Here is a 57,671-nt window from a genome sequence, read left to right as displayed (position 1 = left end):
TCACCGAAGTAGACGCCGGAGAGCACGGCACCGGCCACTAGAGGTGCCGGAACACCCAGGCTGTGGCCTATGCCCATCATGGCAATACCGGCGGTGGCGGCGGAGCCCCAGGAAGTGCCGGTGGCCAGCGAGGTGAGGGAGCAGATGATCAGGGTCGCCAGCAGGAAGATGGAGGGGTGTATCACCTTGAGGCCGAAGTAGATGATGCTGGGCACTATGCCACCTGCGATCCAGGTGCCGACCAGGGCACCGACGGAAACCAGGATCAGAATGGCCCCCATCCCCTTGGAGACGCCGTCGACGGCAGCCTGTTCCAGGGATTTGTAATCATGGCCGAGCTTGATGCCCAGCCCCATGATGACGAACCAGGCGATGAACAGGGCCAGCTGGATCGGCAGGTCGAGCACGCTGGTAAAGGAGAAGGCCAGGGCCAGGAAAATGGCCAGGCAGGCAAATACTTGCAGCATGCTCGGCAGTCGGATTTGGTTGTGTTGGTTTTGCATAGATACTTCCTAAACTCTTGCTCGCCAAGGTCGGTCCCTCTCGTCCTGTGGATATTTGTATCCCGAGGGGCCAACCCAAAAAGAGGCCGCAATCTATCACAATCCGGGGGGAGAAAATCCCAACTGAATTGGCAAAAACACAAGATTGATTGAAAAAATCACAATTTAGTTGATCTCATAACCCATTTTTGAGCGCCCTGTTGGCAAGGTGAGCGACATTCGAAGCTCGTTTGAAATGGCTTGCGCCATCAATAAATGAAGATGATAATTATTATCAATTGTGGGGCAAGGAGAGAAGAGATGCGCTGGGGGTTGAGAGGGGTCCTGTTACTGGCCGCGTTGGCTGTGCTTTATTGGGGGTACGGGAAGGAGTATGGCTTCTGGAGTCTTGGTTTTGTGCTGGCGGCCTGGGTGATGCTCGAACCCAGGTTGAAGCCTGCGTTGATCTTGCTGCCAGTGGCCGGGGCGGCGGGGGCCGTCACCCTGCTCTGGCAGCAGCCATGGCTATGATTGCTTGGTGGGGGTCTGCTTGATGGTCTGCTGGGCCAGCTTGAGGGACTCGATGACCTGTTTCTCCATCTCGGCCCGCTTGGCGTCAGTCAGGAAGTAGATCATATCGACATCGTGGCGAATGTAGTGGGCAGGCAGCTGGTTGAGGGTGAGGCAGCAGAGATCGGCCATCTGATCGCTGCTCAGGGTCTGTTGCAGTCCCTGCTTCTCAATCTCCTTGAGCATCAGGTGTTCGTAGAAATTGTGAATATCGGTATCCAGTATCATAACGGTTCCTTGGCATGGCGATAGGCGGGGAATCGTCAAAAGCATAGTCATAACAAGGGGTAAAAACAAAAGGCCCGTCACTTTCGTGATGGGCCTTTTGCGTAATGAATGGTGCGAAGAGAGGGACTCGAACCCTCACATCCGTGGGACACTAACACCTGAAGCTAGCGCGTCTACCAATTCCGCCACCTTCGCACACTGATTTTTTCCATCTGGTTTTTACATGCGGATGGAGCGCATCGTTCTGTTTTTACATGTCAGAGTCATGGTGCGAAGAGAGGGACTCGAACCCTCACACCCGGGGGGCACTAACACCTGAAGCTAGCGCGTCTACCAATTCCGCCACCTTCGCACATCGGGTTATCAGTCTGGATTTACATGCTGTCTGATAAAAAGCATGGTGCGAAGAGAGGGACTCGAACCCTCACACCCGGGGGGCACTAACACCTGAAGCTAGCGCGTCTACCAATTCCGCCACCTTCGCACATCGGGTTATCAGTCTGGATTTACATGCTGTCTGATAAAAAGCATGGTGCGAAGAGAGGGACTCGAACCCTCACACCCGGGGGGCACTAACACCTGAAGCTAGCGCGTCTACCAATTCCGCCACCTTCGCACATCGGGTTATCAGTCTGAATTTACATGCCGCCTGATAAGAGCATGTTGCAGTATGGTGCGAAGAGAGGGACTCGAACCCTCACATCCGTGGGACACTAACACCTGAAGCTAGCGCGTCTACCAATTCCGCCACCTTCGCATCACTGCGGAGGGGGATTCTATAGAGTTTTGGGGGAGCGTCAACAGCCAGAGGGGACTTTTTTCACTGTTGGCGCTCAAAGCCATGCCAAAGGGACAAAACTTCAGCAATTCGCCGACGCCGATGGCTCAGTGGCGTCCAAGGGCACTCTGGTACATCTGTTCATACTGGGTCACCGAGTCGGCCCAGTTGAAGCGGGTGCTCATGGCATTGCGCTGCACTTTGGCGAAACGTGCCTTGTCCTGCAGGAAGTAGAGCAGGCTGCGGCGCATGGTATCGAGCAGGATGGCCGCCGTAGGATCGTTGAAGCAAAAGCCGGTGGCATGCTCGGGATTGGCATCCCAGTCCACCACAGTATCTTTCAGGCCACCCACGGCACGTACCAGCGGCAGGGTGCCATAGGCCAGGCTGTACATCTGGTTGAGGCCACAGGGTTCGAACAGGGAGGGCATCAGGAAGAAGTCGGCACCCGCTTCCACCAGATGGGCCAGCCTGTCGTCATAGGCGTTGATGAAGGCCAGCTTGTCTGCATGCTGTTGGGCCATGGTCTGCAACTGGGCCGCGAGAACGGGATCGCCGGAACCTACGATCACCACCTGTACCTGATGGTGGAGGAACTTCTCCAGCGCCGGGATCAGCAGTGGCACACCCTTTTGTTCGGTCAGGCGACACACCATGCCATAAATGGGCAAGTCCGAGACGGGCAGGCCCACCTCCTGTTGCAGGCGCTGCTTGCAGATCCCTTTGCCGGCGAGATTGTCGATGCTGTATGTAGCAGGCAACAGCTCGTCGAATTCGGGATCCCAATCCTTGTAATCACAGCCATTGAGGATGCCGCACAGATCGGCCGCCCGTTGCTGGAAGATGTGGGCCATGCCGTGGGCCCCCAGATGGGTGAGCAGCTCCTGGGCATAGTTGGGGCTGACCGCATTGATCTTGTCGGCGTAGAGCACTCCGCATTTGAGCAGGTTGACGTGACCATAGTCGTAGTTGATGCGGCGTTCGTAATCGGCAATCTCGGGGATAGCCCAGAACTGCTCGCGACCGAAACCTCCCTGAAACGCCGCATTGTGAATGCTGATCACGCTGCGGGTATGCTGGAAGAAGGGGTTGTGGGCATGTCGGGTCTTCAGCAGCAGCGGCAGCAGACCTGTGTGCCAGTCGTTGCAGTGGGCGATATCGGGGGCAAAACCGATTTGTTCACAGGCATGCAGGGCGGCCGCAGACAAAAAAGCAAAGCGCTCGCCATTGTCGCCATAGGCCTGATTGTTTTCGGCGTAGAGCTGGGGGCGATCGAAGTACTGCGGGCAGTCGAGCAGATAGACACAGACACCGTCCAGATCCATCTGATAGATGCGATAGCCGATATCCGGCAGACCCGGATGGGTTGGCAACCAGCGGGAGGCCAGCAGTCTGGCCTCATCCCGCCGTTTTATGGTCTTGTAGAAGGGCAGTATGATCCGGACATCATGCCCCTTCTGGGCCAGGTACATGGGCAGGGCTCTGGCAACATCGGCCAGGCCCCCGGTCTTGACCAGCCCCTCAACTTCCGAGGCAACAAACAGGATTTTCAGTGGGTTAATAGCCAACTCTTGCTCCCTTAGGTACCACGACGATACCGCCTTCGGATACGGTGAATCGCTCTCTGTCGTGGTCGAGATTTTCACCGATAACGGTGCCGGGTGCAATTTCAACGTTTTTGTCGATGATGGCGCGCCGGATGGAGCAACCTTCTCCTATCTTCACATCCCCCAGCAGGACGGATTCACTGATATGGCTGCATGGGCCTATGTTGCAACGAAATCCCAGGATGGAGCGCTGGATTTGGCTGCCCTGAATGAAGCAGCCAGCGGAGATCAGTGAGTTGGCGATCTTGACCTTGCACTCTTCGCTGTCGATGAAGGTGGCGGGCGGCAGGGCTGGATAGTGGGTATGCAGCGGCCACTTGCGGTTATAGAGGGAGAAGGGGGGATTGTCAGCCACCAGATCCATGTGCGCCTGCCAGTAGGAGTCGAGGGTTCCTACGTCACGCCAGTAGACATCCGGCTTCTCGCCCGGGATGAGATTGGTGCTGTAATCGTAGACATAGACGGGGGCGCGCGGGTAAAGGTTGGGGATCACATCCTTGCCAAAATCATGGCTGGAGTTCTCTTCAGTGGCATCCCGTTTGAGCTCACGGCAGAGGGTCTCGGTCTCGAAGATATAGTTGCCCATGGAGACCAGCGCCTGGGTGGGATCGCCGGGAATGGGTTTGGGATGCTTGGGCTTTTCCTGAAAACCTATCATGCGCCCCTCGGTATCCACCTCGATCACCCCGAAGGCGCTGGCCTCCTCAATGGGCATTCGCAGGGCGGCGACCGTCATGGCAGCGGCTTTCTGCTTGTGGAAAGCGACCATCTGGCTCACATCCATCTTGTAGATGTGATCGGATCCGAAGATGCAGACATGGTCCGGTTCGGCGCGCTCGATAAACCCCAGGTTCTGGTAGATGGCATCGGCGGTACCGTCGTACCAGCGTTTGCCCATCCGCATCTGGGCTGGAATGGGGTCGATGAAACGGTCGGTGATACCGACGATGTTCCAGCCTTTCTTCATGTGCAAGTAGAGGGATTGGGACTTGAACTGGGTCAGGACGTAGATGCGCAGGAAATCGGCATTGACGAAGTTGTTGAGGACAAAGTCGATCAGCCGGTAACTCCCGCCAAACGGGACAGCGGGCTTGCTGCGGGTAGTGGTGAGGGGCTGCAGGCGGGTTCCTTCGCCGCCAGCCAGGATCATGGTCAAAATGCCGGCCATCGTATGTCTCTCCCTGAATAAACAAGATGAAAAGGTTTTCAATTTGTTTCAAAAAAACACCCCTTAAGGGGTGTTTTTTGTTTCCATTCAAGTACCTTATCAGATCCCGTGCGACGCTCTCTAGCGCTTTCGGGACAAGACTTACACTTATTTACACTTTGCTCAGATAGACCTTGAATTTGGCATCGCTACGCACTGTTTCGGTCTGCTTGAAGTGCGTATCCAGTATAGGCTGGTATCGCAGGAAGGCGTTGGCCACTATGGTCAGGCTGCCATGAGGACGCAGATATTCTGGCGCCTTGGCGAGAAACGTCTCGGTAGCGGCGTAGAAGGTCTTGAGCCCGGCATGAAACGGGGGGTTTGAGACGATCCGGTCAAACTTGCCGCTGATGTCGGAGTAGACATCGGAAGCATGCACCTTGCCCTGCAGGCCGTTGATGGCCAGGGTACGGCGGCTCGATTCCAGTGCCAAGGCATTGATGTCAACCATGGTGACCTCAAGGCCGGGATTGCGCTTGGCCAGCACCGAGCCTATCACCCCGGCACCGCAGCCAAAATCGAGCAGCTCGCCGCCCATGGGGGGCAGGGTCGCCAGCAGCATCTGGCTGCCCAGATCCAGTCCGTCCGCACTGAACACACCCGGCAGGGCCATCACAGTCAATTCGGTGTCACCCGCCTTGCACTCATAACGGCTGAACCAGGCATCCAGCTCGAACGGGGCAACCGGCTTGCTGAGCTCTCCGTGATAGAGGGAACAGCGACGGGCCGAATCGCGCTTGAGCGGCTTCTCGCCATAGGGGGCCAGCAGTTTGTCGGCCCCATTGATGCCGCCGCGGTTCTCGCCGGCGAGAAACAGGTCGGCACCGGCCTCCAGCAGCGGTGTCATCATGGCCAGCAGATACTGGGCCTCGGCCTTGGCCTTGGGCATCAGCAGCAGTAGGGCATCGAAGCGGGGAGCACCGCCCAGCTGGTGGTCGAACAGGATGGCATCCTTGAGCGCGCTTTGCTGGCTGCGGTAGTAGCAGTAATCCGTGGTGAAGACGGTCAGGGAGTCGGCCAGAGTGGCCAGCTGGCGGGGATAGTCATCCTCCAGGGCGCCGCACACCAGTAGCCGCTTGCCGACAAAGAGGGCTTGGTTTCGTTCCAGCATCTGGCTGACGGCACTATTTTTATGGCTGATGGCTCCAGCAGGGCTGCTCATCGGTTCTCTCCACGCAATTTTGGGCGGCCATTATACATAGCCGGTTTCGCCTTGACATTTTTGCCGTGTTCCCGAAATATGCCCAGACACCATTTTTTGACCAGAGATGATGAAATGCGGTTCAACGAGTTGAAACGAAAGCATAAAAAAAGCCTGAAATCCGGGCCTGCCGACGTTCGCGCGTAACCTCTCATCCCTGAGAACATTCAAACCCCGGTTGCGCACATCGTACCGGGGTTTTTTATTGCCATATGCGTGCCATTTAGGAGAAGGAGATCCCATGTTTCAAGGTTCAATCGTTGCTCTGATTACCCCGTTTCGACAGGGCAAGCTGGATGAAGAGGCGCTACTGCGTCTGGTGGAGTGGCATGTCGAGCAGGGTACCCATGGCATAGTGCCGGTCGGGACCACAGGCGAGAGCCCGACCCTGACTCACGACGAGCACTGCCGGGTGGTGGAGCTGGTGGTCAAGCAGGTGGCGGGGCGCATTCCGGTGATCGCCGGGGCCGGTTCCAACAATCCGGTCGAAGCGATCGAGTACACCCTCCATGCCGAGCGGGTTGGGGCCGATGCGACCCTGCATGTGGCCGGTTATTACAACCGTCCCAATCAGGAGGGACTCTACCATCACTTCAAGGCAGTGCATGATGCCACCGCCAAGCCCATCATCGTCTATAACATCCCGCCCCGCGCCATCGTCGATGTGCAACCGGCGACTCTGGCTCGCCTGGCCGAACTGCCGCGCATCGCCGGGGTGAAGGATGCGACCGGCGATCTGGCCCGCCCATGGGTCGAGCGTCAGCTGATCAAAAAGCCTTTTGCCTGGCTCTCCGGTGAAGATGCTACCGCGGTGGCCTACAACATAGGTGGCGGTCAGGGCTGTATCTCGGTAACTGCCAACGTGGCGCCCAAGCTGGTGGCCGAGGTGCAGAATCTGGCGCTGGCCGGCAAGTGGCAGGAAGCGCGCGAGCTGCAGGACAGGCTGATCCCGCTTCATCAGGCCATGTTCGCCGAGCCTAGCCCAGCCGGTGCCAAGTACGCCGCCTCCCTGCTCGGTTTTTGCAGCGAAGAGTGCCGCTTGCCGGTGATGCCGCTCTCTGAGGCCACTCGTGAGCGCATTCGCAGTGCCATGCAGCAGCTGAACCTGCTGTAAGTTATCGCAAACAGTCAGAACAAAACGGGTGAGCCTTGGCTCACCCGTTTTGTTTACAGGGCCTCAAGAGAAAGTCAGCGGGCTGTTTGATGTAACCAGGCCGCAATGGCCAGTTGCAGCGCCACATAATCCGGATGAAGGAAGAGGGCTGACAAGTCGGCGGGCCAGTGGTCGTTTTGCCGCTCCTCTCTGGCAAGGTGCGCCTGAAGGCTTATGAGTTGGGGTTGCCATGGTGCCGTCACGCCGGTGGCGCGGCGCTCAATGAGGGCCACGCCTTCACACAAGGCGGTGAAGGCTTGTTGCTGCACCTCGTTATTTCCCCGGCTTTCCAGCCAGAGCTGCTCGTGATGTTGCCAGTGGCGCAACCCTTCGCCGATGGCGGCAGAGTCACTCATGGCTTTGTCGTCTGTCAGAGCTTGCCGTGCCAGCGGCTTGCCAAGCCCCGCCAGCTGATAGCCACGCTGCGCCTTGGACTGGGCGCCGAGGCGTACGCCGCCGAGCTTGGCAAGACGCCCGGCCAGAGCAAACAGCGCGGCCGTGTCGCCGGATTTCAATTCCAGTTCCAGCTCGTCGATCCGGCTGCTACCCAGGCTGCCGGCGATTTCCCCCTGATCCCAGGCCAGCTCGATCTCGGCCCCGTCGAAGGCGATCAGCCAGTGGCGGCGCAGGAAATCGGTACGGAATTGGGCGATCAGCTGCTGCTGGATACGGTCACGCTCGGCCAGGGTGGGCCAGATGTCGTCGGGAAAGGCGTTGAGGGTGGGCAGATCGTCGTCGATGGGCGCGTTGTATTCGGGTCTGGCGTGCAGTCCGCCCACGACCTGGCCGCGGCACTTGATGGTTTGTTCGGCAAATTCATCGCAGCGGCGGATCCGCAATCCCATCTCGAGGCGGCGCAGGGCCAGATCTGGGGTATCGAAATAGACGTTGCCAAGGCGCTGCTGCGATGCCTCTTTAATATCCAATGAATTCATAAGGTTGGATAAGGCGGGCGCGACGTCATTGGCGACGAAAAACTTTATCTCGATCTCAGTTTGCATAGTCATTCCAGGCTGGGAGGCAACTTTGGGGGGCAGGAATCGGGTCGCGAGGATATAATGCCCGCGAGACAACTAGATTAATTCGCGGTTTTATTGAGGGCGCAGTTCGGTTAACATGCGCGCCTCATAAAATCGTATCGAGTGTTTTTTCACCGACACAGGTTTGGCCATGCCAGTAAATACTATTTTGGGGCTTTTTGCCAAGTCCCCCATCAAGCCGCTGCAGAAGCATATCGTCAAGGTTCACGTGTGCTGCGAGCAGCTCATTCCCTTCTTTGACGCCGTAGCCGAAGACCGTTGGGAAGATGCCGAGAAGATCCGGCAGCAGATCTCCCAGCTGGAAAAAGAGGCGGATATCCTCAAGCGTGAAATCCGTCTGAAACTGCCTCGTGGCCTGTTCCTGCCGGTTGCACGTACCGACCTGCTGGAACTGTTGACTCAGCAAGACAAGATTGCCAACCGTGCCAAGGACATCTCCGGGCGCATGCTTGGTCGTCGCATGGAATTCCCGGCCGAAATGCGGACGGATTTCATGGCCTATCTCAAACGTTGTATTGATGCGACCGCTCAGGCCGAAAAAGCGATCGGGGAGCTCGACGAGCTGCTCGAGACCGGCTTCAAGGGACGGGAAGTTGAAATGGTTGCCGAGATGATCCATCAGCTGGATCTGATCGAGGACGATACAGACACCATGCAGATCGGTCTGCGCCAACAGCTGCAAGCAGTTGAGCAGAACTACAATCCGATCGATGTGATGTTCCTTTACAAGATCCTCGAATGGGTAGGTGACCTGGCAGATCAGGCCGAGCGTGTAGGCGCCCGTCTGGAATTGATGCTGGCTCGTTCGTAATCCACTGACTGAGTAAACACAACTAATGGACATTATCGCGAATTACGGCACCACTCTGGTGCTCGTGGCGGCCTTGTTCGGCTTCTTGATGGCCTGGGGTATTGGTGCGAACGACGTGGCCAATGCCATGGGGACATCGGTTGGTACCAAATCCCTGACCATTCGTCAGGCGATCATCATCGCCATGATCTTCGAATTTGCCGGTGCCTATCTGGCCGGTGGTGAAGTGACTGCCACCATCCGTAACGGCATCATCGACAGCAATGCCTTTGCCGATAGCCCGGATCTGCTGGTGCTCGGCATGATCGCCTCCCTGCTGGCGGCAGGCGCCTGGCTGATCCTGGCCTCCTACTTCGGCTGGCCCGTTTCCACCACCCACTCCATCATCGGCGCCATCGTCGGCTTTGCCGTGGTGAGCATTGGCCCGGAGGCGGTACAGTGGAGCAAGTTTGGTGGCATCGTCGGCTCCTGGGTCGTGACTCCGGCCCTTTCCGGCGTCATCGCCTACTTCATGTTTATCAGCGTGCAGAAGCTTATCTTCAACACCGATGATCCCCTGAACAACGCCAAGCGCTATGTGCCGTTTTACATGTTCCTGACCTCCCTGGTGATCTGCCTGGTGACCATCAAGAAGGGCTTGACCCACGTCGGTCTGCACCTGACCAATGGGGAAGGTGTCCTGCTCTCAGTGGTCATCTCCATTGCGGTAGCGATCGCGGGCTGGGTCTACATTCGTGGCCAGAAATACAACCCGCAGGATGACAGCAAGATGCACTTCGCCAACGTGGAGAAGGTATTCGGCATCCTGATGGTGATCACCGCCTGTGCCATGGCCTTTGCCCACGGCTCCAACGACGTGGCCAACGCCATCGGTCCCTTGTCTGCGGTGGCTTCCATCGTGGCTTCCGGTGGCGAGATCGCCAGCCAGGCTTCCATCGCCTGGTGGATCCTGCCGCTCGGCGGCATCGGTATCGTGATCGGTCTGGCGACCATGGGCGAGAAGGTGATGGCGACTGTCGGTACCGGCATCACTCACCTGACCCCGAGCCGTGGTTTCGCCGCCCAGCTGGCGACCGCCGCGACCGTGGTGATCGCCTCCGGTACCGGTCTGCCCATCTCCACTACCCAGACTCTGGTGGGTGCCGTCATGGGTGTGGGTCTGGCGCGCGGTATCGCGGCGCTGAACCTGGGCGTACTGCGCAACATCGTGGTCTCCTGGGTCATCACCCTGCCGGCAGGCGCCATCCTGGCCATCGCCATCTTCTACGTGCTGCAGGCCTTCTTCTCTTAAGGAGCAGACTGCCAGCAAAAAGCCCGAGTCATCGACTCGGGCTTTTTTATTGCGCCATGGCTGGCTTGCATCTATCGGTTCAGAGCGCCGCGCAGATCTGCCACAGATCGTACTGGATGGCGGCGGCTGTCACCTCGCGCCCCGCCCCCGGCCCCTGGATCACCAGCGGGTTGGTGCGGTAACTGTCGCTCTCGATGGCGAACACGTTGTCGCAGGGCAACAGGTTGGCAAACGGATGGTGGGGTTCGAGGCTCTCGAGGCCAACTCGTGCCTTGCCGTCATGCTCGAAGCGGGCGACGTAGCGCAGTACCTTGCCAAGGCGTCTGGCCCCCTCGAAGGCGGTCTGGATCGGGCCGTCCAGCTCTTTCAGCCTGTCCATGAACTGATCCGTGCCGACCTTGCGCAGGGCGACGGGCACCAGGTTCTCCAGCTCGATGTCGGCGGAGTCGAGCTCGAAACCCGCCTCCCGCGCCAGGATTAAAAGCTTTCTGCGCACATCCTGACCGGAGAGATCCTCGCGGGGATCCGGCTCGGTCAGGCCGTGCTGCCACGCCTCGTCCACCAGCTCGGAGAAGGGGCGGCTGCCGTCATACTGCTGGAACAGCCAGGAGAGGGTGCCGGAGAAGATACCGGAGACCCCCTGGATGCGATCGCCGCTCTGGCGCAGCATCTGGATGCTGGACTGGATCGGCAGGCCGGCCCCCACAGTGGCGTTGTAGCGCCACTGCACCTGATGGTCGCGGCAGGTCTGCTTGATGCGCTGGTAGAACTCGCTCTCGGCCGCGCCGGCAAACTTGTTGGCGGCGATGATGTGGATGCCGAGCTGGGCAAAGTCCGGGTAGTAGCGGCTCACCGTCTCGCTGGCGGTCATATCCAGCGCAATCAGCGCATCGAAGCCGTGCTGCTCCAGCTGGCCGAGCAGCTCGGGCCAGATCAGCGGTTTAGGGTCGAACTTGTCCTGTACCTTGAGCGGATCCAGCCCCTCCTCATCCAGCAGGCCTCCCTTGGAATCGAATACACCGTAGAGGGTCAGTGCCAGGTTGAGCTCGTGTTCGAGGCGCGCCTTCTCGCGGGCGTAGAGGCCTAGCCAGTGGCCGCCGATATTGCCCTTGCCGAACACCACCAGTCCGACCCGGGTCGGGCGGCTGAACAGGGCGCTGTGCAGGGCGATGAGCAGCGGCTCCAGCACCACCTGGCGCAGTACGGCCACCAGGCTCAGACCGTCCCTGGCCACTTGCACGAACTCCAGCGGTTGATCCGCCAGCAGCTGGTAGAAGCGGTGACACTGTTCGGCGTTGTCGGTGACACCGGCCCCCACCAGGGCCACCAGGCTGAATCCCTCCTTTTGGATAAGGCCGGTGAAGCTGCCCTGCAGCTGGAAGTCGCGCAGCAGCTCGAAGGCCCCATGCGCCACCTCCAGGGTGTAGGCGAGACGCAGGATCCGGCGATCCGGCTGGCGCTGCAGGGTGAGCGGGTTGAGGCGATGACGGGCCAGGTAGGCTTCGATGGTTGCCACTGTCTGATCAAAGTCGGTCTGCGGCAGCACCTTGAGCTCGATGAGGGCGATCTGATCCACCGAGGAGACGATGCGGGCGCCGCCGGAGCGCGGGGCGCGGCGCAGGATATGGGTACAGCCCTCGTCCGGGTTGTAGCTGCAGCGCAGGGTGAGGCGCTGACGGCTGTCGGCCACCGGTTGCAGGGTGCGCGAATGGAGTACCGAGGAGCCGAGGCGGGCCAATTCGTTGGCCTCGGCCAGGCTCAGGCGCTCCAGCAGGCGCGCCTCCTTCACCCGGCGCGGATCGGCGCTGTAGACCCCGGCCACGTCGCTCCAGATGGTGGTGGATTCACCATCCGCCAGCTGGGCCAGCAGGCTTGCGCTGTAATCGGAGCCGTTGCGGCCGAGCAGCAGGGAACGCCCCTCCAGGTCGGCGGCGATAAAGCCGGTCACCACGATGCGGCCGGCGTGCTCGGCCAGCCGCGCCTTGAGCAGTTCGCTGGAGAGCAAGGCATCCACCTTGACCAGGGCGCCATCCTCGGCGCGCAGGAAGCTGCGGGCATCGAGCCAGATGGCCTTGTCGCCGCGGCTGGTGAGCAGGGCCGCCAGCAGGCGCGCCGACCACACCTCGCCAAAGGCGAGCAGGCCGTTGCGTTCAAAGCGGTCAAACTGCCCCTCCAGGGTCTTGGCAATCAGCTGCATATCGTCGGCCAACTGTTTGCTCAGCTCGAGCTGCAGTTCCCCCTCCAGCAGGCCATCTATCAGGCTCTGCTGGTAGGCTTGCAGAGCGGAGATGGCTTCACCGGCGGCTTCGTCGCCTGCCTCGGCCAGCTCCACCAGCTGGATCAGCCGGTTGGTGGTCTTGCCGGCGGCGGAGACTACGACGAGCTCTCTCCCGCCCCCTTGTTGCTCGGCTTGTTGTTCGAGAATGCTGGCGACCCGGCGGTAACAGACCGGATCTGCCAGGCTGCTGCCACCAAACTTGTGCACATGGCGCCGCTTCAATCCTGCTTCTGTTGCCACCGCGATCTCTCCTTGCTGTTGTTGCTGTTCCATTACTTCGCCGCCTGTTCTGCCTGTGCAAATGCCTGGGCCAGATCGGCCACCAGGTCTTCACCGTGTTCAATACCGACCGACAGGCGCAGCAGTTGGGCGCTGATGCCTGCCGCTTGCTGCGCCGCCGGGGTCATGGCCCTGTGGGTCATGCTGGCCGGATGGGCCACCAGACTCTCCACCCCGCCGAGTGACTCCGCCACCGAGAAGAGGGTGAGGGCAGCGAGGAAGGCGCGAATGCCCGCTTCGTTGCAATCGAGTTCAAAACTTAGCATGGCGCCAAAGCCCGACTGTTGACGGCGCGCAATCTCGTGGCCCGGATGGCTCGGCAGGCTGGGGTGATAGATGCGTTTGACCAGGGGTTGCTGCTGCAGGAAGGCGAGGATGCGATCCGTGTTCTCCTGGTGGGTGCGCAGGCGAGGAGCCAGGGTGCGCAAGCCGCGCAGGGTGAGGTAGGAATCGAACGCCCCTGAGGTGAGACCCAGACAGTTGGCCCACCACACCAGCGACTCGGCAACGGCCTGTTCCTTGGCAATCGCCACGCCGCCTACCACGTCCGAGTGGCCGTTGATGTATTTGGTGGTGGAGTGGACCACCAGATCCGCTCCCAGCGCCAGCGGCTGTTGCAGCAGGGGGGAGAGGAAGGTGTTGTCCACCACTACCTTGGCGCCCGCTTCGTGGGAAGCCCTGGCGATGGCGGCGATGTCCACTACCCGCAACAGCGGGTTGGAGGGGGTCTCTACCCATACCAGCGCCGGTTTTTGCGAAAGCGCCTCGGTCAGCGCCGTCTCGTCCCCTTGGTCGACGAAAAGCACCTTGTAGTGACCCTTGGCCGCCAGGTACTCGAACAGGCGCCAGGTACCGCCGTAACAGTCGTGAGGGGCGATCAGCAGATCTCCTGCCTTGAGCAGGGCTGTGGTGACCAGGTGGACGGCACCCATGCCGGTGCCGGTGACCACGGCGCCGGCGCCCCCTTCCAGCGCCGCCAGCGCATCCGCCAGATTGGTGCGGGTCGGGTTGCCGGAGCGGGCATAATCGTATTGACGAGGCTCGCCGAAGTCGGCAAAGGTGTAGTTGCTGGAGAGGTAGATGGGTGGCACCACGGCACCGTGCTGCTGGTCTGTCTCAATCCCGGTGCGTACCGCCAGGGTGGCCTTGTGGGTCATATCACTCTCCTTGATGTCTCTTCGAACGCAGGCATCTTGCTGTCACGCGTTATCCCGCCATTGCTGGCCTATGGTGATTCACACTACGCGAGCAAGAAAAAGCCGTCAATAGCTCTAGACGTCTAAATGGCTTTGCCGTTGGATTGCCATTGATTTCCTTAAGGGTTAAAATCCGCCCTCACGGCCAAATGAGAACAGGTGAGTCATGGGAACAGAGTGGAACGGCGACTACGTCAGCCCCTACGCGGAACACGGTAAGAAGAGCGAACAGGTCAAGAAGATTACCGTCTCGATCCCGCTCAAGGTGCTGAAAGTACTGACCGATGAACGCACCCGCCGTCAGGTGAACAACCTGCGTCATGCGACCAACAGCGAGCTGCTCTGTGAAGCTTTCCTGCATGCCTTCACCGGTCAGCCGCTGCCCTGCGACGACGATCTTCGCAAGGATCATCCGGACAGCGTGCCTGCCGAAGCGCGTGCGATCATGGAGGCGCTGGGCAAGGAAATCGAAGATTTCGACAAGGAATAACCCCTTTCAATGACGCGGCTGATGGCCGCGTCATTGCTATCTGCCATCCCCCATTGCCGCCTTCGCCGCTACCCGCGCACATTGGCTCTCGCCGCCACTCTTGTTGTCGCCTGACCGGCGCTCTCTTCTCTTGCGTTGCCCGGTGACCGACAGCCGTCACGAAGCGGCCGTTTGCCGAAGACAAGGGCTGGTGTTTCGGGGCATGCTGAGTCTCATGAGACATTGACGAGACGAGGAGCCGGAATGCAGACCATAAGCTGGCAGGATTTCGAGATGGTGGAGTTGCGGGTGGGCACCCTGGTGCGGGTCGAGCCCTTTCCCGAGGCGCGCAAGCCCGCCTACAAGGTGTGGGCGGATTTTGGTCCCGAGCTCGGCGTGCGCAAGAGCAGTGCCCAGATAACGGATCTCTACCAGCCAGAGGAGCTGGTTGGCCGTCAGATCATCGCCGTGGTGAACTTCCCGACCAAACAGATTGGCCCCTTCCAGTCCGAATTTCTGCTGACCGGTTTCTACCGGGCGGATGGCGCCGTGGTGATGGCCATCCCGGAGCAGGCGGTGGAGAACGGTGCCAGGCTGGGGTAAACCGGTGCGACACAGAGACAAAAGAGGCGACCCCGGGGTCGCCTCTTTCTCTTTGCATCCTGTTACTTCAGCAGGCTGAAGAGCAGTGCAGAAACCGCCAGGGAGCCGGTCAGCAGGATGAAGCCGTTGGTCCAAGGGTGACGGAAGCGTGCCAGCGACTTTACCTTGTAGATGGCCACTACCGGCATGATGAAGAGGATCATGGCGATGACGGGGCCGGAGAGGGTCTCCATCAGGCCGAGGATACCCGGGTTGACCACGGCCGCACCCCAGATGGAGAAGAACATCAGGGCGATGCCCAGCTTGTCGGCCCTGGCCAGCGACAGGCCGGTGGGCTTGGCGATCAGGGTCTTGAGGCTCTCCCGCGCCCCCAGGAAGTGGCCGAGGAAGGAGGAGCTGATGGCGATGAAGGCGATGAGCGGCCCCAGGGTCACGATCACCGGGTTGTCGGTGATGTTGGCGAGATAGGAGAGCACGGAGACATTCTGGGCCTTGGCCTGCGCCAGCTGGGCCGGGGTGAGGCTCAGCACGCAGGAGAAGACGAAGAAGAGTACGAAGCCCACCAGCATGACGGTGGTGTTGCGCAGGATCTGACCGCTCTTGGCCTCGGCCTGCTCGCCATATTCCCGACGCTGCACGTTGGCAAAGCCCGAAATGGCGGCGGCATGACTGAAGGCGAATACGGTCACCGGCAGCGCCAGCCAGACGGTGTTGAGGAAGCTGCCGCCCTCAAACGCACTCATCTGTGGCCACTGCCACTGGGGGATCAGGTAGCAGGAGAGGGCTGCCAGTATGGCCGCCAGCGGGTAGACCATGAAGGCGAAGGCTCGCAGCATTGCCTTCTCCCCCGCCAGCATCACGGCGATCATGGCAAACACCAGCATGCCGGAGAGCATCACCCGATCCGGGGAGGCCATGCCGAGCTGGTTGACCATAAAGCTCTCCACCGTGTTGGTCAGTCCCACGCCGTAAATGAGCAGGATCGGGAAGATGGAGAGGAAGTAGAGCGTCGAGATGAGGCGGCCGGCCATCTTGCCGAAGTGCTCCTCGGCCACATCGGTGAAATCTGCGTGGGGGCGGGAAGAGGACAGCACGAAGCGCGCCAGCCCGCGGTGGGCCAGGAAGGTCATGGGACCGGCCAGCACGGCGACTATGATGAGGGGCCAGATCCCGCCCAGACCCAGGTTGATGGGCAGAAACAGGATGCCGGCACCGACGGCGGTACCAAACAGGCTGATGACCCAGTGGGTATCGTGACGGCGCCAGCTGCTGGCGGTGGCAAGGGTGGATTGGGAACCGGAGAGCTCCCGGGATGCCTCTGCAGATAAACTCATTGATAATTCACTTTTTGTTAGTGTTTTAATCTGAGCTTATTGTGGTTTATCGGGATTTAATTCTCAAAAAGCAGGGGTGAAACATATCACTACCATAATGGGCGAAAGCCAGTGAAATTGGGAATCGAATCGGGTTCACGAAATTGAGTAAAACTGGAAATGCAAAGAATATCAGGATATAAGTCCGAACTTTCATTCATAATTAATTTTTTGTCTCGGTTAGCTGACCATTTTCAGAATTACATGAAAATCATGCCGCTACTCCAGATTCGGTTGTGATGATTCACTATCATTCTCGCCGTTTGCCAGAGGATATCCCTATCCATTGTCGATATAGCCAGCGGATCATACCAAGCAAAGAGGCGGCCTGGTGGCCGCCTCTTTGCGCTATCCGATGACATATCAACTAGGCTGCTGAACCAGGATCTTGTTCCAGGCGAGATCCGGATCCCCCATCACGATGAAGTCAGGGTTCTCCAGCGACTCCGTCTCGTTGTAACTGAGCGGTTGCAGCGTCAGGCTGAGGATGCGGCCACCGGCCGCCTCGACGATACACTGGGCAGCAGCAGTATCCCACTCGCCGGTGGGACCGAGCCGCACGTAGCAATCGGCCGCCCCCTCCGCCACCAGGCAGGATTTGAGGGAGCTGGAGCCGAGCGGGATCAACTCGTAGTTGATGGCCGGGTTGAGGCGACGGGTCAGGTTTTCCAGTTTCTGGCGACGGCTGATGGCCACCACCAGCGAGTCGGGCTGATCGTGCTCGTGGTGCATGGCGCTGATGGGGTACACCTCGCCATTAACCTCCTTGAAGGCGCCATGGCCGCGTACTGCCCAGTAGAGCACGTCGGATTCGGGGGCATAGATGACGCCGAGCACGGGCACATTATCCCGTACCAGGGCGATCAGGGTGGCGAAGTCGCCACTGCCGGCGATGAACTCGCCGGTGCCGTCGAGGGGATCCACCAGCCAGTATTGCCGCCAGTTGGATCTCAGGCTGAAGGGGATGTCGGCGGCCTCCTCGGTCAGCACAGGCACGTGGGGAGTGAGCGCCGACAGCGCCTGTTTGAGGTAGGCATCGGCAGCAAGGTCGGCACTGGTGACCGGGGTCGCATCCTCCTTCAGCTGACGCTCGAACTGACCGCCGTGATAGATTTCGTGAAGGATCCGCCCCGCTTCGCGGGCAATCTCCTTGACCCCTGGCACCCAGGCCAACAACTCCTGCATTTCGTTATCCTCTGTCTTTATTGCCGATGCCCGCGAGCGGGCTAGTTTTCCTGCTCTGCCAGCCACTTGCGGGCCAGCAGCAGGGCGCAGATGCTGCGCGACTCGGTAAAGTCGGGGCGCGCCAGCAAATCGTCGATCCGGTTCAGCGGCCAGGGGATCACCTCGAGGGGTTCTGGCTCGTCGCCAATCCTCTGCTCGGGGAAGAGATCCCGGGCCAGCAGTATCTCCATCCGGCTGGAGAAGTAGCCCGGTGCCAGCGACACCTGTTTGAGGGGGATCAGGGTGCGGGCACCAAAGCCAGCCTCCTCCATCAATTCGCGGTTGCCCGCCTCCAGGGCGTCTTCACCCGGGTCGATCAACCCCTTGGGAAAGCCGAGCTCGTAAGAGTGGGTGCCCGCCGCGTATTCGCGCACCAGCAGCAGGGTGTGGGCATCGAACAGGGGCACCACCATGACGGCACCCCGGTTGCCGCCGCGCATCCGCTCGTAGACCCGCTCTTCGCCATTGGTGAATTTCAGGTGCAGGGACTCCACCTTGAACAGGCGACTCTCGGCCACCAGCTCGGCCTTGAGGATCTCCGGCTTGGGTTTGTCGTGGTCCAGGATCTCGACACGGATGTGTTCGGGTTTGTTCTTGTGGTGGTTGCTCATCGACCGCAGGCTGCTCGTTAAAAAATCGTGCTTCAAGAGTAAACGACTCCCACCCCGAACACCACGGGACAAGGGCGCGAAAGGGGATGGAAAAATCGTTATACTGCCCCCCGGTTTTTTTCATGACGCTTGCTTCAGGAGACCCCATGCCGACCCGACTGCCCTGGCACCAGATAGATACCGTTCTGCTCGATATGGATGGCACCCTGATCGATCTGCATTTCGACAACCACCTGTGGCAGCAGCTGGTCCCCGAGCGCTACGCCGAGCAGCACGGCTTGCCGCTGGCCGAGGCCAGGGAGCGGATAGACGCGCACTACCACGCCGTCAACGGCACTCTCAATTGGTACTGTGTCGATTACTGGAGCCAGACCCTGGGGCTGGATATTCGCGCCCTCAAGCAGGAGATCCTGGAGAAGATCCAGTGGCGGCCCCATGCCATCCCCTTTCTGGCCGAGCTGCGGGCGGCGGGCAAAAAGCTGGTGCTGTTTACCAACGCCCATCCGGCTAGCCTGTCGGTCAAGGATACGCGGCTCGGATTGGGGGAACATCTGGATCAGCTGGTGAGCACCCATGAGCTGGGCTGGTCGAAGGAGAGTCAGCACTGCTGGCAGGCGCTGGCGCAGCGGCTGGCGTTCGATCCGGCCCGCACTCTGTTTGTCGATGACAGCGAGCGGATCCTGCGCGCCGCCGCCGACTACGGTATCGGTTTTCAGCTCGCCATCCAGAATCCGGACAGCCGCCAGCCCGAACAGCAGATCACCGCTTTCCCGGCGATCCGGGATTACGCCGAGCTGCTGCCGCTGGCAGTCTGAGCGGACTAAACCGCTGGCTTAAAACGACAGAGGGCTGCATGGTGCAGCCCTCTGTGTTTGGGAGACGGATGGGGAGAGTGTTTCACAGCTCCTTGAACGGGCGGCGCTTCTCCTCTTCGATGACGATGGCCTCCAGGTTGGCCACCCGCTCCTGCAGCTCCCTGATGACCTGATCCTGCTTGCCGAGGCGATCCGTGATGCGGGCATCCCCCATCTGGTAGCGGGCCCGCTTGCCGAGATAGCCAAACAGCACGCTGATAAACACGATCAGGACTATGCCTGTCCACATGGTCATGTCACGACTCCTTGTCGTCATTAACGGCGATCACTGAATGGGATCACTCCGTTTTCTCACAGTCACCGGTCCGTCGCAACGGGGCGCAGAGTTCCTTTGTGATGGCGGTTGCAATAGATGCGTTATTGCCAGAGTGGCCTGCCGATCCATAGCCCCCACAGGGTGATGTGCAGCAGCACGATAAACCAGAACACCAGCCGGTAGCTGCGCTTTTGGGTCTTGTGACGCAGCCACTGGCGGGCCACCAGGGCACCGGGCCAGCCACCGCACAGCTCCAGCAGATGGAGGCGGGATTCGGGAATGCGCCACTCGCCGCGCACCGCCTGGCGCTTGTCCCAGGCGTAGGCGGCCACGGTCAGCATACTCATTACCAGCAGCACCGCCAGCGGCCACCACTGTTGGCCGTCGAGACCGAGCCACAGGGCTGAGCCGAGCGGCAGCAGGGCCAGCGCCATCATTGGGCCAGCTCCCGGCAGCGCTCTTCGTCCTGCTCGAGGGTGCGGATCACCCGGGCCGGATTGCCCACGGCCACCGAGTCGGCCGGAATGTCGCGGGTCACCACGGCGCCGGCCCCTATGATGGAGCGGGGTCCTATGGTGACGCCGGGGCAGATGATGGCACCGCCACCGATCCAGCAGTCATCGCCAATGTGTACCGGTTTGTTGTAGGCGGTCCAGTTGCGCCGCTCCAGGTAGTTCATGGTGTGGGTGGCGGTGTAGATCTGCACGTTGGGGGCCAGCAGCACATGGCTGCCGATATGCACTTCACCCACGTCGAGTATGGTGACGTTGAAATTGAAGAAGGTCTTCTCGCCGATGTGGATATTGCGGCCGAATTCACAGGTGAAGGGAGTGCTGATCCAGCAGGAGTCGGGGCAGTGACCGAACAGCTCGCGGCACAATCGCTGTCGCAGGGCCTCGTCGCCGGCCGAAGAGGCGTTGAGCTCGGCCAGCAGCGCCTGACCACGGATCCGGTCGTTCGCTATCTCCTGGCTCTGGCTATCGAGGGCGCCCCCCGCCAGAACCTTGTCCCAGTCGCTTGCCATGTTTACCTCCACAATATGCAAGAGAGGCCAGTATACGTGACCGGCGCTGGGGCGTCAGGCTGTCACTTGCTGCAAGATCAGGTGCCGGGCCAGATGAGCGGCAGGATCAGCAGGGCCGAGATGAAGTAGGGGAGCAGCACCCGCAGCCCCAGCCTGCGACCGCCGATGCCAAGTGCCAGCAGTCCCTTCACCAGCGAGTTGACCAGCCCGGCGAGCAGGATGCCGCGGGCTGCCACCTCCAGCGCCAGCTCCTTGTGGGAGAGCTGGGAGAGGGAGAGGGTGATGGCGTCCACGTCGGTGATCCCCGAGACTAGTGCCAGCAGATAGACCCCGGAGTTGCCCACCTTGCTCTGCAGGAAAGTAGCCATGAAGCCGATGAGCGCCAGCAGCAGGCCGAACTTGATGGCGGTGGCGAGATCCAGCGGGTTGCTGGTCTGGGGCTGCACCGGGCCGTCGGTCAGCTCTTCGCGCTGGCGCCAGAACCAGAACGCAAAGCCGTAGACGGTGACCGCCAGCAGCAGCAGGGGGGCGGCGAGGCGCATCGCCAGCTCGTTGTGGATCAGCAGCACCAGCACCAGCAACCGCAGCCACATGGTGGCCCCCGCCAGCAGTATGCCGGTGGCCAGCAGCCGCTCCAGCCCGCCCTGCTCCTTGTTGAGGCGGGCAAACTGCAGGGTGAGGGCGGTGGAGGAGGCGAGCCCTGCCAGCATGCTGGTGAGCACCAGTCCGGCACGGGTGCCCAGCAGGCGCACCGCGAAGTGGCCGCAAAACGAGATGCCCGCGATGATCACCACCATCAGCCAGATCTTGAAGGGGTTGAATGCATCGAGCGGCCCTATCTCCTCGTTGGGCAGCACCGGCAGCAGTACCAGGGAGATGAGCAAAAAGCGCAGGGTGGCGTGAAATTCGGTCTCGCTCAAAAACAGCATGCCCTGCTGGATCTTGCCCTTGAGCCCCATCAGCAGGGCCGCCAGCACGGCGCAGGCGACCGCCTCGCTCGGGCTCAGCAGCACCGACATCAGCCCCAGCAGATAGGTGAGCAGCATGGCTGCCGAGCTGGTGAGGCCGAACTCCCCCTGCCAGCGCTGGGCCAGCCAGACCGAGAGGCCGCAGCCAATCACCACCGCCAGCAGGCCAAGCAGCGGCAGCCAGGGGCCAAGGGTCGGCAGCAGCAGGGCGCAGACCCCGCCGAGCAGGCCGATGAGGCCGTAGGTCCGCATCCCTGCGATGCGCTGGTTGTCCCCCAGCTGGCGCACCTGCCAGCCGCGCTCCAGCCCGATGATAAGACCGATGGCCAGCGACACCAGGGCGCCATTGACCGGTTCTGCGTTGATCCACATAACGACCTCCTTTTCGCCCTGTGTCTGCCTTGCTCCCATGATGGCACAGCCGGCTGACGGGCAGAGGGGTCTGGCTCACAGAGTGTACGAATGACGCCCTTTGGGGGATTTATATGAGTAAAAGAGATAAGCAAAGCGTTATTTCTTTCTTCTTGGCATAACTGCTTCGCGGCATGCTGCCCTTAACCCAACGATAAGGAGCATCACCATGACACTGCGAACGACCGCCCTGACAATCTTCTCTCTGCTGGCCTTCCAGGCGGGGGCCGCCGAGATCCGCCTGCTCAACGTTTCCTACGATCCGACCCGCGAGCTGTTTCAGGAGTACAACGCCGCCTTCGCCAAAGAGTGGAAGGCGAAAACCGGTGACGACGTGGTGGTGAGCCAGTCCCACGGCGGTTCCGGCAAGCAGGCCCGCGCCGTGGTGGACGGACTGGAGGCGGACGTCGTCTCGCTGGCACTGGCCTATGACGTCGATGCCATCGCCAAGACGGGGCTGATCGCCACCGACTGGCAGAGCCGCCTGGCCAACAACGCCGCCCCCTACACCTCCACCATCGTCTTCCTGGTGCGCAAGGGCAATCCCAAGCAGATCAAGGATTGGGGGGATCTGGTGCGCAAGGATGTAGCCATCGTCACCCCCAATCCCAAAACTTCCGGCGGGGCGCGCTGGAACTATCTGGCCGCCTGGGGCTATGCCCTGAAGCAGAACGGCAGTGAAGAGGGGGCCAGGCAGTTCGTCGGCGATCTCTTCAAAAATGTGAAGGTGCTGGACTCCGGCGCCCGCGGTGCTACCACCAGCTTTATCGAACGGGGCCTTGGCGACGTGTTGCTGGCGTGGGAGAACGAAGCCCTGCTGGTGCTGGGCCAGGCCGGCAACCGCGACAAGTTCGAGCTGGTGGTGCCGTCGGTCTCCATCCTGGCCGAGCCGCCGGTGGCGGTGGTGGACAAGGTGGCCAGCAAGCACGGCACCGAGGCGGTGGCCAAGGGCTACCTGGAGTACCTCTACTCCGACGAGGGGCAGCGGATCATCGCCAAGTATCACTATCGCCCCAGCAATCCGGCGATCCTCAAGGAGACGGCCGCCCAGTTCCCGAAACTGACCCTGTTTACCGTCAAGGAGCTGGAAGGGGATTGGAACAAGGCCCAGCAGAAGCACTTCGCCCAGGGTGGCCTGTTCGACCAGATCTACCAGCCGGGCCGCTGAGCGGCGCGTCCCCCATCACTCACTGGCCAGCGCGCCAACGGATAGGAGTAACAAGATGGACAAGATCCTCCTGGTTCCCGGTTTGCACGATAGCGGGCCGGATCACTGGCAGAGCCGCTGGCACCTGCACTTTCCCCACTGGCAGCGCATGAGGGGGTTGCCGTGGGACAAGCCGAACCTGACGGTCTGGAGCGCCAAGCTGGCGAGCAAGCTCAAAAGCCGTCGCGGCCGGGTGCACCTGGTGGCCCACTCCTTCGGCGCCCTGACCGCCATTGCCGCCGCCCGGCTGCAACCCCACAAGATCGCCTCCATCCTGCTGGTGGCGCCGGCCGATCCGACCCGTTTCGGCATTGCAGACGAGCGACTGGCCGGCCCCCTGCTGGTGTCGGCCCAGATGGTGGCCAGCCGCAACGATCCCTGGATGAGTTTCGAGCGGGCCGAACACTGGAGCCAGCAGTGGCAGGTGCCGCTGTTTGATGCCGGTGAGGCGGGTCATATCAATGCCCAGTCCGGCCACGGGGAGTGGCATCAGGGACTACATCTGCTCGGCAACCTCCACCGTCGGGCCGAGATGGTGATCGAACCGGCTCCGGTGGCGTGGAAAGGGTGTCCGGCACTGGGGTTTCGCTGATGGTTGGATGACAACGGGGAGGGATGGAGATCGAGATGATAACTGTCTGATTTTGTTCACTGGTTCAATTGCACAAGGCTCCATTTTTCAGGTCTTTTGTTGATATGAAAGACCTTTTTTATCTGGGTTGCCCGCAACTCCCTGTTTTCACGCTGTTAGACAAAAAAGTGATTAGCAAAGGTGTTATTGGTGTTTGTGACGGGAAATGAGAGCCAGCAGAATCACTATATCGAAGTTATTTTATAAAAAATGTATTTGTTATGCGATTTGGTTCTTATTCTGTTCTGCCTGGCTTTGGCCAGACCCTCGGCTTCAGTCTGCTCTATCTGGGGTTGCTGGTACTGCTGCCCCTCTCGGCACTGGTGCTGTTTGCGCTGAATAACTTGACCGCTGCCGAGTTCTGGCAGGTGATAGGGTCGCCCCGGGTGCTGGCCTCCTTTCGCCTGAGTTTCGGGGCGGCGTTTGTCGCGGCGCTGCTCAACAGCCTGTTCGGCCTGATCCTGGCCTGGGTGCTGGTGCGTTACACCTTCCCCGGCCGCCGTCTGGTGGATGCGCTGATCGACCTGCCATTCGCCATGCCCACCGCGGTATCCGGCATCGCCCTGTGCGCCATCTTCGCCCCCAATGGCTGGATCGGTCAGTGGGTTGCCCCGCTCGGCATTGAGCTTGCCTACAACCCCATCGGGGTGGTCATCGCCCTCACCTTTATCGGTCTGCCGTTCGTGGTGCGCACCCTGCAACCCGTGCTGCGGGAGGCCGAAGCAGAACAGGAAGAGGCGGCCGCCAGCCTGGGGGCCGATCGCTGGCAGACCTTCCTGCATGTGCTGTGGCCGACCCTGGTGCCGGCCCTGCTCACCGGCTTTGCGCTGGCGTTTGCCCGTGGCGTGGGGGAGTACGGCTCCGTCATCTTTATCGCCGGCAACCTGCCCATGGTCTCTGAAATCGCGCCCCTGATGATCATGAGCCACCTGGAGGAGTACGACTACGCCGGCGCCTCCGCCATCGCCGTGGTCATGCTGCTGATCTCTTTTGTTTTATTGCTGCTTATCAACAAGTTGCAGGCCTTGAGCTGGGCCCGCATCGGGGGGAGCCGGATATGAATGCATCGACCATCGCCATGGATATCGCCCCCGTGGTGGCAGAAGCCCAGCGCAAGGCGCCGCCGGTGATCCGCGAGCCGCAGTGGGTCAAGTTGCTGCTCATCACCCTGGGGTTGGGCTGGTTTGCCGCCCTGTTGCTGCTGCCGCTGGTGACCGTTTTTATCCAGGCGCTGAGCCCTGGTCTGGCATTTTTCTGGCGGGCCATCAGCGAGCCGGATGCCCTGAGCGCCCTTGGGCTGACTGCCCTGGTGACCCTGTTCGCCGTGCCGCTCAACCTGCTGTTCGGCCTCGCGGCTGCCTGGGCCATCGCCCGTTTCCGTTTCCCGGGCCGGCAGCTGCTCGTCACCCTCATCGATCTACCGTTTTCGGTCTCGCCGGTGATTGCGGGTCTGATGCTGGTGCTGCTGTTTGGCAGCCACGGCTGGTTTGGCGACTGGCTCAGTGAGCACGACATCAAGATCATCTTCGCCACCCCGGGCATCATTCTGGCCACCACCTTCATCACTGTGCCCTTCGTGGTGCGCGAGCTGCTGCCCCAGATGGAGACGCGCGGCCCGGAAGAGGAGGAGGCCGCCATCATGCTGGGAGCGAACGGATTGCAGATGTTCTGGCGGGTCACCCTGCCCGGGATTCGCTGGAGCCTGATGTACGGTGTGCTGCTCTGTACCGCCCGGGCAGTGGGGGAGTTTGGTGCCGTCTCCGTGGTCTCCGGCCATATTCGCGGCCAGACCAACACCCTGCCGCTGCATATCGAGATCCTCTACAACGAGTACCAGACCGGCGCCGCCTTGGCGGTGGCAAGCCTGCTGGCGCTGTTCGGGATCTTCACCCTGCTGGGGGAAACCCTGCTGGCCCGGCTGCGTGGCCAACCCACCCACTCTCACTGATCACAGTTTCAAGGAGGCAGCCATGAGCATTCAGGTGCAAGGACTCAACAAGCATTTCAGCCAGCACGCGGCACTGGCCGACATCAACCTCGATTTTCACGATGGTGAGCTGGTGGCCCTGCTGGGCCCCTCCGGCTGCGGCAAAACCACCTTGCTGCGGATCATCGCCGGGCTGGAGCAGGCCGACGCTGGCCGGATCATTATCCGTGGCGAGGATGCCTCGGCGCTGAATGTGCGCGAGCGCAACGTCGGCTTCGTGTTCCAGCACTACGCCCTGTTTCGCCACATGACGGTGTTCGAGAACGTGGCATTCGGCCTGCGGGTCAGGCCGCGCAACGAACGCCCGGGCGAGGTGGCCATCCGTGCCCGGGTCAGGGAGCTGCTGGATCTGGTTCAGCTTGGCCACGTGGCCGAGCGCTACCCGACCCAGCTTTCCGGCGGCCAGCGTCAGCGGGTCGCCCTGGCCCGTGCCCTGGCGGTGCAGCCCAGGGTGCTGTTGCTGGATGAGCCCTTCGGCGCCCTCGACGCCCAGGTGCGCAAGGAGCTGCGCCGCTGGTTGCGGGAGTTGCACGACGAGTTGCACGTCACCAGCCTGTTCGTCACCCACGATCAGGAGGAGGCGCTGGAGGTGGCGGATCGGGTGGTGCTGATGAACGCCGGCCGGGTCGAGCAGATCGGCACCCCGGCCGAGGTCTATGACCATCCCGCCAGCGCCTTCGTCCACAGCTTTCTCGGCAGCGTGAACCAGTTCCGCGGTCGGGTGGCCGAACAGGGGTTCGGCATCGGCGAGCAGTTGCTCGGCGGCCCCTCGACCGCCCATTTGGCCCCGGGCAGTGCCGCCATCGCCTATGTGCGTCCCCACGAGCTGGAGATTCTGCCGGTAGAGGCCAGCGGCGGTATCAGCGCCACCATCACCCGGCTGCTGCCCATGGGGCCGCGCATCCGGGTAGAGCTACGTGGCGAGGGGGGCGTCCACTACGAGGTAGAACTTGGCAAGGAGGCGGCCAGCCATTTCACGCCGGGCCAGGAAGTACGGCTGGTAGCCAGACAGGCGCAGTTCTACCCCGATTACCAGATTTGATGGGCTATCCAGGCTGGATGCGAGTCATCGGCCTGCCCGCATCACCCACAACGCATGGCGGTGAACACCGCCGCGACTCGACGCAGGAGGCGATGAGTGAACTTTCAGCAGTTACGTATTATCCGGGAGGCGGCCCGGCGGGATTACAACCTGACCGAAGTGGCCAACGCCCTGTTCACCTCCCAGTCCGGGGTCAGCCGCCATATTCGCGAGCTGGAGGAGGAGCTGGGGGTGGAACTCTTTATCCGCTATGGCAAGCGGCTGCTCGGCATGACGGAGCCGGGCAAGGAGCTGCTGGTGATCGCTGAGCGCATCCTCGGGGATGCCGAGAACATCCGCAAACTGGCCAGCACCTTTGCCAACCGCGATTCCGGACGCCTGCTGGTGGCAACCACCCATACCCAGGCCCGTTACGCCCTGCCCCGGGTGGTGAAGGCGTTTCGCGAACAGTTTCCGCTGGTGCAGCTGGAACTGCGTCAGGGAGGGCCGGAGGAGATAGTGCGGCTGGTGCAGACCGGCGAGGTGGACATCGGCATCAGCAGCGAGCAGCTCGACAGGAGCGAAGGGGTGGTGGCCTTTCCCTACTATCGCTGGCATCACAACATAGTGGTGCCGGAGCGCCATCCTCTCTCGCAAGAGTCCGAACTGACCCTGGCGGCGCTGGCCGACTGGCCCATCATCACCTATCAGGCGGGGCTGACCGGGCGGGTACGAGTGGACGAAGCGTTCGCCGAGGCGGGGATAACGCCGCAGATCCTGCTGACCGCCCAGGATTCGGATGTCATCAAAACCTATGTCGAGCTGGAGATGGGGGTCGGCATACTGGCGGACATGGCGTTCGATGCCCAGCGCGATCACACCTTGGTGCAACTCGACGGCAGCCATCTGTTTGCGCCGCACACCGCCTGGATTGGCCTCAAGCAGGGGCAGTTCCAGCACAATTTCGCCTGGCAATTCATCCAGCTCTGCAACCCCGAGCTGGCGCTGGCCGACATCCAGGCCCGTGCCATGGGCGGCGAGCCCCAGATCGATTACCAGATCTGAGCCTGTCACCAGACCAAACGGGGAGCCACTGGCTCCCCGTTTTCATGTCGTAGTGAAACGATTAGTTCAACTCAATCCAGGCATCCTGCCAGTGGGAACCGGTGCCCGGCTCATACTGGGTCGCGTTGGCAGCCCACTGGCTACACCAGCCACTGTAGGGGAAGGGTTTGCACTGGTAGACCTTGCCGTTCTTGGGTTGCAGCACCCTGGTGCCGTCGGTGTAGGACTTGAGCCCCTCCGGAAAGGTGAAGTCATGAGCGCCGCCGGCAGCGGGATCCTTGAACATCAGATCCAGAGTCTGCTGGAGCGGGGTACCGCCATTTTTCGGGGTACCCTTGATCACCAGTTGGTGGTGACCGGCACTCAGCCCTTCCAGAGTCATGGTGAAACCCTGGCTGCTGTCTTTGATGTCGGCGCTGGACTGGCCTTTGGCGACGCCACCATGGTCATACAGGGTATTGGTGACGGTCAGATCGCCCTGGGCGGTGATAGTGAAGTCGAGGATCGCCTTGCCGTTGTCGAGCTGGTATTCGCTCGCCAGACCGCTGACGCTGATGTCGTTGCCAACCGGCGGCTGCAACTGCTCGAGCTGGATCTCGACCCGCTCCAGAGCGCCGCCCGCCTTGAGGTAGACGGGGTTCTGGCCGTAGACAGGGTTGAATTGGCCGTCAGAGCCCTGCTGGCCGGCACGGATCAGGCTCTGCTCGGCGTTGATCTTGCCGGCCAGGGCGTGGGCCCAATTGTTCTTCTGGCCTTGTTCCGCGCTGGCGATGGTCAGCTCGGTCTGCAGATCGGTGCGCTCGCCGTTGGCATCGAACACCCGGGTTCTGGCCTTGTCGCCGGCCGCCAGATCGATGGAGGGGTAGATGGTGCCGCCCTGGTTCCACGCCAGCGGTGGCTGGGTACCGCCCTTGAAGTTGGCATCGATCAGGTTGTAGAAGCTGTTGGCGGTATCACCCACTTCCCACACCCCGAGAATGATCTGGTAACCGGTGCGCTCCGGCAGGATGCACTGGTGGGTGACCTGCTTGGGCGGTTGCACCATGTTGCCGTCGATGACGCAGAAGGGGGTGAGCTCGAAGGCGTCGCGAGTCAGCGGTTGGTTCGGGTTCCACTCCTGTTTGGTCAGGTAGTAACGCCAGTTGCGGGTCACATGGTTGGCGGTGAAGGTCCAGCTGATGGCGAAGGGGCCGGCCTGTACGTCGCGGCGGGTCCAGCGATCGCTGGTCTGGGCGTTGAGTTCGCCAAACTGCGGATGGCCGGCGGCGGCAATCTGCCCATCTGCCGGGCCGCCGTCCGGGAAGCCGGAGGAGGCCTCCAGGCTCTGGGGTTCCCACTGCACGGCGCCGCACTGGCTGTTGCCGCCGGTCTTGCACAGGGCGTTGCGCGATTCCGGCTGGCTGATGTAGCCGTGGGCCAGCACGCTGCCGCTGGCGAGCAGCGTCAGGGCGGCGGTGAGGTGGTTGAATCTGATGCTTGCTGCCATACATTCCTCTGGTCGGTCGATGTGGGCAGTCACGTTGGCAGGGGAATCCCCGGGCACACCTGAGTGTGGCAACCCCGCTATCCTGGACGAACGTCTTTAGACCGGAAGTTTTGCGTCCTGACTTTTCAGCCAGTTTGCCAAATGACTACAGAAAGGGTCATGGTGTCGCGTTTGGCGACAAAATCATCATGACTAATTTTGATTAAATTATTAAGTATAAATCTTTACAGCTTGACCTTTCCGGTGTTGGTTTTTCACTCAACTATATGTTTTTAAATGTATAAATAATCATCCTGGTCTTCTTAGGCTCGCCAGTCATGTCGATAAGATGCGAAAATTTGGCATTTTTTATCAATAAAAAAATCCCCTGCCACCTTCGTGGTCAGGGGATGGGATGCGACAGGGAAAGACGGATCAGTGGCGAATCCGGGGGGCTTCGCTCTGGCGCGGTGACGGCATCTGCATGGGCAATGGACTCTGTTCGCTGGCGTGGCCGAGTTTGAACACTGCGAGCCGCTCGTCCAGGCTGCGGGAGAGGCCGGCCAGCAGCTCGCTTTCCTGAGCCAGCTGGGAGGCAGACTGCGACATCTCCAGCGCCGAGTCGTTGATGCCGCTGACATTGCGGTTCATGTCTTCGGCCACCATGCTCTGCTGTTCGGCGGCGGTGGCGATCTGGGTCGCCATGTCGCTCACGTGCTGGATGTGGTTGACGATGAGGGAGAGATCCTGGCCTGCCTTCTCGGACTGGTTGACGCTGCTCTCTGCCAGCTTGCGGCTGGTGTCCATGGCGTCGGCCGCACTCACCGCCCGCTGTTGCAACTGGGCAATGGTGCTCTGAATCTCTTCGGTGGACTGGCGGGTACGGCTCGCCAGCTGGCGCACCTCGTCGGCGACAACGGCAAACCCGCGCCCCTGTTCGCCGGCCCGGGCAGCCTCGATGGCGGCGTTGAGGGCCAGCAGATTGGTCTGCTCCGAGATGGCGCTGATGACGGCGGTCACCTCGCCTATCTGCATCACCCCCTCCTTGAGCTGATTGACCTGCAGAGTGGCCTGCTCCACCTCGGTCGCCAGCGCCTGGATGCCGTGCACGCTGGCGTGTACGTCCTGATTGCCTAGGCCGGCTTCGCTGGTGGCATCCTGGGTATCGCGGGCGGTATTTTCGGCGTGACCCGCCACATCCGAGATGGTGGCGCTCATCTCGTTCATGGCGGTGGCAAGCTGGGCCAGCTGATCCCGCTGGCTGGTCACCGCCTGGTTGGTCTGCTCGGCGGAGGCCGCGATGCGCAGGGCGGCATCCGCCACGTTGCGGGCCCCCAGGCTTGCCTCGAGCAGGGCGTGGCGGATGGCATCCAGGCCCTGGTTGGTAAAGTGCGCCACCATCCCCAGCTCATCCTTGCCCTCAACCGGGATGCTGACCACCAGATCCCCCTTGGCGACCCGCTGCATGGCGTGATTGATCCGGGTGAGGGGATTGACGATGGAGCGGCTGATGGCAAATCCCAGCAGGCCCATCAGCAGGATAGCCAGCAGGGTCGCGCCCCCCATCAACTCATACTGGGACCAGATGGTCGCTTCTATGTCTTGCAGCAGGATGCCGGAGCCCAGGATCCAGCCCCAGGGCTGGTAGCCGGCGACCAGCGACATCTTGCGGGCGGACTCGCCGGAAGGGGATGCCCAGAGATATTCCAGGCGACCCTGATGCCCCCCCTTGCCGAGATCCACCATGCGCTGCCAGTGGTCCTCCGTATGTGCTGCGCGCTGTTCCCCCATCTGCTGGCCGACCAGTTGCGGCTTGGCAGGGTGGACGATGATGTGGCGGGTCTCATCGATCACGAACAGGTAGTTGTCGCCATCGAAACGCATGCTGTTGAGCATGGCCCTGGCCTCGGCCTGTGCCTGGTCGGCAGGCAGGCTGGTGGCGAGGGCCTGGATCCGGCTCATGGCGAGATCCAGCACCGCCTGCAGCCGCGCCTCCCGTTCACTCATCAGGTTGCGATGCAGGGCACTGGCCGAGATCAGCAGCAGTGCGATAAAACCGGCCAGCGCCAGGGTGAGCAGCAGCATCAATTTGCGGCTCACGGCGATATCACCGAGCTTGAACATGGTATCTCCCTGATTTCCTTATGGGTCTGGCTGCGCTCAGCCACTCCCGTGCTCCAGATTATTTTGCAGTTAACATTTAATTAACTTTCAAAAGCTTGCCGCTAGCGAGAGCTAATTGAGTATTTCAACAACAGTATAGTCAGCAGACAGCTCTCCCCACTTTTTGGTAGCTTGTTTATGCGCATCCCGGCGCATTATTTGCCAACACAAATGAATGAGATGGCATTTCACCAATAAGGAGTGGGCCCCGTGCGGGTGACCCCATTAAAAAGAGGGAATTTATGAGTTCCATTGCCAGGAATTACTTCAACCAGCTCAACGCCGACTACCTGCAGGTGCACAGGCGCAAGGAGGATCTCTTCTGGTCCACCTACATGGGCACCAGCGACGATCAGGCCGGCTTCACCGCCGCCGAGCAGGCTTACAAGGGCTTTTGTGCCAATCCGGCACGGTTGCCCGAGTTGCGCGAGATGCTCGCACTGGCACAAGAAGAAGATCTCAAGCGGGGGCTCAAGGGCTGGCTCGCCTTTTTCGAGTGCAACGTCATCGAAGATCCTCAGGCTGCGGCCCTGATGGATGAGCTGGTGGCTGCCGAGGCCGCGTTGTTTGCCCGCCGCAAGGGGTTGAAGCTGACCTTGCTGGACGAGCAGGGCCGCCAGGTGGCAGGCAGCCTGCCCGCCGCCAGCACGGCGCTGGCCGCCAGCGCCGATGCAGCGGTACGCCAGAGCGCGCTCGCCATGTTTCACACCCTGGAGCAGTGGGTGGTCGACAACGGCTATCTGGAGATAGTCGCGCTGCGCAACCGCTTCGCCCGCGCCATGGGCTATCGCGACTACTTCGACTACAAGGTGCACAAGAATGAGCAGATGAGCCCGGAGCAGCTCTTCGCCATCCTCGATGATTTTATCGCCCGCACCGAACAGCGGCTGCACCAGAGCCTGGCCGAGCTGAAGGCGGCCAAGGGGGAGGAGGCCCTGCTGCCCCACAACCTGCGTTATAGCGTGAGCGGTGACGTGACCCGCCAGCTCGATCCCTATGTGCCCTTCTCCCGGGCGCTGAAGGATTGGGTCGAGAGCTTCCGCCGCCTCGGCATCCAGTACCGCGGCGCTACCCTCACCCTGGATCTGCTGACCCGGGAGGGGAAATACGAAAACGGCTTCTGTCACGGCCCGGTGCCGAGCTTCTGGCAGGAGGGGGAGTGGGTATCGGCGGTGGTGAATTTCACCAGCCTGGCCAACCCGGCCCAGGTGGGCAGCGGCTGGAGCGGGCTCAACACCCTGTTCCACGAGGGCGGCCACGCGGCGCACTTTGCCAACGTCACCGGCAACGCCCCCTGTTTCTCCCAGGAGTTCCCGCCCACCTCCATGGCCTATGCCGAGACCCAGTCCATGTTCTGCGACAGCCTGCTGGATGACGCGGACTGGCTCAAGCGCTACGCCAGAAATGCGGAGGGGGAGGCGATTCCCGACGCGCTTATCAAGGCGATGATCGAGGCGCGCCAGCCGTTTCGTGCCTTCAACGAGCGCCAGATCGCGCTGGTGGCCTACTTCGAACGGGATCTCTACGCCATGGCCGATGGCGATCGCAACCCGGCCGCCGTGCTGGCGCTGGCCCGCCAGTGGGAGCGCAAGATCCTGGGAGTAGAGAGCCCGCGCCCGCTCTTGGCCATTCCGCACCTCCTGAACCAGGAGTCGGCCTGCGCCTATCACGGCTACCTGTTGGCGCTGATGGCGGTGGAGCAGACCCGCGCCTACTTCCTCAAGCGCGACGGCTATCTCACCGACAACCCGCGCATCGGACCGGATCTGGCCGCCCACTACTGGGGACCGGGCAACGGCAAGAGCCATGATGAGACGCTGCGCAGCCTCACCGGCGAGGGCTTTAGCGCGGCGCCGCTGGCCGAGGCGTGCAACCGGAGCGTGGCCGAGGCGTGGCAGCAGGCGCAGGAGTGTATGGATGCGGCACAGCAACGTCCGCCGGCGGGGGAAGGAATGCCGCTAGACGCTCACATCCGGGTGGTACACGGCGCCGAGCTCATCGCCGACAACAGCGAGTCAGAGGCACGCATGCTGGCCGATTTCGAGGCCTGGATCCACCGTCTGGCAACCGGGAGTCAGCCATCGCTGGTGTAGCCGGTGTTGTCACCTGACATAACGAATGTCACGAGCCCCGCAAGGGGCTCTTTTTATGGGCCTGGGTATGCAATCCGTCATCGGAAGGTGTGGTTAGGTGTCTGCTGTCAGCATATTCAGGAAGCCTCAAAGGGGGACAGCCAGGCAGATTGGGAAGCGCCTCATCATGCCGTCATTGGGGAGCTGGTTGGGATTCGAATGAAATTTACACTTTTTATTGAATCGTTACATTTTAATTGTGGACGAGTTGGGCTAACAGGCAGATTATGAACGAGCCACCCTCGGTGTGAGCCGGGCTCGGAAAATCACAGATCTCCCTTGCGAGATGGCTGGATTGCCTGCGACGAGGGTCAGACATATCGCCTCCCATATCTGAGAATGTTCACCATCTGTTCATGATGGTGCGCATCTAATCCCGGGCCGCGCAAACACGGATGATGCAATCAGCATACGCATCAGGATGTGTCGTTGCCTCTGGATATTCGCCGGCGATGATCTGCAGGAGATGTTCTTTCTTCTGCTTTCTTATTCTCTCCAGTGATTTGTTATCTATTGCATTTTTCCTGCAGCATGCGTACGCCTCTTTATGTTGGCTCGTAAAACGTTTGCCAGGAGATCGATTCCCTGAATGGAGCATGTTGTGATGAAGAAGATCATGATGGTATCGGGTACCCGGCCGGAAATAATCAAACTGGCCCCTCTCTATCATGCCCTGCGGCATTCAGCCTGGGCGGATGTGAAGTGGGTGCATACCGGGCAGCATGACAGCATGGCGACCCAGTTGCTCGACTGTTTCAGTATCCGGCCAGACTGGTCTTTGGTACGTCAGGGAGCGAGCCTCTTTGAATTCAGCCAGGGCTGCCGGGCCCAGCTGGAAGGGCTGATGGATCAGGAGTCTTGGGACATGGTGGTCGTGCAGGGTGATACCGAGAGTGCCTTCCTCGGTGCGCTGACCGGCTTCTATCATCAGGTGCCTGTTGCCCATGTGGAGGCGGGACTGCGAACCTATCGTCTCGATCGCCCTTTCCCGGAAGAGGGGCTGCGCCAGATGATTGGACGCATCGCCCAATTGCACCTGGCGCCGACGGCGCGTGCGCGTGACTGTCTGCTGGCCGAGCAGGTACCGGCAGAGCAAGTACATGTCACTGGCAATACCGTTATCGACGCCCAACTGTGGGTTGGAGAGCACCATGGCATCAAGCGCAGCGATGCGCAGCCGGGGCATCTGCTGGTGACGGTGCACAGGCGGGAAAACTGGGGTGATGAAGTCGCGGGGATCTGTCGTGCCATCGCGCGTCTTGCCACGGCCAATCCCGATATGCGAGTGCTTTTCCCGGTGCATCTCAACCCCGTCATCAAGCAGGCTGTCTACCCGCTGCTTGGGCACCTGCCCAATGTCACCCTGACCGAGCCCCTCGACTATCTGGCCATGCAGCAGGCCATCGCCGATGCCTGGCTGGTGATGACGGATTCGGGAGGTCTGCAGGAAGAGGCACCCACCTATGGTGTTCCCCTGCTGGTGCTGCGCGAGGAGACAGAACGGCCCGAGGCGGTGGAGTCCGGTTACGCCCAATTGATGGGGACGGATGAGGAACGCATCGTCCAACGGGTCAGCGAGTTGTGGCAAGCGGGTGATTTCGCCCCGCGGGTAATGGCCAATCCGTTCGGGGATGGTCAGGCCTGTGCCCGCATCGTCGCCATCATGGCTGATGCCTTGCTGAGGTAATCACGATGCCGGAATATTGGTTGGTGGATGGCTTTGCCACCTATCTCTATGGTCTGAAGCTGATCGCCATCGTGGTGGCGATCGCCATGCTGGTGAGCGGGATCGATGATCTCTTCATCGATATCGTCTACTGGCTGCGAAATGCCTGGCGGCGCCTGACCGTTTATCGCCAGCATGATCGCCTGAATTATCAGGCATTGTACGAGCGGGAAGAGCAGCCTCTTGCCATCATGGTGCCAGCCTGGCACGAAACGGGCGTCATCGGCCAGATGGCCGAGCTGGCGGCGACCCGTTTCGATTATGAGAACGTATCTATTCACCAGGACGGGGTTGACGGCATCAGTTCTGCCGGGATGGGATAATCTGTCTTCTCGATGCACGCCCTGACCACGGCCCTCAACCACTCCTGTGGGCAGCGGCCCAATCGCTTGCCGGTCTCCACCAACGACAGGATGCGCTGGCGAAACAGCTCGCCCCGGTGAGACCACACGCCGTAGCTACCCTTGCGCCAGAGCACATAGCCACGCAGCGCCCGCTCCGCCTCGTTGTTGGTCAGCGCTATTTCGTCGTCAGTCATAAACCGCCACAGCATCTCGTCATCCCGCAGCAGCAACTGGCATCGTCCACGGTAGCGTTTGCTGCACAACAGGGCGCCGCGCTCCAACTGGCTTCGCCAGCTTTGCCGGTAACGCGCGAGCCTGCGCAGGTATTTCTGCTTGCTCAACGCACCGCTTTCCCAACGGTGCCGGGTACGAAACACCGCATCCGCCAGCAAGACCAACCGGGCACCGATGGGCTGGTTGCACTGCTCGCTACTCTCGGCGATGGCCACGAGATTGCGGGCCACGTGGGCCCAGCACAGTTGCCGCTGGTCGGCGTCGATAAACCGGTAGCCGGCGTACTGGTCGGTCACCAGCACCCCGTCAAACTCGGCGCCCAGCAGCCGCTTGGCCGCCTCCTGACCACGGCCATAGGCCGTCATGAAGCAGACGGCTATCTTGCTCAGCGCCAGCCACATCCAGCGGCGCTCTCCACCCCGCTGATGCCGGGTCTCATCGGCATGAACGTGGGTGGCCGTCTGCACCTGCTGCTTGATGGCCTGGTAGGTCGGGGTGAGCATGGCACTCACCCGCCCCTGCGCCTCACTGATGGCGCCCCGGCTAAAACTCAGGCCGAAATGCTGTTTGAGCTGCTGCTGTATCTGGCTGACGCTCTGGTGAAACTGGCCGCTTTGCAGCGCGATGTAGCTGAGCAGATTGGCCCCCATCTGGCTGCTGCTGACGTTGTCTGGCAGTGCGGCCTGGGTCGTGCCGATACACCGTGAGCAGGTCGCACGATACAGTTGGTGTTCGGTGACGAGATAGCTCACCTCGGGCAGCTCGAACACCTGATGAACCTGATAGGGTTTGGCATGGGCCACCATGTCCCCGCCACAGCAAGCGCAATCGGCGGCAGGGTAATGCGGGACCAGGGTCAGGCGGGCATCAAGCGGATGCCGCTCGCGGCGATGTCCCTTGTGACCGGGCTGCGCCCCCCGTTGCTTGCCGGACGCCGGACGCTTGCGGGCCGGCGGCGGTGCACCGGGGCCGTCGCTGGAAGGCGGCTTGGAGGAGTTGCCGCTGTGCTGATTGAGGCGGTCCTCCAGCTCGGCGATGCGGTCGAGGAGCTTATAAATCAGCTCGTTGGCCTGCTCCAGAGTGGTGGGCATTCCCGCGGAATGCATGGTGTTTTTGCTCATGGGGGGAGCGTATCTAAGGAGCAGGATCAAGCAAGCAGGAAAGTGGGATCAAGAGACGATCGTCTCATTTTTCCTGTGTCAATACTGTTCCGGTGAATACTTACATGAGAACTATCAGATCTTCGTCGGCACCTATCCCAATGATCCCGATACCCAGAAGGATGTGGACGAGGTCTGTGCCCGCTTCCCCAATGTGCACAAGGTGGTGTGTGCCCGTCCCGGGCCGACCAGCAAGGCGGATTGCCTCAACAATGTGCTGGATGCCATCTTCCAGTTCGAGCGCAAGGCCAATCTCTCCTTTGTCGGTTTCATCCTGCATGATGCCGAAGATGTCATCTCGGACATGGAGCTGAGGCTGTTCAACTATCTGGTGGGTCGCAAGGATCTGATCCAGATCCCCGTCTATCCCTTCGAGCGCAGCTGGTACAACTTCACCAGCCTGCACTACCTGGACGAATTTGCCGAACTGCACAGCAAGGATGTTCCGGTGCGCGAGGCGGTGTCCGGCCAGGTGCCGAGCGCCGGAGTCGGCACCTGTTTCAGCCGTCGCGCCGTCATCGCGCTCCTGGAAGACGGGGACGGTATCGCTTTCGATGTGCAGAGTCTGACGGAAGACTACGACATAGGTTTCCGGCTCAAGGAGAAGGGAATGGAAGAGATCTTCGTTCGCTTCCCCGTTATCCGTGAAGCCAGAAGTACTCCGAATCAACGTTGGCGGTTTGGCATGTATGAGCGGGATACCAATGTCATCTGCGTGCGGGAGTATTTTCCCGATACCTTCCAGACGGCGGTTCGCCAGAAGTCGCGCTGGATCATCGGCATCGTCTATCAAGGCTTCAAGACACACAAATGGAGTAGCAACTGGAAGCTGAACTACTTCCTGTGGCGGGATCGCAAGGGGGCCCTGACCAACTTCCTCAGCTTCACCGCCAGCCTAATTCTGCTGCAACTGCTGGCACTCGTGCTCTACCAGTGGCTGGCTCCGGATCCCTATTACTTTCTCTCCATCTTCGAGGGGGATGCCTGGCTGGTCACCCTGCTCTGGATCAATTTGTTCCTGATGATTAATCGCATGTTGCAACGGCTGATCTTCGTGACCCGCTACTACGGCATGGTGCAGGGGCTGATGTCCATTCCGCGCCTGTTCTGGGGCAACATCATCAACTTCATGGCCAACTGGCGGGCGCTCTCGCAGATCATTGCCCAGGGGGATCCGCGCCGGGTTGCCTGGGACAAGACGACCCATGATTTTCCCAGTCTGGGAGAAGAAAACCGGGCCCGGCGACCGCTTGGCCAGATATTGATAGATCAGGGGGTGTTGACCAGAGAGCAGCTGGATCAGGTGTTGCTGGACAGACAGCCCGGTCTGCGCCTGGGCAGCAACCTGGTACAGCAGGGGCTGATCACCAGGGAGCAGCTGGCTGCCGGCGTGGCCGAGCAGAGCGGGGTGAGCTGGGAGCATATCGATGCCTATGGCCTGGAGCGGGAGACGTTGCACAGAGTGCCGCCCAACGTCGCCATGCATTATGGCGTGCTGCCGCTGCGCATCGAAGACGGAGTGTTGGTGCTGGCATGTGAAACTTACCTTGACCCCGTTTCTCTTGGCGCCCTTTCTCGCAAACTCCGTTCGCCCGTCACCTATGTGATTGCCTGCAAGGGAGAGGTCTCAGTGGGGCTTCGCCACTGGTACGCCCGTGGCCAGGAGGGCGATCCCCGGGCATTGCTGCAACGCGCACTGACCGATGGCCAGATTGCTGAAGCGCAATCTACTTCTATCTGGAACAAATATCTGGCCAGCCAGGTGATGCTGCCCGAACTCTTGGTCACCCTTGGTCACATAGACGAAGCCGCCCTGCGTTCCCTGCTGTTGCGGCACGAGCGAAGTGAAAAGACGCTCGCCAGCTTTCTGGTTGAGCAGGAAGTGATCAGTGAACAGGTACTGGCCCAGGCTCTGGTGCTGCAAGGCACTTATCAATTGAATCTGCATGACTTGCTGCGGGAGGCCGGGGCGAATGGAACCTGGTTGGCACGGCAGCAGGAGGAGGCGATCTGATGCGTCCCGAATTATTGCTCCTGTCCGGTTTGCTATTCGGTCAGGGAGTCATGGCGGCCCAGCACGACTATGAATTGGGGCCCGGAGTGAGCAGCTACCAACGCTTCGTGCTCTATCCCCATCTGCAGAAGGGATTTTCGGCCATGGAACGGGGGCATCGTGATCGTGCCATCGCCGAGTTCGAGCAGGCCCGCAAGCTGCAACCTGAAAACCCCGTCATCGCGCTCTATCTGGCGCGTGCCTATGAACATTTTGGTCAGGACAAGCAGGCTGCGGCGCTGGTCAACCAGCAGTTGGCCATCACGCCCGTTGATGTCGGGCTGCTCGCTTTCTCCGAGGGGCTGCAGCGCAAGGATCCGCTGGATCCAGCCTGCAACCTGCTTGAATGCAAGGTTGCCCGGGCCGAGCGTGATCTGCTGGATACGGATCTGCAGGGGCTGGCCACCGCGCTGGACGATCCCGAGCTGGCGGCCACTCCCCAGGGATTGAGCCTGCGTCATGACTTGCTGCAACGATCGCTGGGTGAACGTAACTGGACGCTGGCGGCCGGGCAGTTTGCCTGGTTCGATAAGGCTGGCAAATTGAACCGGGGGGAGTTGAAGCAGTGGCTGAACATGTCGCTGGCACAAGGCGATGTGGCACAAGCGGTTGCGCTGCGCAGCCGTCTGCCGAGCCAGGATGGCGAGCTGGATCTGGCCATCGCACTGGCGCTGGGCAAGGAGCAAGGGGGGGCGGCCTTGAAGCGTTATCAGCAGGCGCATGCCCCGCATTTTGCCAAGGCCGCCCAGGAGCGAGAGTGGCTGCAACTGGCCGCCAGTAACGGCACTCTGAAGGGCGACGAGGCACTGCAATTTGCCGAAAACCAGGGCTTCTATGCCGGCTTGATGGTGCCCGTGCTGCGCCGGGAGGGGCGCTGGGCGCAGCTGGATCGTCTGTTGGCCAGCACTCCCGCATACAACAGCGCCGAGCTGGCATTCGAATCGGCCCTGCATCAGCGCCAATGGGACAAGCTGGCCAGAGATGGTCGCCGGTTGATCCAAGGCTCCCGGCAGCCCATGGTGCAGCTGGAACTGGTCAGTTACCGGCTGCAACAGGTCGGCTTGCTGGCGGCGAGCCGTGATCTGCTCATCGATTACTGGCCCTATCAGGGGGCAAGCCTGGCGGGGCGCGAGACTCTGATCCGGCGTCTGACCCTGTTGCAAGGGGAAACCGGAGCAGGCGCCTTGCCCGAGCGCCTGTCCGAGCCGCTCCCCGAACCTGGGCTGCGCAGTCTGCAGGCCAGTCTGCTGGCACAGTCGGGGCAGTGTGAGGGAGTGATACGTGTGCTGGGGGATCTCTCGGCTCGTTATGATGCCGACAGCTGGCGGGCGCTTGGCGGCTGCTATCGCCAGCACAAGCCGGGTCTGGCCGAATATGCCTTCTCCCGCGCCGCCAGTTTCGGGCTGCCCGGCGATGTGCGCCAGTTTGCCTATCAGGCGTATGAAAACCGCCATTATGATGCGGCGCTCAAGGCCTGGCAGCAGGTCACGCTGGCCCCTGAGCAGCAAGAGCAGATGGCGGCGATACGCTCTGCCCTGGATGCAGGAGACCTGGTTCAGGCTCGGCGGTGGCTGGAGCAATACCTGCAATCCGGGTTGCCTCAGGATGCTGAATATTGGCGCGCTCTGGCCAGAACCCAGCAGGATGGACCCGCCATTGCCAGCCTGGAGCGGGCCATTGCCCTGGCGCCGCAGGCAGCCGACTATGCACAGTTGGCGCAGCATCATCAGGCGCTCGGACAGACGGCACAGGCGAGCATGGCTCTGTACAGAGCAAACCACCTTGAGCCGGATAATCGGGAATACCAGCTCGCCTACGGTTATGCCCTGCTGAACAATGGCGAGAAGCAGGCGGCCAGCGACTGGCTGGAATCCATCTATCGGACAGGGGATACCGAGCTGGCCGAGCAGCTGGTTTATATCAATCAGTCTCTGGCACACAACCAGAAGGCGCGTGAGTACGCCACCAAGGCTATCGATGGTGAGCAACCGGCGCAGTTGCGTTACGACCTGCGACGGTTGCATGAAGATCTGGGGCGGCGCTGGACCTACAGTTTCGATGCCTGGACAGGGACTGGCCAGGGCACGGTGAGTGGCATCGGGGGCAACTCGGTTGCCCAGAGCTATGCCCAGGCCGAGGTGGAGTACCGTTTGGGAGAAGAGCCCATCCGCGATGGCAAGACCCTCTCCCTCTATGGCCGTCTCTATGGCAGCAGCCAGGGCAAGCGGATCTATCACCCCAATGAAGGATTGCCCGAAGACGGCACCTATGTGGAGAAGACCGGCAGCAACCCGCTTGATTTCCGGGATCCCACCCTGGGGGTAGGGCTGCGCTGGAAACCATTCAGAAGCCAGACGATCTTCTTCGCGGCCGAAGAGCTGCTTCCGCTCAACAGCAGTCAGGGCGGTGAGCACGACACCCTGATCCGGGCCAGCGCCTCCTTCCTGAACGATGGCAAGTACAGTGATGAGTGGCAGGTCGGCGAGAGCGGCTGGTGGGCCCAGAACCTCTATCTGGATGCGGCCCGTTACCTGCGTTCACAGCAGACCAGCCTGGTCGCGGATTACCGGCTCAGCTACCACCACAAGATCCGGCGGGGCGACACGCTGGAGCCCTATGCCCATGTGCAGGGGCGTCAGTACTGGAACGACAAGAGCCCGGACCGTGATTACTACAACGATAAAGGCACGCTGGAGCAATTCAGCGCCGGCTCCGACGATTACAGCCTGCTGATGGGAGGGGTAGGGATACGCTGGAATCACTGGTTCGGCGAGACCCGCTACGACGCCTGGCCCCACAAACTGAGTCTGGGTGTTGAATATCAGCGTCGGTTGAAGAGTGATCCCGTCATCAGGGAGATCAAGTCGGGCAGAGAGTATGACAAAGACACCCTGATGATGACCATGGGAGTGAGATGGTAATGAGACATTGGATCAAGGGGTTGGCCCTCATTCTGTTGGGGATTGTGCTGCCTGCCCATGGGGGTCAGGTGGGGCAGGTGAGTCAGGGGATCTTCTATCAGCCCCAGTTGCGGGACGCCGCCCTCGGCGAAGCGCGCTGGGACGAGATAGTGGCACAGGTGAAACGGGAGGGATTCGATACGCTCGTCGTGCAGTGGACCCGCTACGGTGATGCCTTTGCAAAACCGGAGGAGAGCGATTGGCTGGCGGCCCGGCTCCAGCGAGCCCGGTCGGCTGGCCTGAGGCTGGTTATGGGGCTCTACGCCGATCCTGCGTTTTTTCAACGTCAGGATCAAAGCGCCGGTTCTCTCGCTCGCTATCTCGACCAGCAGGAGCGTCATAACCTCCGCCTGGCGAAAGAGTGGCGCAAACGCCTGGGTGAGGGGAGTATTGCAGGCTGGTATCTGCCGGCCGAGCTGGACGATCTCAACTGGCGTGAACCGCAGCGGCAAGCGCTGCTGGCCAGCCATCTGGCCAGTTCGGTCAACTCCTTGCGCGAACTGGCCCCCGTCCCCGTCTATGCCAGTACCTTCTTCACCGGCAAGATGAGTCCGCAAGCCTATCAGGCGTTCCTGAGCCGTCTGGCAGGGGCGGGAGTGAGCCTCGTGGTACAGGATGGGAGTGGCACAGGTGTCTTGAGCCAGCCCGAACGGGAACTGTATCTGAGCGCCCTGGCCCCTTGTGCAGGTCGGGTGTCTGGCCTGATCCATGAACTGTTCGTGCAGCAAGCCGGCGGCACCACCTTCCGTGCCGAGCCCCTTGACGAGGCCCAACAAAGAGCCCTCTGGGCGGCACCTGTCCGGTGTGGCAGCCTGCGCTGGTTTTTCTCGCTACGCTATCTGCCCGGTCTGTCCGATATGCGTTGAGGCGAGAGCCGTTTTGACAGACAGAAGCCGTGTGGTTGACGCTGCCTCTGTCTGTCAAGTTGGGCTCTGACGTCCTGAGAGGAGCGGGCGCCGCCCGGCGGAACTGGCACATGGAAAGATGAGCGATGGTCGGGAGAGGCTGTTTCATCTCTTGAACCTGGGGGGCATGGCGACCATACGATGCTTGTGCCTGCGTTTACTGCCCTGTTTGGCACCCAATATTGCTGGTGAAAATGGAAGGTTGGCCAGCGAGGCAAGGGATAATTATTACGCGCATTGTCAGTTGCGACAGATTGTGTCGCAGTGTTGATTTTGACCCGCTTTCTGCCATCGGAGAAAACGATCGATTTGGTGAGTGTGATGATAAAAGGGGAATGAGCCCCAAAACCCTTATAATTGGCACATCAATTGCCTCCTCCAATTCTATTTTCCCTCCTGAATTCTGTGGTTTTGCATGTCTCCACGACTCGTCGATGAGCATAAATTCGTTACACCCCCGGATTGACTAAATTCTCTACAGAATCAAAATTGTCGTCCTCGCCACTCCCGATGTGAATCGGGTTCGGAAAGTTACAGGTCTCCTCCCGGAGATGGCTGGGCCGCACATAGGAAAGGTGCCGGTCTTGCTGCCCACCTTTCACCCTCAAATCAGCACACAGGTCAGGAAGCCATCTTGCCCATCGGGCAGGAGCGGACGCGTGTGTATATCCGTGTGGGAGTTCAAGGACGATACGACCCGCGTTTGTTATGGGTGGTATGTTGCGAATGAATCGCATCTTTTGGTTACTGGTGCTGCTGCCGTCGTTGGCATGGGCCGGTGGGGTGGACAACGCCCGCGAAGCCTGGGTCATCAAGGCCAGGGCGGGGGAGCTTGAGGCTGCCATAGCGGGGCTGGATGCCCTTTATCGACAGACAAATGATGGCAAGGTGCTCGACGATCTGATCGCGGTGCAGCTTTGGCATGGCGATCGCAAGGGGGCGCTGGCTGCCTGCACACCTTGCGAGTTCAGTCCCATTTCGAACAAGACGCTGGAAGAGGTGGCTCGCGCCGCCCGGGACGAGAAGCGTTATCCGGAAGCCATCAGCTACTACCGTGTCCTGCAGGGGCGCGTCCCCGCCAATCCCAACGGCTGGCTCGGGCTGTTTCTCACCGCCAGCGATCAGGGCAACCAGACGTTGGCCCGTCAGGCGGCCAGCGAGTACGAACAGCGCTTCGGCCGTGATCGCGCCATTCTCGATGCCCGTCTCTACGCGGCCCGTCAGCGGGAAGATGCCATGGGCGAACTGCTGGTGCATCAGCAGTGGTTGGAACTTGAGCCGGATAATGCCGAGCAGGTGCTGGCGCTCTATCGGGTGGCGGTCGGGCTGGGGGCCGGGCCTGCGGCCGGCGAATTGATGGCCCGTTATCCCTCGCTGTTCAAGCCGGTCGACAGGCTCTGGCTCGATTACTATCAGGCCGTCAACCTGCTGCGGATGTCGTCCAAGATCGAGGATCCCGCCCAGGTTCGTACCTCTCTGACCCAGGTCCTGGCGCTGCAAGACAAGATCCTGGCACGCGCTCCCCGCGAGCATGTGCTCTACCTCAGCACCCGGCGGGATCGGGTGGTGACCCTGGTTGCCCTCGGCGAGTTTGCCCGGGCAGAAAAGGAGTCCGCCACTTTGCAGGCAGAAGGGCCATTGCCGGATTATCTGCTCGAAGCGCGCGCCGATGCCCTGGCCGGGCTGGGGCGGGCGACGGAGGCATCTGCGCTTTATGACCGGCTGGCCACTCCCGAACGGGCCAGAGACAAGACATTGCTGGAGAAGCGTTTCTACGCCTATTCGGATGCGGAACGTTACGAGGCCGCCCAGGCGCTGCTGGCGGGCTGGCAGGAACCGGCGACCCGCTGGGATTTTACCGGCAACCAGCGCATGGCCAACGATGACTACGAGAAGCTGCTGCAACTGCGAACCCTGCTGCAGGCCTGGCGTGGTCAGGCCGGGGAGGCGGAGGCAGAGCTGGAATCCTGGTTGAAAACCGCACCGGCCAACCCCTGGCTCTGGTTGCAACTGGGGGATATCCGGCGCTGGCGCAGTCATCCTGACGGGGCCGAACAGGCCTACAGGGAGGCGATGCGCTGGTTGCCCACCGGACGCACTGTGCAGGCCGAGCCGGGTCGCCTCAATGCCCGGCTCGATCGGGGGGAGTGGCAGCAGACGCCACAAGCGGTGCGAGCCCTTGGCAACCTGACCCGGGATCGTCAGGAGCTGCAACAACGGCTGGCTCTGGAGCAGGCCCCCATGCTCACGACCGAGCTGACCCATGGCCGCAATGAAGGAGGCTCGGTGCAGGCCAGCCGCGACTGGCGTTATGACAGCCGTCTCTATAGTGGCCGCAGTGATGGTGGTGATCGTATGTTTGTTCGTCGTCAGGGCAGTTTTGGCGACTATGAGGAGCAAGGGGAGAGAGCCGCCTACACCGGGGTCGGGGCCGAACTCTCCTTCTATCCGCTGCTGCTGACCCTGGAAGGGGGCACGGGCAGCGAGCTCAACCACAAGGGCTACCTGTGGAGCCGTCTCGACTGGCGGCTGGACGATCAGTGGCAACTGGGGGCCGCCGTCAATCTCAACAGTGCCGACACCCCGCTGCGAGCCCTGGCGCGGGGCCACTACGCCGATCAATACCTGCTGGATCTTGGCTGGCGCCAGGACGAAACCCGTGAGGGCGGCCTGCGTCTCGAACGGATGGACATCGACGATGGCAACCGGCGGCTCACTGCCTCCGGCTGGCTGCGTCAGGATCTCTGGCGCCGGGATCGCTGGTGGTTTGACAGTACCCTGCGGGCCGCCACCTCCCGCAACGAGGAGGTGGACGCGGACTACTTCAACCCCTTGAGCGATCGCAATCTGGAGCTGGAACTGGCGGCGCGCTACCGCTTGCCGCTGGATGGCCGTCGCTCCCTGCTGCAAAGCCTCACCATGAGCGGCAATCACTACTGGCAGGAGGGCTATGGCAGCGATCAGGGCTGGCAGCTCAGCTATCGCCATGATTGGGTGCTCAGTCCTGCGCTGAGCCTTGGCTATGGTCTGGGCCGTCGTCAGGCCGTCTACGACGGCAACCGCGAGTATGGGAATTTTGTCTTCGCCAATCTGCAATGGAGTTTCATGTGATGAGACGCTGGCTTGCTCCTTTTTTTCTGTTGTTGACCCTGCTGCCCGGTCTCACCCAAGCGGCCCGCAAACCGGATGATTACGTGGTGCTCTGCTATCACGACATCGTCGATCTCAAGCTGACCCCCAACCTCAAGCTCTATCCCCAGACGATCCGGCGCGACACCCTGATCCGCCACTTCAACTGGATCAAGCAGCAGGGCTACCATCCGGTCAGCTTCCAGCAGGTGCTGGACGCCAGGGCGGGCAAGGCGCCGCTGCCGGACAAGGCGATCCTGCTCAGCTTCGACGATGGCTATGAGAGCTTCTACCGTCTGGTTTACCCCCTGCTCAAGCTTTACAACTATCCGGCCGTTTTTGCGCTGGTGGGCAGCTGGCTGGAGGTGGCGGATGACCAGATGGTCTCTTATGGCAACGACAAACTGCCCCGCAGCTATTTCGTCAACTGGCCGCAGATCCGCGAGATGCAGGCCTCCGGGCTGGTGGAGATCGCCTCCCACACCTTCGCTTCCCATTACGGGCTGCTGGCCAACCCGCAAGGCAACGTGCAACCGGCGGTGACCACTGCGGGCTGGAGCCAGGCCGGTTACGAGTCCATGGCCGATTACCGGGCGCGGGTGAAGGCCGACTTCGACGCATCGGCTCGCCAGTTGAAGCAGCAGACGGGGCAGGCGCCGCGCATCATGGTCTGGCCCTATGGCGCCTTCAACGAGACGACGCTGGATCTGGCCCGGGAGGCGGGCATGCCCTACACCTTCACCCTGGCCGAAGGACTCAACAAGGTGAACGACACGGGCAGCACCGTGCGTCGCTATCTGCTGGATGAGGACACCAGCCTCGAGACCCTGGACGAGATCATGGGAGGCAACACCTGGGAGCGGCAGGTGGAGCGGCTGGTACACGTGGATCTGGATTATGTCTATGACCCGGATCCCCGCCAGATGAACAAGAACATCGACATGTTGCTGGACAGGATCAAGGGCTACGGCATCACCACCGTCTATCTGCAGGCCTATGCCGATGACAACGGTGATGGGGTGGCGGAGGCGCTCTACTTCCCCAATCGCCATATGCCGGTCAAGGCGGATCTGTTCAACCGGGTGGCCTGGCAGCTCAAGACCCGGGCCGGGGTCAAGGTGTATGCCTGGATGCCGGTGATGGCCTACGACATGGGGCCGAACCATACCTATGTGGCCGACAGCCGCACCGGTAAACCCGCCCAGGGGCAGTATCTGCGCCTCTCTCCCTGGGATCCGGCCAGCCGTCGGATCCTGCTGGATATCTACGAGGATCTCGGTTTCTACACCAAGTTCGATGGCCTGCTGTTCCACGATGACGCCTTCCTCAGCGACTACGAAGGCCCCTTCCCCCTGGAGCGCACCCCAGAGGCACTGCAGGCACAGGGAGAGCGCAAGACCGACCTGCTGATCGATTTCACCATGGAGCTGCGTGATGCCGCCGCCCGTTACCGTCAGGGGGGCGCGGATGGCCTCAAGACTGCCCGCAACATCTACGCGACCCTGGTGACCGAGCCCGAGTCCCAGCAGTGGTTTGCCCAGAGCATGGCCGCGTTTGCCAAGGCCTACGACTATACCGCCGTGATGGCCATGCCCTACATGGAGCAGGCGAAAAATCCGGACGAGTGGCTGGCCAGACTGGCGGAGGATTCACTGGCCCAGGTGCCGGCCGAGCGCCTGGTATTCGAGCTGCAGAGTCGCAACTGGCGCACCGAACAGCCCATACCCGACGCCGAACTGGCGCGCTGGATGCAGATCATCCAAAGCAAGGGAGTGAACAACTTCGGTTACTACCCGGATGATTTTCACAACAACCAGCCGGATCCCGCCGTGCTAAGGCCCGTCTTTTCGGTACAGACACAGCCACAACCTGAATTGCAGGGGGGCGCACAAGGCGGCTCAATCCGCCAGGGGGCAGCGACCACGGAGGTGACACGGTGAGTGATCTGCTGACGGGCATCGCCATGTTCACCCTGGCCTATCCGAGCGTGATGGCGCTGGTGTGGATCTGTGGCGGTCTCTACTACTACTTCCAGTGGGAGCGGCGGGATATCGCCCTGGCCAGGGAGGGGCTCGAGTTGCCCCGTTATCCCAAGGTGACCCTGATGGTGCCCTGCTACAACGAGGGGGCCAATGTGGAGGAGACCATAGGTCACCTGCTGCGCCAGCGTTATCCCGACTTCGAGGTGCTGGCCATCAATGACGGCAGCAAGGATGACACTGGCGAACGGCTGGATCGGCTGGCCAGGCAAGATGAGCGCCTCACAGTGCTGCATCAGCCCAACCAGGGCAAGGCCATGGCCCTCAACAACGGATTGGCACTGGCCAAAGGGGAAATACTGATCGGCATCGATGGCGATGCGGTGCTCGACCATGAAGCTGCTCGCTGGATGGTGAAGCATTTTCTCGACAGTCCCAAGGTCGGCGCCGTCACCGGCAACCCCAGGGTGCGCACCCGCTCCACCATCATCGGCAAGATCCAGACCGGGGAGTTCAGCTCCATCATAGGCCTCATCAAGCGAGCCCAGCGCATCTATGGCACCGTCTTCACCGTCTCCGGCGTGGTGGTGGCGTTTCGCAAGTCGGCGGTGGAGGCAGTCGGCGGCTGGAGCACCGACATGGTGACCGAGGATATCGACATCAGCTGGAAGCTGCAGCTCGCGGGCTGGCTCATCCACTACCAGCCCCAGGCGCTGTGCTGGGTGCTGATGCCCGAAACGGTGCGGGGTCTCTACAAGCAGCGGTTGCGCTGGGCCCAGGGCGGAGCCGAGGTGTTTCTGCGTTATGGCCTGCAGGCGCTGCGTTGGCGCAATCGCCGTTTCTGGCTGCTGTTGCTGGAGTATCTCTCCAGCGTCGCCTGGTGTTACAGCATGCTGATGCTGGCGGTGAGCTGGCTGCTCAACCCCGAGCTGGAGGGGTTGGCAAGGGGGCACCTGTTCCAGTGGACAGGTGTGATGATGACCGGCATCTGCCTGCTGCAGTTCTCCGTCAGCATCTTCATCGACAGCCACTACGACAAGAGCATGGCCCGCAGCTTCATCTGGTGTGTCTGGTATCCCCTGATCTACTGGCTGCTCAATCTGGTGACTGTGATCGTCGCCGTGCCCAAGGCCATTTTGCGCCGTCGTGGTCAGTTGGCGGTCTGGGAAAGCCCCGACAGAGGAGAGTCGTTCCGTGACAAAGCATAAGCTGGCGCAGGAGATGATCATCCGCAATGGCACCCGGCGTAGCTGGCGTTACCGCGTGCGGGATATGTTGATCCTGCTGGTGACCTGGAGTGGCTGGCTGTTTCTGGTGCTGCAGCCCTGGTTCAGCTACCTGGAAACGGGGGCAGAGGGAAACTTCATCGGCTCGCTCGATATGGTGGAGGTAGGGCAGCTGTTTCTGGCGCTGCTGTTCGGCATCTTCCTGCTGATCCACTCCTGGGCCAAATACAACAAGTTGTTGTACCGCCTGATGCGAAAGCGGGCGGCGCAGCAGGACAAGTAAGCGAGAGGGGCCATGGGCCCCTCCGCCATTTTTGAGATTCATCTATGGCGGGTTCAAGGCCTTTTCACTGAATTATTGTTGTCGCCTTGCTACTGACCTGTGTTGCCTGGCCGCAACCACTGCCGGTTAAAAACGTCCTTGGGGTATTGGCGAGATATCGCCTTGCAATGGGACGACGCTGTTTCCTCTTCATGCCCCATTTCGCTGCTTATTATCACTCGAATTAATCACTCAAGATAAAGTGCGGCATAGCCGAGAATTAGTGGTCTTTTATTATGCCTGTAAGGGCAAAAGATAGCTTGTTGATACATTTATTATTATTGTTGATTAATAATTGTGCTTTGGCACAATGAATTTCATAGCCACTCCCGATGTGAGTCGGGTTCGGAAAGCCACAGATCTCCGTTTGCGAGATAGCTGGGCCGCACAAGGAAAGGTGTCTGCGTCATGGCCACCCTGATTACCCTCGAAGTTACTACAGAGGTGAGTCAGCCACTCTGCTCACCAGGCAGTATCGGTCACATCTGTCTATCTGCTTGAACGCTCAAGAGCGATGCTGCCCTCGTTTGTCATGGGGGAGTGTGTCGAATGAATAGTTATTTCTGGTTGTTGGCCCTGTGCCCTCTGCTGGCCTGTGCCAATGAAGTGGATCGCCAGCGGGAGGCCTGGGTACTCGAGGCCCGGGCTGGGGATCTCGAGTCTGCAGCAAAGGGACTCGATGCCCTCTACCGCCAATCCGGTGATCGCAAGGTACTCGACGATCTGATCGCGGTGCAGCTCTGGCGCGGGGATCGCAAGGGGGCGCTGGCTGCCTGTGCCCCCTGTGATTTCAAGCCCATCGCCAACAGCACTCTGGAAGGGGTGGCCCGCGCCGCCCGGGACGAGGGGCGCTATTTTGAAGCCATCAGCTATTACCGCATCCTGCAAAGGCGCGATCCCGTCAATCCCGACGGCTGGCTCGGGCTGCTTCTGACCGCCAGCGATCAGGGCAATCACGAGTTGGCTCGCCAGGTGGCCGATCAATATGAAGCCCGTTTTGGTCGCGATCGCGCCATTCTCGACGCCCGCATCTATGCGGCCCGCCAGCAGGATGACGCCATGGGAGAGTTGCTGGCCCGTCAGCAATGGCTCGAGCTGGAGCCCGACAATCCCGATCAGGTGCTGGCGCTCTATCGGGTGGCGGTCAGTCTGGGCGCCGGTCCGGCGGCGGCTGATCTGATGGTGCGTCATCCCGCCCTGTTCAAACCGGTGGACAGGCTCTGGCTCGACTATTACCAGGCCACCAATTTGCTGCGTCATTCGACCCAGGGAGGGGATCCCGCCCAGATCCGCCGATCTCTCACGCAAGCCCTGCGACTACAGGAGGGGCTGGTTGTCCGCGCCCCCCCTGATCATGTGCTCCACATCAGCGCCCGGCGGGATCGGGTGGTGACCCTGGTTGCCCTCGGCGAGTTTGAACGGGCAGAGCGGGAGTCCGCCATCCTGCAAGGTGAAGGGCCGCTCCCCGACTATGTGCAGGAGGCGCGCGCCGATGCCCTGGCCGGGCTGGGGAGAACGGCTGAGGCCTCGGCTCTCTATGAACGTCTTGCCACTCCCGCGCGGGGGAAAGACAGAGAGTTGCTGGAGAAGCGTTTCTACACCTACACGGATGCAGAGCACTACGATGCCGCCCAGGCGTTGCTGGACGGCTGGCAGGAGCCTCCGACCCGCTGGGATTTCACCGGTAACCAGCGCATGGCCAACGATGACTACGAGAAGCTGCTGCAACTGCAAACCCTGCTGCAGGCCTGGCGGGGTCAGGCCGAAGAGGCGGAGGCAGAGCTGGAATCCTGGCTGAAAACCGCACCGGCCAATCCCTGGCTCTGGTTGCAGATGGGGGATATCCGGCGCTGGCGCGGTCATCCTGACGGAGCCGAGCAGGCCTACAGAGAGGCGATACGCTGGTTGCCGCCGATGCAGCAGGTTCAGGCCGCGCCGGGACGCCTCCATGCCCGGCTCGACCGGGGGGAGTGGCAGCAGACGCCACAAGCGGTGCGAGCCCTTGGCAACCTGACCCGGGATCGCCGGGAGCTGCAACAACGGCTGGCTCTGGAGCAGGCCCCCATGCTCACGACCGAGCTGACCCACGGTCGCAACGAAGGAGGCTCGGTACAGGCGAGCCGGGAGTGGTATTACGAGGCCAGGGTATACAGCAGGCGCAGCGATGCAGGTCATCGCTTGTTTGCACACCATCAGGGCAGTTTTGGCGACTATGAGGAGCAAGGGGAGAGAGCCGCCTACAGCGGGATCGGGGCCGAGATCTCCTTCTATCCGCTGCTGCTGACCCTGGAAGGGGGGGCGGGCAGCGAGCTCAACCACAAGGGCTACCTGTGGAGCCGTCTCGACTGGCGGCTGGACGATCAGTGGCAACTGGGGGCCGCCGTCAATCTCAACAGTGCCGACACCCCGCTGCGAGCCCTGGCGCGGGGCCACTACGCCGATCAATACCTGCTGGATCTTGGCTGGCGCCGGGACGAAACCCGTGAGGGCGGCCTGCGTCTCGAGCGCATGGACATAGACGATGGCAACCGGCGGCTCACTGCCTCCGGCTGGCTGCGCCAGGATCTCTGGCGCCGGGATCGCTGGTGGTTTGACGGTACCCTGCGGGCCGCCACCTCCCGCAACGAGGAGGTGGACGCGGACTACTTCAACCCCTTGAGCGATCGCAATCTGGAGCTGGAACTGGCGGCGCGCTACCGCTTGCCGCTGGATGGTCGTCGCTCCCTGCTGCAGAGCCTCACCATGAGCGGCAATCACTACTGGCAGGAGGGCTATGGCAGCGATCAGGGCTGGCAGCTCAGCTATCGCCATGACTGGGTGCTCAGTCCTGCGCTGAGCCTTGGCTATGGTCTGGGGCGGCGCATGGCCATTTACGACGGGCATCCCGAGTCGGGCAATTTCGTCTTCGCCCATCTGCAATGGAGCTTCATGTGATGAGACGCAAGCTTGCTCACCTTATCCTTATCTTCTGCTGGCTGGTGTCGTCGTTTGCAGGTGCCGCTCGCCAACCCGACGACTACGTGGTGCTCTGCTATCACGATATCGTCGATCTCAAGCTGACCCCCAACCTCAAGCTTTACCCCCAGACGATCCGGCGCGACACCCTGATCCGTCACTTCAACTGGATCCGGCTGCATGGCTATCAGCCGGTCAGCTTCCAGCAGGTGCTGGACGCCAGGGCGGGCAAGGCGCCGCTGCCGGACAAGGCGATCCTGCTCAGCTTCGACGATGGCTACGAGAGTTTCTACCGGCTGGTTTATCCCCTGCTCAAGCTCTACCGCTATCCGGCCGTGCTGGCGCTGGTGGGCAGTTGGCTGGAGGTGAACGAGGGAGAGATGGTCTCCTACGGCAACGACAAACTGCCTCGCAGCTATTTCGTCAACTGGCCGCAGATCCGCGAGATGCAGGCCTCCGGGCTGGTGGAGATCGCCTCCCACACCTTCGCTTCCCATTACGGGCTGCTGGCCAACCCGCAAGGCAACGTACAACCGGCGGTGACCACGGCGGGCTGGAGCCAGGCAGGTTACGAGTCCATGGCCGCTTACCGGGCGCGGGTGAAGGCCGACTTCGACGCATCGGCTCGCCAGTTGAAGCAGCAGACGGGGCAGGCGCCGCGCATCATGGTCTGGCCCTATGGCGCCTTCAACGAGACGGCGCTGGCGCTGGCCCGGGAGGCGGGTATGCCCTTTGCTTTTACCCTGACGGAGGGGATCAACCGGCTGGATGAGTCGGGCAGTACAGTGCGCCGCTATCTGCTGGATGAGGACACCAGCCTCGAGACCCTGGACGAGATCCTGGGAGGCAATACCTGGGAGTCACCGGTTGAGCGGCTGGTGCACGTGGATCTGGATTATGTCTATGACCCGGATCCCCGGCAGATGAGCAGCAACATCGATTTGCTGCTGGACAGGATCAAGGGGTACGGCATCACTACCGTCTATCTGCAGGCCTATGCCGATGACAACGGGGATGGGGTGGCGGAGGCGCTCTACTTCCCCAACCGCCATATGCCGGTCAGGGCGGATCTGTTCAATCGGGTCGCCTGGCAGCTCAAGACCCGGGCCGGAGTCAGGGTGTATGCCTGGATGCCGGTGATGGCCTACGACATGGGGCCGAACCATGCCTATGTGACCGACAGCCGCACCGGTAAACCCGCCAAGGGGCAGTATCTGCGCCTCTCACCCTGGGATCCGGCCAGCCGCCGGATCCTGCTGGATATCTACGAGGATCTCGGCTTCTACACCAAGTTCGACGGCCTGCTGTTCCACGATGATGCCTTCCTCAGTGATTACGAAGGCCCCTTCCCCCTGGAGCGTACGCCGGCTGCCTTGCAGGCACAGGGAGAGCGCAAGACCGACCTGCTGATCGATTTCACCATGGAGCTGCGTGATGCCGCCGCCCGTTACCGTCAGGGGGGCGCGGATGGCCTCAAGACCGCCCGCAACATCTACGCGACCCTGGTGACCGAGCCCGAGTCCCAGCAGTGGTTTGCCCAGAGCATGGCCGCGTTTGCCAAGGCCTACGACTATACCGCCGTGATGGCCATGCCCTACATGGAGCAGGCGAAAAATCCGGACGAGTGGCTGGCCAGACTGGCGGAGGATTCACTGGCTCGGGTGCCGGCCGAGCGCCTGGTATTCGAGCTGCAGAGCCGCAACTGGCGCACCGAGCAGCCCATACCCGACGCCGAACTGGCGCGCTGGATGCAGATCATCCAAAGCAAGGGGGTGAACAACTTCGGCTACTACCCGGATGATTTTCACAACAACCAGCCGGATCCGGCGGTGCTCAGACCGGTCTTTTCGGTGCAGACCCGACCCCGGCCAATGCTCTTGCCGCAGGTATCTGCCGCTGCGAAGGGGGGCGCTGATGCGTCCATAGAGAGCGCCGGCCAGCCTGCGGTATCAGGCAATCGACGGGAGGTGAAGGATGAATGAACTACTTCACGGTATTGCCATGTTCACCCTGGCCTATCCGAGCGTGATGGCCATGGTGTGGATCTGCGGCGGCCTCTACTACTACGTCCAGTGGGAGCGGCGGGACATAGCGCAGGCCAAAGCCGGTCTGGTGCTGCCCCGTTATCCCAGGGTGACCCTGATGGTGCCCTGTTACAACGAGGGGGACAACGTGGAGGAGACCATCAGTCACCTGCTGCGTCAGCGTTATCCCGATTTCGAGGTGCTGGCCATCAATGACGGCAGCAAGGATGACACCGGCGAACGGCTGGATCGGCTGGCGGCGCAGGACCGCAGGATCACAGTGCTGCACCAGCCCAACCAGGGCAAGGCCATGGCCCTCAACAACGGATTGGCGCTGGCCAGGGGGGAGATCCTGGTGGGGATCGATGGCGATGCGGTGCTCGACTATGACGCCGTGGCCTGGATGGTGAAAAACTTTATCGAGAGTCCCCGGGTGGGCGCCGTGACGGGTAATCCCAGGGTGCGCACCCGCTCCACCATCATCGGCAAGATCCAGACCGGGGAATTCAGCGCCATCATAGGCCTCATCAAGCGGGCCCAGCGCATCTACGGCCGGGTCTTTACCGTTTCCGGCGTGGTGTCAGCGTTTCGCAAATCAGCGGTGGAGGAGGTGGGCGGCTGGAGCACCGACATGGTGACCGAGGATATCGACATCAGCTGGCGGTTGCAGCTGGCGGGCTGGCGCATCCACTACCAGCCCCAGGCGCTGTGCTGGGTGCTGATGCCCGAAACCCTGGGCGGACTCTACAAACAGCGGCTGCGCTGGGCCCAGGGCGGGGCCGAGGTATTTCTGCGCTATGGTCTGCAGGCACTGCACTGGCGCAATCATCGTTTCTGGGTGCTGCTGCTGGACTATCTGTTCAGTGTCTTCTGGTGCTACAGCATGCTGTTCCTGTCGCTCATCTGGGTTATTGAACCGGATCTGAGCGGCCTGACCAACGGGCACCTGTTCGAGTGGACCGGCGTGGTGATGACGGTCATGTGCCTGCTGCAGTTCTCCGTCAGCATCTTCATCGACAGCCACTATGACAAGACCATGATCCGCAGCTTTCTATGGTGTGTCTGGTATCCCCTGATCTACTGGCTGCTCAATCTGGTGACAGTGGTCGTCGCCGTGCCCAAGGCCATCCTGCGCCGCCGTGGTCGACTGGCGGTCTGGGAAAGTCCCGACAGAGGAGAGTCGTTCCGTGACAGAACCTAAGCTTGCCAAGAAGATGATCATCGAGAATGGTTCGCGGCGCAGCTGGCAGTATCGGCTGCGTGACCTGCTGATCCTGCTGGTGACCTGGGGAGGATGGCTGTTTCTGGTGTTGCAGCCCTGGTTCAACTACCTGGAGACGGGGGGAAGGGGAGACTTCATCGGTTCGCTCGATATGGTGGAAGCAGGGCAGCTGTTTCTGGCTCTGTTGATAGGTATCTTCCTGCTGATCCACTCCTGGGCCAGGTACAACAAGTATTTGTATCGGCTGGTAAGAAAGCGCAAGGCGCGCAAGAAGAAGTGACAGGGGGGCCATGGGCCCCTCCGCCGTTTCTGGTGGCCGTACAGAGCCATCCATAAAAGTTGCCGGTGCCGGGATCTCCCGTGGGTGTGACCAGAGAAAATGCCAGTCCGCCGCCCGGCGCATTCACGTTGATAAACCAGAGGGTCATCAGAGGCTGATGGCGTCTTTGCCTGATCTGCAGACGCAGATTGTCGCGAGCGAGGCGCTGATGGTGGTTCCCGGCACCCGATTGCAACCCGCTTACTCTCCTGTCCTGGTCAGTGCCGCGAGGGGATCTCCTTCCTTTAAAAAGCTCCTCTTGGCCCCTGTTTCTTTGTCATCTCGCTCAGTGTTGTGGCGACACCCCATCTAGGTAGGGTTTCAAAAGACTATTGCCATCCCTTGTGGTTCATGTTTAGTATCCCAGCTCTAAATTTTTTAAGTCATTGTTTTATAAGGTTGTTTTTGACATGTATATCAGTATGAACCGAAAGAGATGGGTTGGCGTGCTGGTTGTGTGTGCTCTGTTGGCGGGGTTGGCCTGGTGGGTCAGGGGATCGCAATCCAAAGAGACAAACGACACTGTTGCCATCGGTGTGGATGCAGAAACCGCCATGGAGCCTCTGGTATTGGCCGAACCCGTGGCTTCGGCTGCCTTGCCGGTACCGGAGCTCAAACCCATGCCGGTGGCAGAGAAGCCCGGTCGGCTCGGCGCGCAGGGGGGCTATGAACTGGATGAGCCCTGGCAGGCCGCCGAGGTAGATGCCGACTTCCCGTTGGCGGAGCCGGGCGAGGGGGTTGAGCTGCTTCAACCCATCGCCCTGCAGGGTGACGAGCTGGGACGGGCCCAGATCGGTGACAGCGTGACTCTGTCGCTGCCCGATGGCAGCACTCTGAAGGCCAGGGTGACCAAGGTGCAGCTGCAACGGGGCGGTGAGCGCAACTGGCAGGGCGAAGTGCAGATCGACGGTGGCCGCTATCCGGTCAATTTCACCGTCGGCAAGCAGGCCACCTTCGGGTTTATCGGCACGCCGCAAGGCAGTTATTCCGTCGAGACCCTGGGGGGCAAAGGGTGGGTTTACAAGAACCCGCCACTGGATCGGGGTCATGGTGACAATGACGGCCTGATCCCGACACATCAATAACAACAGAAAAAGGAAAATCACATGCAAAGAACCACATTGGGAATCGTGGTCGCAGGCTTGTTGGGTGCTACACCGGCAGTGGCCAATACCATCGATCTGATGGTGCTGCACACCCCCGGGCTGGCCGCCCGCTATCAGGGGGATGCCCAGACCCGGATCCAGCACATGGTGAACGTCACCAACCAGATCTACGCTGCCAGCGGCCTGGATCTGACGGTGCGCGCCGTGCACAGCGTCGAGGTGGACTATCCGGATGGGGGCACCGACAACGCGGCGCTCAATGCCGTGACCAAACAGACCCACAAGGCGTTCAAGGAGGTGCCGACCCTGCGCACCCGCTATGGCGCCGACATGGTGGCGCTGTTGCGTCCCAACACCGGTAATCACGGTAGTTGCGGTCTGGCCTGGGTCGGCGGTTCGGC

47 protein-coding genes, 5 tRNA genes and 2 riboswitches (2 of these 54 running past the window's edge) are annotated in these 57,671 nt (G+C 61.2%); of the genes, 29 read left to right on the top strand and 23 right to left on the bottom strand.

The genetic code is table 11. The annotated features are described in order from the left end of the window. Window positions 1-503, bottom strand: the 5' end (the start) of a protein-coding gene (gene nhaC, locus I6L37_RS01920; protein WP_216993145.1) for a Na+/H+ antiporter NhaC. 907 nt of this gene lie to the left of the window's left edge; the window shows 503 of its 1,410 coding nt (coding positions 1-503); the start codon lies at window positions 501-503; the stop codon falls past the left edge of the window. A 300-nt stretch (window positions 504-803) separates the two neighbouring features. Between nhaC and I6L37_RS01915 the strand changes: the two genes are divergently transcribed. Beyond that, entirely contained in the window at window positions 804-1,013 is a 210-nt protein-coding gene (locus I6L37_RS01915) for a hypothetical protein (protein WP_216993144.1), read from the top strand. Here I6L37_RS01915 and I6L37_RS01910 read toward each other — a convergent pair. The 9 genes from I6L37_RS01910 to rsmC form a co-directional block, all read right to left on the bottom strand. Beyond that, complete coding sequence (locus tag I6L37_RS01910; protein ID WP_216993143.1) at window positions 1,008-1,280, bottom strand: late competence development ComFB family protein; 273 nt, start codon at window positions 1,278-1,280, stop codon at window positions 1,008-1,010. The two genes, I6L37_RS01915 and I6L37_RS01910, sit on opposite strands and share 6 nt — an antisense overlap. Before the next feature lie 109 nt (window positions 1,281-1,389). Continuing rightward, window positions 1,390-1,475 (bottom strand) — tRNA-Leu (locus I6L37_RS01905). A gap of 71 nt (window positions 1,476-1,546) precedes the next feature. Beyond that, a tRNA-Leu gene (locus I6L37_RS01900) sits at window positions 1,547-1,632 on the bottom strand. Window positions 1,633-1,678: 46 nt separating this feature from the next. Beyond that, window positions 1,679-1,764, bottom strand: a tRNA-Leu gene (locus tag I6L37_RS01895). Window positions 1,765-1,810: 46 nt separating this feature from the next. Then, window positions 1,811-1,896, bottom strand: a tRNA-Leu gene (locus tag I6L37_RS01890). A 55-nt stretch (window positions 1,897-1,951) separates the two neighbouring features. Next, window positions 1,952-2,037, bottom strand: a tRNA-Leu gene (locus I6L37_RS01885). Between the two features lie 128 nt (window positions 2,038-2,165). Further along, entirely contained in the window at window positions 2,166-3,626 is a 1,461-nt protein-coding gene (glgA, locus tag I6L37_RS01880; protein WP_216993142.1) for a glycogen synthase GlgA, read from the bottom strand. Next, complete coding sequence (glgC, locus tag I6L37_RS01875) at window positions 3,616-4,833, bottom strand: glucose-1-phosphate adenylyltransferase (RefSeq protein ID WP_201980801.1); 1,218 nt, start codon at window positions 4,831-4,833, stop codon at window positions 3,616-3,618. The genes glgA and glgC overlap by 11 nt, the downstream gene beginning before the upstream one ends. A gap of 151 nt (window positions 4,834-4,984) precedes the next feature. Then, complete coding sequence (rsmC, locus tag I6L37_RS01870; RefSeq protein ID WP_216993141.1) at window positions 4,985-6,034, bottom strand: 16S rRNA (guanine(1207)-N(2))-methyltransferase RsmC; 1,050 nt, start codon at window positions 6,032-6,034, stop codon at window positions 4,985-4,987. Between the two features lie 280 nt (window positions 6,035-6,314). Between rsmC and dapA the strand changes: the two genes are divergently transcribed. Further along, entirely contained in the window at window positions 6,315-7,187 is an 873-nt protein-coding gene (gene dapA / locus I6L37_RS01865; protein ID WP_042026733.1) for a 4-hydroxy-tetrahydrodipicolinate synthase, read from the top strand. A 74-nt stretch (window positions 7,188-7,261) separates the two neighbouring features. On the opposite strand, the gene I6L37_RS01860 is transcribed toward dapA, so the two are convergent. Next, window positions 7,262-8,227: an inorganic triphosphatase gene (locus I6L37_RS01860; protein WP_216993140.1), complete on the bottom strand. Its 966-nt coding sequence runs from the start codon at window positions 8,225-8,227 to the stop codon at window positions 7,262-7,264. 169 nt (window positions 8,228-8,396) lie between these two features. Here I6L37_RS01860 and I6L37_RS01855 point away from each other — a divergent pair, with 169 nt between their 5' ends. Beyond that, window positions 8,397-9,077 carry a TIGR00153 family protein gene (locus I6L37_RS01855; RefSeq protein WP_026458279.1) on the top strand — a complete coding sequence of 227 codons (681 nt, stop codon included), beginning with the start codon at window positions 8,397-8,399 and terminating at the stop codon, window positions 9,075-9,077. Window positions 9,078-9,102: 25 nt separating this feature from the next. Further along, window positions 9,103-10,368, top strand: coding sequence for an inorganic phosphate transporter (locus I6L37_RS01850; RefSeq protein WP_042026730.1), 1,266 nt, complete (start codon window positions 9,103-9,105; stop codon window positions 10,366-10,368). A 79-nt stretch (window positions 10,369-10,447) separates the two neighbouring features. On the opposite strand, the gene I6L37_RS01845 is transcribed toward I6L37_RS01850, so the two are convergent. Together I6L37_RS01845 and metB are read right to left on the bottom strand one after the other, a co-directional pair. Further along, window positions 10,448-12,919, bottom strand: a complete 2,472-nt coding sequence (locus I6L37_RS01845) for a bifunctional aspartate kinase/homoserine dehydrogenase II (protein WP_216993139.1) — start codon at window positions 12,917-12,919, stop codon at window positions 10,448-10,450. After that, complete coding sequence (metB, locus tag I6L37_RS01840) at window positions 12,919-14,082, bottom strand: cystathionine gamma-synthase (RefSeq protein WP_061476505.1); 1,164 nt, start codon at window positions 14,080-14,082, stop codon at window positions 12,919-12,921. Before metB ends, I6L37_RS01845 begins: the two co-directional genes overlap by 1 nt. Window positions 14,083-14,287: 205 nt before the next feature. On the opposite strand from metB, the gene metJ reads away from it, so the two are divergent. Both metJ and I6L37_RS01830 read left to right on the top strand, forming a co-directional pair. Beyond that, window positions 14,288-14,611: a met regulon transcriptional regulator MetJ gene (gene metJ / locus I6L37_RS01835; protein ID WP_026457225.1), complete on the top strand. Its 324-nt coding sequence runs from the start codon at window positions 14,288-14,290 to the stop codon at window positions 14,609-14,611. A 243-nt stretch (window positions 14,612-14,854) separates the two neighbouring features. After that, window positions 14,855-15,193 (top strand): tRNA-binding protein, encoded by a 339-nt coding sequence (locus I6L37_RS01830; protein WP_026457224.1) that lies wholly within the window; start codon window positions 14,855-14,857, stop codon window positions 15,191-15,193. A 62-nt stretch (window positions 15,194-15,255) separates the two neighbouring features. Here the strand turns inward: I6L37_RS01830 and I6L37_RS01825 are convergent, their stop codons facing one another. The 3 genes from I6L37_RS01825 to nudE all read right to left on the bottom strand — a co-directional run bounded on the left by I6L37_RS01825 (window position 15,256) and on the right by nudE (window position 18,401). Continuing rightward, window positions 15,256-16,527 (bottom strand): aromatic amino acid transport family protein, encoded by a 1,272-nt coding sequence (locus tag I6L37_RS01825; RefSeq protein WP_216993138.1) that lies wholly within the window; start codon window positions 16,525-16,527, stop codon window positions 15,256-15,258. A 402-nt stretch (window positions 16,528-16,929) separates the two neighbouring features. Then, on the bottom strand, window positions 16,930-17,751 hold the full coding sequence (gene cysQ / locus I6L37_RS01820; RefSeq protein WP_216993137.1) for a 3'(2'),5'-bisphosphate nucleotidase CysQ: 822 nt from the start codon (window positions 17,749-17,751) through the stop codon (window positions 16,930-16,932). Between the two features lie 41 nt (window positions 17,752-17,792). Next, window positions 17,793-18,401, bottom strand: coding sequence for an ADP compounds hydrolase NudE (gene nudE / locus I6L37_RS01815; RefSeq protein WP_216993136.1), 609 nt, complete (start codon window positions 18,399-18,401; stop codon window positions 17,793-17,795). A gap of 146 nt (window positions 18,402-18,547) precedes the next feature. On the opposite strand from nudE, the gene yrfG reads away from it, so the two are divergent. Next, complete coding sequence (gene yrfG, locus I6L37_RS01810; protein ID WP_216993135.1) at window positions 18,548-19,216, top strand: GMP/IMP nucleotidase; 669 nt, start codon at window positions 18,548-18,550, stop codon at window positions 19,214-19,216. A gap of 82 nt (window positions 19,217-19,298) precedes the next feature. Here yrfG and I6L37_RS01805 read toward each other — a convergent pair whose 3' ends face one another. The 4 genes from I6L37_RS01805 to I6L37_RS01790 form a co-directional block, all read right to left on the bottom strand. Then, window positions 19,299-19,511, bottom strand: coding sequence for a hypothetical protein (locus I6L37_RS01805; RefSeq protein ID WP_026458093.1), 213 nt, complete (start codon window positions 19,509-19,511; stop codon window positions 19,299-19,301). Between the two features lie 122 nt (window positions 19,512-19,633). Then, window positions 19,634-19,969 carry a DUF1294 domain-containing protein gene (locus tag I6L37_RS01800; protein WP_026458094.1) on the bottom strand — a complete coding sequence of 112 codons (336 nt, stop codon included), beginning with the start codon at window positions 19,967-19,969 and terminating at the stop codon, window positions 19,634-19,636. Next, window positions 19,966-20,556: a sugar O-acetyltransferase gene (locus tag I6L37_RS01795; protein WP_042026721.1), complete on the bottom strand. Its 591-nt coding sequence runs from the start codon at window positions 20,554-20,556 to the stop codon at window positions 19,966-19,968. The genes I6L37_RS01800 and I6L37_RS01795 overlap by 4 nt, the downstream gene beginning before the upstream one ends. A 77-nt stretch (window positions 20,557-20,633) precedes the next feature. Next, a complete protein-coding gene (locus tag I6L37_RS01790; RefSeq protein WP_216993134.1) occupies window positions 20,634-21,896 on the bottom strand; it encodes an MgtC/SapB family protein in 1,263 nt (420 codons plus the stop codon). 208 nt (window positions 21,897-22,104) lie between these two features. Between I6L37_RS01790 and I6L37_RS01785 the strand changes: the two genes are divergently transcribed. The 6 genes from I6L37_RS01785 to cbl all read left to right on the top strand — a co-directional run bounded on the left by I6L37_RS01785 (window position 22,105) and on the right by cbl (window position 27,846). Further along, window positions 22,105-23,103, top strand: a complete 999-nt coding sequence (locus tag I6L37_RS01785) for a sulfate ABC transporter substrate-binding protein (protein WP_216993133.1) — start codon at window positions 22,105-22,107, stop codon at window positions 23,101-23,103. Window positions 23,104-23,158: 55 nt separating this feature from the next. After that, entirely contained in the window at window positions 23,159-23,734 is a 576-nt protein-coding gene (locus I6L37_RS01780) for an alpha/beta hydrolase (RefSeq protein WP_216993132.1), read from the top strand. Between the two features lie 260 nt (window positions 23,735-23,994). Next, window positions 23,995-24,834, top strand: coding sequence for a sulfate ABC transporter permease subunit CysT (cysT, locus tag I6L37_RS01775; RefSeq protein ID WP_216993131.1), 840 nt, complete (start codon window positions 23,995-23,997; stop codon window positions 24,832-24,834). After that, the gene (cysW, locus tag I6L37_RS01770; RefSeq protein WP_216993130.1) at window positions 24,831-25,721 is read left to right on the top strand and encodes a sulfate ABC transporter permease subunit CysW; all 891 of its coding nucleotides are present in this window, start codon (window positions 24,831-24,833) and stop codon (window positions 25,719-25,721) included. The genes cysT and cysW overlap by 4 nt, the downstream gene beginning before the upstream one ends. A 22-nt stretch (window positions 25,722-25,743) precedes the next feature. Further along, window positions 25,744-26,802 (top strand): sulfate/molybdate ABC transporter ATP-binding protein, encoded by a 1,059-nt coding sequence (locus tag I6L37_RS01765; protein ID WP_216993129.1) that lies wholly within the window; start codon window positions 25,744-25,746, stop codon window positions 26,800-26,802. 96 nt (window positions 26,803-26,898) lie between these two features. After that, complete coding sequence (cbl, locus tag I6L37_RS01760) at window positions 26,899-27,846, top strand: HTH-type transcriptional regulator Cbl (RefSeq protein WP_216993128.1); 948 nt, start codon at window positions 26,899-26,901, stop codon at window positions 27,844-27,846. Between the two features lie 61 nt (window positions 27,847-27,907). Here the strand turns inward: cbl and gbpA are convergent, their stop codons facing one another. Further along, on the bottom strand, window positions 27,908-29,332 hold the full coding sequence (gene gbpA, locus I6L37_RS01755; protein ID WP_216993127.1) for an N-acetylglucosamine-binding protein GbpA: 1,425 nt from the start codon (window positions 29,330-29,332) through the stop codon (window positions 27,908-27,910). A gap of 64 nt (window positions 29,333-29,396) precedes the next feature. After that, a riboswitch (cyclic di-GMP riboswitch) is annotated at window positions 29,397-29,481 on the bottom strand. Between the two features lie 265 nt (window positions 29,482-29,746). Continuing rightward, window positions 29,747-31,435, bottom strand: a complete 1,689-nt coding sequence (locus I6L37_RS01750; protein ID WP_216993126.1) for a methyl-accepting chemotaxis protein — start codon at window positions 31,433-31,435, stop codon at window positions 29,747-29,749. Window positions 31,436-31,716: 281 nt separating this feature from the next. On the opposite strand from I6L37_RS01750, the gene I6L37_RS01745 reads away from it, so the two are divergent. The 3 genes from I6L37_RS01745 (at window position 31,717) to I6L37_RS01735 (ending at window position 35,655) form a co-directional block, all read left to right on the top strand. Further along, entirely contained in the window at window positions 31,717-33,567 is a 1,851-nt protein-coding gene (locus I6L37_RS01745) for a M3 family metallopeptidase (protein WP_216993125.1), read from the top strand. Window positions 33,568-34,210: 643 nt separating this feature from the next. Then, on the top strand, window positions 34,211-35,293 hold the full coding sequence (gene wecB, locus I6L37_RS01740; protein ID WP_254203569.1) for a non-hydrolyzing UDP-N-acetylglucosamine 2-epimerase: 1,083 nt from the start codon (window positions 34,211-34,213) through the stop codon (window positions 35,291-35,293). 5 nt (window positions 35,294-35,298) lie between these two features. Beyond that, the gene (locus tag I6L37_RS01735) at window positions 35,299-35,655 is read left to right on the top strand and encodes a hypothetical protein (protein ID WP_216993123.1); all 357 of its coding nucleotides are present in this window, start codon (window positions 35,299-35,301) and stop codon (window positions 35,653-35,655) included. Here the strand turns inward: I6L37_RS01735 and I6L37_RS01730 are convergent. Further along, window positions 35,610-37,031: an IS66-like element ISKpn15 family transposase gene (locus tag I6L37_RS01730; protein ID WP_032495448.1), complete on the bottom strand. Its 1,422-nt coding sequence runs from the start codon at window positions 37,029-37,031 to the stop codon at window positions 35,610-35,612. The genes I6L37_RS01735 and I6L37_RS01730 overlap by 46 nt on opposite strands. Between I6L37_RS01730 and I6L37_RS01725 the strand changes: the two genes are divergently transcribed. The 13 genes from I6L37_RS01725 to I6L37_RS01665 form a co-directional block, all read left to right on the top strand. Beyond that, window positions 37,015-39,084: a glycosyl transferase family protein gene (locus tag I6L37_RS01725; protein ID WP_216993122.1), complete on the top strand. Its 2,070-nt coding sequence runs from the start codon at window positions 37,015-37,017 to the stop codon at window positions 39,082-39,084. The two genes, I6L37_RS01730 and I6L37_RS01725, sit on opposite strands and share 17 nt — an antisense overlap. Further along, window positions 39,084-42,044, top strand: a complete 2,961-nt coding sequence (locus I6L37_RS01720; RefSeq protein ID WP_216993121.1) for a tetratricopeptide repeat protein — start codon at window positions 39,084-39,086, stop codon at window positions 42,042-42,044. Before I6L37_RS01725 ends, I6L37_RS01720 begins: the two co-directional genes overlap by 1 nt. Continuing rightward, window positions 42,044-42,949, top strand: a complete 906-nt coding sequence (locus I6L37_RS01715; protein WP_216993120.1) for a DUF4434 domain-containing protein — start codon at window positions 42,044-42,046, stop codon at window positions 42,947-42,949. Before I6L37_RS01720 ends, I6L37_RS01715 begins: the two co-directional genes overlap by 1 nt. 765 nt (window positions 42,950-43,714) lie before the next feature. Continuing rightward, window positions 43,715-46,099: a poly-beta-1,6 N-acetyl-D-glucosamine export porin PgaA gene (gene pgaA / locus I6L37_RS01710; protein ID WP_254203535.1), complete on the top strand. Its 2,385-nt coding sequence runs from the start codon at window positions 43,715-43,717 to the stop codon at window positions 46,097-46,099. Next, entirely contained in the window at window positions 46,099-48,057 is a 1,959-nt protein-coding gene (gene pgaB / locus I6L37_RS01705) for a poly-beta-1,6-N-acetyl-D-glucosamine N-deacetylase PgaB (protein WP_254203534.1), read from the top strand. The genes pgaA (I6L37_RS01710) and pgaB (I6L37_RS01705) overlap by 1 nt, the downstream gene beginning before the upstream one ends. Continuing rightward, window positions 48,054-49,304, top strand: coding sequence for a poly-beta-1,6-N-acetyl-D-glucosamine synthase (gene pgaC, locus I6L37_RS01700; RefSeq protein ID WP_216993118.1), 1,251 nt, complete (start codon window positions 48,054-48,056; stop codon window positions 49,302-49,304). The genes pgaB (I6L37_RS01705) and pgaC (I6L37_RS01700) overlap by 4 nt, the downstream gene beginning before the upstream one ends. Continuing rightward, window positions 49,291-49,605, top strand: coding sequence for a hypothetical protein (locus I6L37_RS01695; protein ID WP_026458228.1), 315 nt, complete (start codon window positions 49,291-49,293; stop codon window positions 49,603-49,605). Before pgaC (I6L37_RS01700) ends, I6L37_RS01695 begins: the two co-directional genes overlap by 14 nt. A 351-nt stretch (window positions 49,606-49,956) precedes the next feature. Beyond that, window positions 49,957-50,035: riboswitch (cyclic di-GMP riboswitch) on the top strand. A gap of 158 nt (window positions 50,036-50,193) precedes the next feature. Continuing rightward, window positions 50,194-52,578, top strand: a complete 2,385-nt coding sequence (gene pgaA, locus I6L37_RS01690; RefSeq protein ID WP_216993117.1) for a poly-beta-1,6 N-acetyl-D-glucosamine export porin PgaA — start codon at window positions 50,194-50,196, stop codon at window positions 52,576-52,578. Further along, window positions 52,578-54,581 (top strand): poly-beta-1,6-N-acetyl-D-glucosamine N-deacetylase PgaB, encoded by a 2,004-nt coding sequence (pgaB, locus tag I6L37_RS01685; RefSeq protein ID WP_216993116.1) that lies wholly within the window; start codon window positions 52,578-52,580, stop codon window positions 54,579-54,581. Before pgaA (I6L37_RS01690) ends, pgaB (I6L37_RS01685) begins: the two co-directional genes overlap by 1 nt. After that, complete coding sequence (gene pgaC, locus I6L37_RS01680; RefSeq protein ID WP_216993115.1) at window positions 54,574-55,824, top strand: poly-beta-1,6-N-acetyl-D-glucosamine synthase; 1,251 nt, start codon at window positions 54,574-54,576, stop codon at window positions 55,822-55,824. The genes pgaB (I6L37_RS01685) and pgaC (I6L37_RS01680) overlap by 8 nt, the downstream gene beginning before the upstream one ends. Next, a complete protein-coding gene (locus I6L37_RS01675) occupies window positions 55,811-56,125 on the top strand; it encodes a hypothetical protein (RefSeq protein WP_042070490.1) in 315 nt (104 codons plus the stop codon). Before pgaC (I6L37_RS01680) ends, I6L37_RS01675 begins: the two co-directional genes overlap by 14 nt. Window positions 56,126-56,586: 461 nt before the next feature. Next, on the top strand, window positions 56,587-57,249 hold the full coding sequence (locus I6L37_RS01670; RefSeq protein ID WP_216993114.1) for a hypothetical protein: 663 nt from the start codon (window positions 56,587-56,589) through the stop codon (window positions 57,247-57,249). Window positions 57,250-57,270: 21 nt separating this feature from the next. Continuing rightward, a protein-coding gene (locus I6L37_RS01665) for a zinc-dependent metalloprotease (RefSeq protein ID WP_216993113.1) crosses the window boundary here: on the top strand, window positions 57,271-57,671 show its start. Its footprint extends 943 nt past the window's final position; only the first 401 of its 1,344 coding nucleotides appear in the window; its start codon is at window positions 57,271-57,273; its stop codon lies off the right edge, out of view.

It is taken from the genome of Aeromonas sp. FDAARGOS 1407, assembly GCF_019048725.1.
Classification (GTDB): Bacteria; Pseudomonadota; Gammaproteobacteria; order Enterobacterales; family Aeromonadaceae; genus Aeromonas; species Aeromonas enteropelogenes.
The sequence above is the reverse complement of the archived record's forward strand: the minus strand, read 5'-3'. Positions and strand labels throughout refer to the sequence as shown.

Bases quoted from the DNA above. Each gene is read 5' to 3' on its own strand.
- I6L37_RS01915 (WP_216993144.1), top strand. From the start codon at position 804: ATGCGCTGGGGGTTGAGAGGGGTCCTGTTACTGGCCGCGTTGGCTGTG.
- I6L37_RS01910 (WP_216993143.1), bottom strand. From the start codon at position 1,280: ATGATACTGGATACCGATATTCACAATTTCTACGAACACCTGATGCTC.
- glgC (WP_201980801.1), bottom strand. From the start codon at position 4,833: ATGGCCGGCATTTTGACCATGATCCTGGCTGGCGGCGAAGGAACCCGC.
- rsmC (WP_216993141.1), bottom strand. From the start codon at position 6,034: ATGAGCAGCCCTGCTGGAGCCATCAGCCATAAAAATAGTGCCGTCAGC.
- dapA (WP_042026733.1), top strand. From the start codon at position 6,315: ATGTTTCAAGGTTCAATCGTTGCTCTGATTACCCCGTTTCGACAGGGC.
- I6L37_RS01860 (WP_216993140.1), bottom strand. From the start codon at position 8,227: ATGCAAACTGAGATCGAGATAAAGTTTTTCGTCGCCAATGACGTCGCG.
- I6L37_RS01855 (WP_026458279.1), top strand. From the start codon at position 8,397: ATGCCAGTAAATACTATTTTGGGGCTTTTTGCCAAGTCCCCCATCAAG.
- I6L37_RS01850 (WP_042026730.1), top strand. From the start codon at position 9,103: ATGGACATTATCGCGAATTACGGCACCACTCTGGTGCTCGTGGCGGCC.
- I6L37_RS01845 (WP_216993139.1), bottom strand. From the start codon at position 12,919: ATGGAACAGCAACAACAGCAAGGAGAGATCGCGGTGGCAACAGAAGCA.
- metB (WP_061476505.1), bottom strand. From the start codon at position 14,082: ATGACCCACAAGGCCACCCTGGCGGTACGCACCGGGATTGAGACAGAC.
- metJ (WP_026457225.1), top strand. From the start codon at position 14,288: ATGGGAACAGAGTGGAACGGCGACTACGTCAGCCCCTACGCGGAACAC.
- I6L37_RS01830 (WP_026457224.1), top strand. From the start codon at position 14,855: ATGCAGACCATAAGCTGGCAGGATTTCGAGATGGTGGAGTTGCGGGTG.
- I6L37_RS01825 (WP_216993138.1), bottom strand. From the start codon at position 16,527: ATGAGTTTATCTGCAGAGGCATCCCGGGAGCTCTCCGGTTCCCAATCC.
- cysQ (WP_216993137.1), bottom strand. From the start codon at position 17,751: ATGCAGGAGTTGTTGGCCTGGGTGCCAGGGGTCAAGGAGATTGCCCGC.
- nudE (WP_216993136.1), bottom strand. From the start codon at position 18,401: ATGAGCAACCACCACAAGAACAAACCCGAACACATCCGTGTCGAGATC.
- yrfG (WP_216993135.1), top strand. From the start codon at position 18,548: ATGCCGACCCGACTGCCCTGGCACCAGATAGATACCGTTCTGCTCGAT.
- I6L37_RS01805 (WP_026458093.1), bottom strand. From the start codon at position 19,511: ATGACCATGTGGACAGGCATAGTCCTGATCGTGTTTATCAGCGTGCTG.
- I6L37_RS01800 (WP_026458094.1), bottom strand. From the start codon at position 19,969: ATGATGGCGCTGGCCCTGCTGCCGCTCGGCTCAGCCCTGTGGCTCGGT.
- I6L37_RS01795 (WP_042026721.1), bottom strand. From the start codon at position 20,556: ATGGCAAGCGACTGGGACAAGGTTCTGGCGGGGGGCGCCCTCGATAGC.
- I6L37_RS01790 (WP_216993134.1), bottom strand. From the start codon at position 21,896: ATGTGGATCAACGCAGAACCGGTCAATGGCGCCCTGGTGTCGCTGGCC.
- I6L37_RS01785 (WP_216993133.1), top strand. From the start codon at position 22,105: ATGACACTGCGAACGACCGCCCTGACAATCTTCTCTCTGCTGGCCTTC.
- I6L37_RS01780 (WP_216993132.1), top strand. From the start codon at position 23,159: ATGGACAAGATCCTCCTGGTTCCCGGTTTGCACGATAGCGGGCCGGAT.
- cysT (WP_216993131.1), top strand. From the start codon at position 23,995: ATGCGATTTGGTTCTTATTCTGTTCTGCCTGGCTTTGGCCAGACCCTC.
- cysW (WP_216993130.1), top strand. From the start codon at position 24,831: ATGAATGCATCGACCATCGCCATGGATATCGCCCCCGTGGTGGCAGAA.
- I6L37_RS01765 (WP_216993129.1), top strand. From the start codon at position 25,744: ATGAGCATTCAGGTGCAAGGACTCAACAAGCATTTCAGCCAGCACGCG.
- gbpA (WP_216993127.1), bottom strand. From the start codon at position 29,332: ATGGCAGCAAGCATCAGATTCAACCACCTCACCGCCGCCCTGACGCTG.
- I6L37_RS01750 (WP_216993126.1), bottom strand. From the start codon at position 31,435: ATGTTCAAGCTCGGTGATATCGCCGTGAGCCGCAAATTGATGCTGCTG.
- I6L37_RS01745 (WP_216993125.1), top strand. From the start codon at position 31,717: ATGAGTTCCATTGCCAGGAATTACTTCAACCAGCTCAACGCCGACTAC.
- wecB (WP_254203569.1), top strand. From the start codon at position 34,211: ATGAAGAAGATCATGATGGTATCGGGTACCCGGCCGGAAATAATCAAA.
- I6L37_RS01735 (WP_216993123.1), top strand. From the start codon at position 35,299: ATGCCGGAATATTGGTTGGTGGATGGCTTTGCCACCTATCTCTATGGT.
- I6L37_RS01725 (WP_216993122.1), top strand. From the start codon at position 37,015: ATGGTGTTTTTGCTCATGGGGGGAGCGTATCTAAGGAGCAGGATCAAG.
- I6L37_RS01730 (WP_032495448.1), bottom strand. From the start codon at position 37,031: ATGAGCAAAAACACCATGCATTCCGCGGGAATGCCCACCACTCTGGAG.
- I6L37_RS01720 (WP_216993121.1), top strand. From the start codon at position 39,084: ATGCGTCCCGAATTATTGCTCCTGTCCGGTTTGCTATTCGGTCAGGGA.
- I6L37_RS01715 (WP_216993120.1), top strand. From the start codon at position 42,044: ATGAGACATTGGATCAAGGGGTTGGCCCTCATTCTGTTGGGGATTGTG.
- pgaA (WP_254203535.1), top strand. From the start codon at position 43,715: ATGAATCGCATCTTTTGGTTACTGGTGCTGCTGCCGTCGTTGGCATGG.
- pgaB (WP_254203534.1), top strand. From the start codon at position 46,099: ATGAGACGCTGGCTTGCTCCTTTTTTTCTGTTGTTGACCCTGCTGCCC.
- pgaA (WP_216993117.1), top strand. From the start codon at position 50,194: ATGAATAGTTATTTCTGGTTGTTGGCCCTGTGCCCTCTGCTGGCCTGT.
- pgaB (WP_216993116.1), top strand. From the start codon at position 52,578: ATGAGACGCAAGCTTGCTCACCTTATCCTTATCTTCTGCTGGCTGGTG.
- pgaC (WP_216993115.1), top strand. From the start codon at position 54,574: ATGAATGAACTACTTCACGGTATTGCCATGTTCACCCTGGCCTATCCG.
- I6L37_RS01670 (WP_216993114.1), top strand. From the start codon at position 56,587: ATGAACCGAAAGAGATGGGTTGGCGTGCTGGTTGTGTGTGCTCTGTTG.